Origin of the sequence: Photobacterium gaetbulicola (assembly GCF_003025515.1) — a bacterium.
GTDB classification, from domain to species: domain Bacteria; phylum Pseudomonadota; class Gammaproteobacteria; order Enterobacterales; family Vibrionaceae; genus Photobacterium; species Photobacterium gaetbulicola.
Genome location: NZ_PYME01000021.1, coordinates 57,672 through 101,614, shown reverse-complemented (window position 1 = coordinate 101,614; position 43,943 = coordinate 57,672). Strand labels below are relative to the sequence as shown.

Below are 43,943 nucleotides of genomic sequence, written 5' to 3'. Positions count from 1 at the left end.
GACTTGCATGTGTTAGGCCTGCCGCCAGCGTTCAATCTGAGCCATGATCAAACTCTTCAATTAAAGTTTTGGCTCAATGAATACTGTTAATCCATTACCGAAGTAATGAATGAATTGACTGTGCCGATATAGCCGAAGCTATTTCGTATTGGTCACTCAGTTTCATTGATAATTCTTTTGTTGACTATCATTTCACGAGTGCCCACACAGATTGCATGGTCAAATTGTTAAAGAACAATCCGCTACGTTGCCGGCTTAACTCGCCGTGCTCCGTGTCGGTGAGGCGGCATTATAGAGACTTGAATCACTCTGACAAGTGTTTTTTCCGAAAAAATTTCCACCTGACGATTATTTCTACTAATGTGAGATAAACGCCTCTAATTTCAACATTAGAGGGCCGTCACATTCACTATCTAGCAATTCCAAGTCAATGAAAGTAATATCAATGTGACTTTGTTGTTAAAATAACCAATAACGCCTTCTTATTTTTCTTATGACGATGTAGTTAACTTATGAAATTATCCAAACAATCTCTTATGCCGGTTCTCGCAATCGCCGTTGTTGGGGGCTTAGTATTTAGTTTCCTTCCCATCCTGCCCGGTATTGCCTTTGCTCTTGGCGCTATTTGTACTGCTCTTATCCTGCCCCTTATTCCAGCTAAAAATTCCTTTATAGAGCACACTTCATCCCAGGCCAGTAAAACCCTTTATGTTGGCAACCTGCCATATCGAGCCAATGAAAGTGAAGTGAAGAAGCTATTTTCGGAACATGGAGAAGTCTTTGCTGTTCGCCTAATGAAAGATAAGCGAACAGGTAAAAGGCGAGGATTTGGCTTTGTGGTGATGAGCAGCAGCGATGCTGAAAATGCCATATCTCAGTTGAATGACAAGGAATATGGCCAACGAACGTTGAAAGTCCGCGAAGCCAATGAACCTAAAAGCGGGGATAATGCAGAGATCTAACCGGTCCTAGGTGCATTGTCGCCAAGCTACTATCGAGTGCCGCTGTGTTGTTACCAGCGGCACTTTTGTATGTCAGGTTAGGCTCGTTACAGGCGATTGTTATTTCCCCCAGCAAATCCTTCACCCGATTGGCGATAGCCCGTCCCGAATCAATAATAATCACTCCCCCCTCCAGGGCTTGTGAAATTTCCTCTTTAATTAATGGGAAATGAGTACACCCTAAGACAATGCAGTCAACCTTATCGTGCCAAGGCGCTAAGATCGCCTTAAGCTCCGAAATGGAAACCGCTTGGCCACGAAGTTTTTGCTCAGCGATTTCGACCAAGCGCGTTGACCCAATCCTCAACACTTCACAATGGCTAGCAAATTTGCTGATCAGTAAATCGGTATATTCACGCTGAACTGTGGCTGGTGTCGCCAATAGCCCAATCACCTTGCGCTTGCTGAGTGTTGCTGCTGGTTTAATTGCTGGAACGACGCCAACAACCGGAACCGCCAAACATTCACGGAGTGTCGGTAACACAATCGTGCTGGCTGTATTACAGGCCACTACCACTAAATCGACAGTGTGTCGCTCAACTAATAACGAGACAATATACCTGGTACGCTCTATGAGCTCTTCTTCGGGTAGTTCACCATAGGGAAAAGCCGCATCATCGAATGCATAGATATAGTGAACGTTAGGTAACTGCGCATATATTTCCTGATATACGGAAAGCCCACCTACACCGGAATCAAAAATCAGTACCCGCTTCACACTTATTCTCTGCCGTATCACTCACAAGGGGCAACATCATACTGCGAATTTAAGCCTTCACCAAAATAACCCAGGTTATTTTTACACTAGACAATAACGCTGATAATGAAAACGGCTCTGTCTTTCTATCCACGTCAATTCAATCGCCAAGTCCCGTTGAAAACATGGCGCTTCAACCACCAAGGTATGAAATTCACCATCCTCTCCACACGGATCGACACCGGCTGGTAATGAATCGATAAGCGCTCGGCTGTACCACTGACCACAATAGCTTCCATCCAATTGGCTGGTATCAATTGTAGTCAGTAAGGTTTTAATCCCGCGCTGAAGTATTTCATCAGCCAATAAACGACTGTCTTGCCCCATCAACGGGAATAGGCATTGCCAACCGGCAGGCTCGATATAACTACGGCGGTAGTCGGCAATACCATTGCAGAACATATCCCCGAAAGCGACAGCCTCAACACCCAGACCGCAGGCTCGTACCCCATCAATGACCAATGACTGGTAAACATCATTCGATGGGAACACTTCAGGTAAGGGAATTTCGACTAATGGCAGGCCTGTCAAAGCAGCCTGGGCTCGGACAACGTTCAAAGGTGTTGCTTGGAACGGGATTTCGTTTTCAACATAGGTGGTATAGAGACCCACCACGTCATAGCGGGGATCTTCAAGTAAACGGATAAGCGTGAGGGTCGAGTCTTTACCGGAAGACCAGCTGACAATCGTTTTTAATGGACTCATTTGAGTACGGCTCCATAAAAAAGCCACCAGTAGGTGGCTTTTTGTATAGTTAGAACTGGTAGGTTACCGTGGCATAGTAGCTACGCTCTTGGACGTTATAAGTTTCTTTCGCCACATAATCCTCGTCGAACAAATTAGCGACTCGCCCTCGTAGGATTAGGTTGTCGTTCCAGTAATAGCTTGCAGCCAAGTCAACCAAGGTATAGGCATCCAAACTTTTGGTATTGGCTGCGTCATCGTAGCTCTTGCCTTTGTATAGCGCACTGACATCAAACTGCCATTGGTCAAGCAAATAAGAGACATTCCATTTCGCGTTATGCTTAGAGCGACGGATCAGTTGTTTCTTCGTGCTGCTATCTTCAGCATCCAAATAGTCATAACTGATATCGTGATAGAGTGGCCCGGTATTGAATCCAGCTGTTAATTCAAGTCCCTTGATCTGCGCTTCATCCACATTCATCGGGATCCAGTCGCTAAATGGGTTGTCGGGATCAATCGGTGCCCATGCAATGAGCTGGTCAATGTCAGATTGATAGGCCGTCACCCGCCAGTCTACCAATTGGTGTGTACCCGATAATGACACTTCATAGTTGGTTGAGTCTTCTGGCTTTAGGTTTGGGTTACCGGAGTCTGGCCAGTAAAGGTCATTAAATGTCGGTGCTTTGAAAGCGGTGCCCACATTAGCAGAGATCTGATAGTTCGTTAGGAAGGAATAAGCCGCAGCGAGCTGCCAAGTATTATTGCGGCCATAGCTATCATTATCATCGGTTCTAACGCTACCCTCTAGCTGTAACCCTGCATCATTACGGTAAATCGAGGTAAGGTACAGCGCTGTATTGTCACGCTCATCTTCTGAAAGGATAGTCGTGCTATTGGATACCGAATCGCGATACCACTCAACGCCCCCGCCGAATTCCAGATCAGTATTCAACTGGTAGTAATTTTGCCAATTCACTACATCACGCTTGGTTTTGATCTTGCTGCCTGCACTGATATCACTGAAGTTGCGTGCTTCATCTTGGTTCTGCGCAACAGTCAACTCGCTAATGAAGTTGTCATTGGTATAACCCACCTTGGCAGCCACGTTATACAATGATGATTCCGTTTGGGCGTTCGGCGTTGAGATGAAGTCCCCCGTAACAAAATCAAAATAGCCATCATCATAGTCACTTTCACCGTCATGGTAGTAACCTTGGAGACTAACTTTCCAGTTGTCATTTAGCTGAGTGCCAATTTCCGCAACCACATTACGGTTTTTGAAACCATCATCATCCTGTTCATAGGGCTCTTTGCGGGCAGAGAAGCCATCGGCCTGCTCACCTTTCAGGGCTATTTTACCCCAGCTATTTTGACCAATTGCCCCGGCAACTGAACCGCCTAGCTGGTAATAGCCATCACTGCCCGCTCCAGCATTGACCTCTGCCAACGTTTCACCCGGCTGATAAGCCGTGATGATATTCAATACGCCACCTACCGCATCGGAGCCATAGAGTGCTGCTCTTGATCCCCGGATAAACTCGATACGTTCAATGCCTGTCAAAGGGATTTGGCTAAAGTCAGCACTGCCCAGCGTTGCGCTGCCAATTCGGACCCCATTGATCATGACTAATAGATGACGTGAAGTCGTACCGCGCACATATACTTCTGTATTTTGGCCATAACCTCCAGAGACCACCTGCACACCCGGCAAGCGGCGAAGCACCTCAGCCAGTGACTTGGCTTGAATGGCATCAATCTCTTCTTTGGTAACAACAGAGACAGGGGCAATCACATTCTTAACTGATTGCTCAAATCGGTTAGCGGTCACTACCATGACTTCGTCGGTAGACGTGTCGGCAACAACCATAGACGGCAGGCACAAGGGTGCCAACGCCACTGCTAAAAGCGTTTTTTTCATTATGTAGATACCTTAAGTCGCGTTGATTACTGAGCCATTGCTCGGCTCGGTACACTGGTCGGTCTTCGGACTTAAGAGCTTGGCCGAACGGCCACCTAGGCAACAACTTCCCACTTCAGACACCTGCATTGCACAGGTTATAGAAGCAGTGTTTGGAACTGAACGTCCATGTGCTTTCGTTCTCTATCACCGCTGCGCGTCAGTCACGGAATTTCACCGTGTTCCCCAGCCTGCAAGCAAGCTAACCAGCGCAATTGCATGCTAATTATCCTACATCCCAATGTCTAGTTGTTATTGCTTTACAGCTAAAATAACGGTTGATTCACGATTTTATCCGGTCCAGCACTGGACATCAGTCAGCAATACAATAAAATCTGGCGCTCTTATTTTGAGCAGTTTGAGGCAACCTTTATGGCATCCACCACGATCAATCCAGCTGAGTACCAGTCACAGCTAGATGAAAAAGCAGCGCGTATTCAAAATATCTTTGCCGATTTTGAAACACCAGAGCTTGAGGTGTTTGCCTCTCCTGCCGAGCACTACCGTATGCGTGCTGAATTTCGCGTATGGCACGAAGGCGAAGATCTCTACTACATCATGTTCAACCAAGAGACTCGCGAAAAATACCGCGTGGATCAGTTCCCTGCGGCTAGCCGCCTCATCAATGATCTGATGCCTCTTTTAGTTGATGCACTGAAACCAGTAAAAGCACTTCGCCATAAGCTATTCCAGGTGGACTTCCTATCTACCCTGAGCGGCGAAATCTTAGTTTCCCTGCTATACCACCGCCAGCTAGATGCCGAGTGGGAAAAAGAAGCCAAGGCATTAAAACAGCGCCTCAATGACGAAGGCTTCAAGCTGAACTTCATTGGTCGTGCCCGTAAGCAGAAGATTGTGCTGGACCAAGAATTCGTGATCGAGAAGCTGCAGGTCAATGAGCGTGTACTGACTTACAAGCAGGTGGAAAACAGCTTCACCCAGCCAAACGGGGAGGTTGCCCAAAAAATGCTGGAATGGGCAGTTGACTGTACTCAGGACAGCCAAGGCGACCTACTTGAGCTGTACTGTGGCAACGGTAACTTCTCGCTAGCCCTTGCCCAGAATTTCGAGCGTGTGCTGGCCACAGAGCTGGCCAAGCCATCGGTTGATTCAGCCCAATACAACATTGCCGTAAACAATATCGACAATGTACAAATCATCCGCATGTCCGCAGAAGACTTTACTGATGCAATGGAAGGCCGCCGTGAGTTCCGTCGCCTGAAAGATCAGAATATCGACCTGCAGAGCTACAACTGCAACACAATTTTCGTGGATCCACCACGTTCCGGGATGGATGAGGGCACGTGCCGTATGGTGCAAGGCTATGACCGTATCATGTACATCTCATGTAACCCGGATACGCTAAAAGACAACCTGGACATTTTGTCTGAAACGCACCGTATTACCCGCTTTGCCCTGTTTGATCAGTTCCCGTATACCCACCACATGGAAGCTGGCGTACTGCTCGAGCGCAAATAAAGAAAACAAAAAAGGCGCCAACCGGCGCCTTTTTTTACCCTCGCTATCGAGGAAGACATTAAGCTTCAGGCTGGGATTTCGGCGACATGATACCTAGCTTATACGCCACCCAAACAAGTAAACCCAATGCCAAGATCAGTGGCAGGAAGTTAGACCCCATATCCGGTACCTGGGCACGAATAAATGCCGAATAACCAAATGCACCTACGAGGAAACAGGCAAATGCAATCGCCGGCGTGCCTTCCGCCATCGGCTTGCTCAAGTACTCCTGATACAGGCAGTACAGAGCCAATGCAAACGCAATCACTGGGAAGATAGAAAACGCCACCGCGCTTGAAGTAAACACTGCCAGTGTCGCATTACCACACAGGCCTGCTAGCAATGACAATACCAGCGTTTTGCGTTCAGCTTTAGTTTGTTCCTTGTTCATATCCTTTCACCAAGATAAAAAAGTTAGAGTTTTTGCCTGAGCTCTCGTCGCTCACGCTCTTTACGGTACCAATAAGCACCCTTTGCAATCATTCGCAATTGCATAATCAATCTTTCTGCATGCTCTGCACGGGCATGGTTGTCCAAATCCAGCGCCTCGGCCCCCGAACTAAAGACCAGGGTGACCGATGCCTCTGCCTGAGTAAACGCCTCATCATGGGTCACACCGGTTTTGGCCTCGAGATATTCGGTAAGTTCCGCAACAAAATGCTGAATTTCACGGGCGACAGCAGCACGAAACGCCGGGGAGGTGCCGGAACGCTCACGTAGCAACAAACGAAACACGTTCGGGCTGCTCTCGATGAACTCCATGAACGTCTCCACCGACGTACGGATCACGCTGCCCTCTTTGGCAATGCGCTGACGAGCCTGGCGCATCAGCTGGCGTAATATCAAGCCACCCTCATCGACCATTGTCAGCCCAAGCTCATCCATATCTTTAAAGTGACGGTAGAACGAGGTCGGTGCAATACCGGCCTCTCTGGCCACTTCCCGCAAGCTTAAATTAGAAAAGCTACGTTCTGCACTTAATTGATTGAAGGCAGCATCAATCAGCGAACGGCGGGTTTTTTCTTTCTGCTGAGCCCTGATTCCCATGGGGTTTTTGTTTCTCTTTGAGTTATCTTGCGTCAAATTAATAGTCACTATACGCGCTTTTTCACTGCCATCAAAACATAGTAAATCCTGACCGACGCTTAATCAAAGTCGTTCTTGCCAGTTTTTCTAGTCGCTCACAAAGTCCACAACCAGTCAGGTGGCAGCGAAAATCTCCACCAACCTCCAACTTTTGCTGCAAAAATAAATCGGCAACGTGATCATCCGCTCCCTATCGCAGCACACCAATTCTACCTTGCTTTAGAAGAAGTTAAAATAACACGCTAGCAATGTTGCCAGGATGATAAATAAGGCCAAGCATGACGAAAAGCAAACACTCCTCCACCCAACACTTTGATGCCATTATTATTGGCAGTGGTCCAGGTGGTGAAGGGGCTGCCATGGGGCTAACCAAAGCCGGATACAATGTGGCAATAATAGAACGTGAAGACAGTGTTGGTGGCGGCTGTACCCATTGGGGAACCATTCCTTCCAAAGCGTTACGCCATGCTGTCAGCCGAATCATCGAATACAACCAAAATCCACTCTACTGCAAAAATAACTCCACCCTACACAGTACCTTCAGCCAAATCCTTGGCCATGCCCAAGATGTGGTCAACAAGCAAACCCGTATGCGCCAAGGCTTTTATGATCGCAACCAATGCACCATTATCTTTGGCGAGGCCAGTTTCACCGGCAGCCACAATGTGGTGGTGAAAAAAACCGACGGCAGCCGGGAGCACTACAGCGCCGACAAGTTCGTCATTGCCACAGGGTCTCGCCCCTACCAGCCCGGTGATGTCGATTTTACCCATGGCCGGGTCTACGACAGTGATTCGATCCTGCAGCTCAAGCACGATCCCCGACATATCATCATCTATGGTGCCGGTGTCATCGGCAGTGAGTACGCGTCGATTTTCCGCGGTCTCGGGGTCAAGGTCGATCTGATCAATACGCGGGATCGCCTGCTGGAGTTCCTTGACAACGAGATCTCCGACTCGCTGTCCTATCATTTCTGGAACAGCGGGGTGATGATCCGCAACGGTGAAGTCTACGACCAAATAGAGGGAACGGAAGATGGGGTGATCCTGCACCTGAAATCCGGCAAGAAAATGCGCGCCGATTGTCTGCTCTATGCCAACGGCCGCACCGGGAATACCGACAAGCTGAATTTGGACAAAGTCGGCCTAATGCCCGACTCCCGCGGCCAGCTCAAGGTCAACCATAACTATTGTACCGATATCGAACATATCTATGCCGTGGGCGATGTCATTGGTTACCCGAGCCTTGCCAGCGCTGCCTATGACCAAGGCCGCTTCGTTGCCCAGGCCATTGCCAACGGCGCAGCCGAGGGCCAACTCATCGACCATATTCCGACCGGAATCTATACTATTCCGGAAATCAGCTCAGTGGGCAAAACCGAACAAGAACTGACTGCCGAAAAGGTACCCTACGAGGTTGGCCGTTCGCAATTTAAACATTTGGCCCGGGCCCAGATTGCCGGGACCGAGGTGGGTAGCCTGAAGATCCTGTTCCACCGCGAAACCCGTGAGATCCTCGGGATCCACTGCTTCGGTGAGCGTGCTGCCGAGATCATCCATATCGGCCAGGCGATCATGGAGCAAAAAGGGGAAGGTAATAACATTGACTACTTCGTCAATACCACCTTCAATTACCCGACCATGGCCGAGGCCTACCGGGTCGCCGCCCTCAATGGCCTCAACCGGTTGTTCTGAGAAGCACAGTACTAAACAAAACGGAGCCAATTGGCTCCGTTTTTATTCTCTAATCGCTAACTCCCATCAACCGATTATCCGGCGTCAGAATCGATGACCAGGGCAGGCTCTCATCACCCAAGGTAATAAAGTTAGGGTTTTCCAGCGTATCCCGCTCATTGTAGGACAGTGGGGTCAAATGGGTGTTGAGGATCCGGCCACCGGCCTCCTCGACAATACACTGGGTCGCAGCCGTATCCCACTCACCTGTTGGACCAAGACGTAGATAACAGTCCACCGCCCCTTCCGCAACCAGGCAGGACTTGAGCGCGGCAGAGCCTAGCGGAACCAAGTCGTAATTGAGTGCTGGATCTAATCGGCCAGTAATCGCAGCAATGTCCTGGCGGCGACTGATCGCGACAGCAATCGACTGGGTCGGTAGTTCGTGCTTGTGGGTAGAGATACGGACAGTTTCGCCTACCGGTGTCGTTTTCCACGCTCCCTGGCCGTGATAGGCGTAATACACCACACCCGATACCGGGGCATAGACCACGCCCATTATAGGGTTATTGTTATCCACCAAGGCAATGATAGTGGCAAAGTCACCGCTACCGGCTATAAATTCCTGTGTCCCATCAAGTGGATCCACCAGCCAGTATCGCTGCCACTGGGCCCGCTCAGCCAATGGGATATCCGAGTCTTCTTCCGACAATACCGGAATATCGGGGGTTAATTCCGACAAACGCTGTACCACCAGTTTGTGCGCCGCCAAATCGGCACTGGTCACCGGGGTATTATCATTCTTAACTTGTTGTTCGAACTGGCCGCGCTGATAGATATCCAGGATCACTTGGCCCGAAGCTCGAGCAATATCGATAACTTGTGGCAACAGGTTAGATAAATCCATATTCGCTCCTATTTTCCAAGCAGTTTCAGGGCCAGGAACAAGGCCGTAATGCTTCTCGCCTCGGCAAAGTCCATATGGTGCAGCAGCTCTTCGGCTTGACTGAGCGGCCAGCGGACAATTTGCAATGGCTCAGGCTCATCACCGTCGAGTTTTTCAGGGTAGAGGCCCTGAGCAAGGAACAAGGTCATTTTGCTCGAGAAATACGACGGTGCCAGCACCACTTCCTTTAGTGGCTGCAGCACATTGGCGCCAAAACCAATTTCTTCCTTCAGCTCGCGATTAGCGGCTTCGGCTGCAGATTCGCCATGGTCAATCAGCCCCTTAGGGAAGCCTAGCTCATAGCGCTCGGTGCCGGCGGAGTATTCTCGGATAAGCAGCAAATCGCCCTGCTCGGTCACCGGCACAACCAACACTGCATGACGTCCCGAAGGCTTCATCCGCTCATAGGTGCGCTCAACACCGTTTGAGAACCGCAAGTCAAGCGACTCAATCTTAAACAGTCGGGATTGGGCAACGACTTCCGTTGCCAAAATTTCAGGTTTGTTGTGTTCCACAGCCATGTAATGTCCTATTCCTGGGAAAACGGGTCACCGCAAATAATGAAGCGGTGACCAAGACAATAACTGCTATTTAATGGCATGCCGCGAAGGAAATAAAGTAATTTGTAGGGAAAACGTTAACCCGACTATCAAAGTCGGGTATTACGTTTAAAGGCGCCCGTTGTACGAAATTTTGTACTGCCCCCTAGGATCGGGGTTACCCAGCCACTTGAGTTGCTGGCCAAGTTGCGGGGGAAACTGAGCTCCCGGCTTAAACCAGCCAGACAACGAATATGCATTGCCCGGCGCAAGAGTGGCCTGCCACTCACTGGCCACATCCGCCGAAGACTGGGATAAATCGGCCACCAACTTGCCTTGGTCGCAGGTTAGATCGGCAATAACCGGGCCGGGATCTAACGCTCCCAACGGAGAGGAAACTTGTGCCGCCGTCCAGGCCAGTGCCCCGTCGAGCTGGGCACAGTATGGCGCTTCAAACTGGTAGTCCCGTAGCGTAAGCTCCAGGTTGCCGTTAACCACAACAGGGAGAGCGGCTGGGGAATACTTGATGACCTCGCTGGCAGGCATCGAGACCAGCAGGTTCTCGGCAAACGGCCCATTACCACCATAGCCAACAAGGCCACGGCCTTGCAAGTTCATCTCACTGCCCTGACCAAACCGGACGTCCAACTTTAGCTTGCCGGTCAGCAGCGAAAGTACTTGCATATCCCATTGTACCCGGCCAAAACTCTTCCCTTGCCAACGGATCTGGCTCGCCGCCCCCTGCCAAGGCGTACCGCGTATCCCTGAGACTTCTAAGCCTCTGATCTGCGGTGCCTGCTGCCAGACCCAACTCGCAGGGATATGTGCAACCAGGCTTCCGACCAACACCGCCCCGAACGAGGCCCCCAATAATAACTTATACTTCACGTTTACCCCCGCCCTAACTGCAAGCGGTTAACTTCTACCACACCCGTACGATCGGCTTTCGACACATCCAGGAACTGGGCTTCAATGCCATGCTCATCACGCAGAAATGCCAGCCAATTAATCAAGGTGTTAAACGGCAATGGCTGTACCCATACCTGAACAGCTTCGCTGCGAGGCTGCATCCGGATCAACTCGATACTGAACTGGCGAGTCGTTTCGTTGACAACCTGGTTCAGCCCCTTGTCACTGACCGAACCTGTCGCACCGGTTGAACCGCGCAGCGACAGAATTTCATCGGCCTTGGTCGATACCCAACTCAATAACTGGCGCTCACTTTGCAGGTGGCGTTCGGCATTTTCTGCATTTGTCGCCAAGGGTTGCCATATTCCCCAATACAGTACGGCGATAAACAGGGCTATCCCCCCGCCCAACACCAGGCGCTGCTCTCGCTGGCTCAACCCTTTCCACCACGCATTCATGACTTTCTCCTTAGCACGATGGCACCGGTTACCTGATTACCCTCACGATTCAGCTGGCCGAGCTCAACCTCGAAGTCTTCATCGAGCAAAGTCCTCAACTGCTCGAAATGTTGGAACTCAGAAGCCACGGCCTGGAAGCGCATTTCATTGCGATTTTGATCATAACGGAAGTTCTGCACCGATAACTGCGAGACCTTGGCCAGAGATGGCTGCAACTCGGCCAGCCAGTGCAAAATACCTTCCATACTGCCACCGCCACCGAGGCGCGACAGCTCACTGTTCATCTGGCGCTTGAGGTAGCTCTGCGACGGCACACGCTGGAATTGAGGCAGCACCTGGCGGAAAATACGCTCGCTCTCCGCTTTGTAAGCCAACGCCTGCTGCTCCATCGCCCGTACCGAAATAACATGCTCAGCCACCATTACGGCAATCAATACCCCGGCGGCGATGGCCACCTTACGCCATGGCTTGAGAAACTTACGCCATGCCGGCTGTTGCTTGTATTGACCGGACAGCAAGTTACCCTTGCTATCAGCCACGCCCTGCGCCAGAAGCTGCATCACCAGCTCCGGGGTCTCGGCCTGCCACCGGCCCGGCATGCCTTCTGGAGCCGGGGTATAGTAATGCACCACGAGCTCTTCGCTCGCTGTAGCTTCATCCTGCTCAAGATCAGTGGCTTTGGGCGTCTCTTCAACCTCATCCGATTCCGCATCCTGGCGGACACAGAGCTGTTGCGACTGTAACCAGGGTGCCAGCCAAGCGCTGTCCGCCCCAACCCCCAACGATTCCGACTGGCGGATCAACCACATTCCATCGATCTCAGCCGCCGTGAAACCATTGTCGAACAGCGGCAAGCACAGACAGTCAGGGATCAACGCTTTGATTTCAATGCCAGCGTCTTCCAGGGCCGCCAGCCACAGTGCAACCTTCTGGTGTTCAACCACCGCCACCTGTGCCCTGTCTCCGCTTTTCTGGAGCAGGTGGACATGCAAGTTGTCGACATCCTGAGCCAGCTCTTCCTCCAGCAAGAACGGCAGCACCGCAGACAACTGCCGGCTGCTTCCCGCAGGGATGGCAACCTCGGTCATCAACACATCGCCAGCAGGCACCAGCGCATAGACCACACGCTGGTTGGCATAATCGGTAATCTCGCTCAACTGGCTAAGCGTATCAAGCTGGCCCGAAGCGATGACTTCTTTCTGTTGTGGCGACCAGACAAGCCATTGCACCGGCTGATCAGCACGGCTACCTAGCCTGATTGTCAGAAATTCGCTCACTAATTCCTCCATAACGGCGACGTACTACCGTCACCGAATCTTCACTGTCTCGTTTGAGCAAGGCCACCAGCCTCACCCTAGATCGATCGACCAATACCTCGGTATCCATCTGAAAATAATCACTGCTGACCGCCAGGAATTCCTTGGCCTGATCCTTTATCGTGGCATCGATACTGGCGATCCGAGACTCCCCGAGGAAGTCCTCGACATTGTCCCAGCCGTCATAGGGCCGGTCGGCAATCAATTTCTGGGCATCCGACAACGACAGCCGTGATGAAAACAGGGCCACCAAAATTGGCGCTTGATGCTCATAAAGCGTATTGACATTAATGGCCAATGTGGTGGTCGGAATCGCACATACCTGATGGCGGACCTTGTCAAAAATCGCAGCCGTTACGCCGTTGACCGCCCGTAGTTCACTGGCATCCGCCATCCAATCTCTTGGCGGCAAATAAGGTGGGCGAAAGCCCTCGTAAGTACTATCGCCGGCACCAAAAGCTGCATTGACCTTTTCGTCCGGATCGACATACTCCCATACCGAATCCGCCACCACCTCGGCGTCGTAACTTTCGACGCCGGTCTCTTCAATCAAAGTCTGCAATACCGACACGATATAAGGCTTGGTGTTGCTTCCTGTTGTCGGTTGTACACCCGACAGGGCATTGAGGTTAAAACACGCCTGGCGATCAATGATATCGCCCACAGCCTCCCCCCCATCGAGCGGATAGCGCTGGCCGCGAGTCGCCCAGGCCTGGCTCAGGTTGACGGTATCACTGTCTTCTATCCCCTGCTTGATGGCCACTTTAGCCAGCTCTTCCATCCCCTGCGCATACCAATAGGCCTGCTGGTTCTGGATTTGATTTTCAACCCGGTAAAAATTCAGATGCAGTCTTTCGGTCATCTGGACCGCCAGCAGAGTCATCAGCGCCAGCAGCAGCAACACCACAATCAGGGCAACCCCCCGCTGCTGCCTGAACGGGGCGTAGTTATTCTTCATTGCCCGCCTCCAGTGCCGAGGCCGGCAGCATATACACACGTTCGATATCACCGTAATCTTGCAACGTTAGCTTGATCATCACCCCTTCCGGCAAGGCGGCAGGTTTATCCCAGGTTTCCAGCCACTTCTTGTCGCTATAAAACCGAAATGACATTTCCTCGACCCCGGGCAAGATCGCCCGAACCAGCGCTTCACTGCCCACCACACTATCGGGGTAACGGAACCAGACCCGCTCTAGCTGCTCATCGACGATGCGGTAACCAACCTTGACGTTCTCGCCGCGCGGGAACATCTGTTGCGGGTTCTGCCAGCCTGTGCGGGTGAACAAAATACCGAAGCTCGACGAGTCCAGCAGGTACTCACTGCTCTGGAAGATTCTATCGCTGGCCGTCTCGCCCTGGTTACGCACCTTGCGTGCAACGACTTGACGAAAGTCATTATCCATCATCAACATCGCTCGCTGGATTTCTTTGAGCCGCTCACTGTGTTCGCGTGACTGCTCGTCACTGCGCTGCACTCCGTTCATCACCTGGTAGGCCGACAAACTCAACATGGCAAACACCGCTATCGCGACCAACACTTCCAGCAAGGTAAAACCACACTGACGAGACAGGCGCTGACGGGAAAAAGGATTAATTCTCAACATACGTTCTCAACGTCACCACCGACTTCTTGCGCGCTTCATCTGTTGCTACAGTAACATCCAATGCGCGCAGGTAACCGTCAGCTGTTTGGGTACTTTTTATGGACCAGTACCACTCACGCCCAGCCAATTCTGATTTTCCTCGCCTGACCGATGTCGGGATCTGCCCCGACAGTCTGATCTTGGCCATTTCATTGTCGGCGACCATGGCGGCAAAAGTTTTCTCCTCAAGGTACCCCAGGGTATTGAGATGCTGGCTCACCGCTTTCATCACACTGAGCGCTGCGGTAGCAAACACCGCCAAAGCCACCAGCACTTCCAGCAAAGTCAGCCCCCGGACGCGCCGGGCTGTCGATAACGGTTTCACGGCTGGGTGTTCTCCTGCACACTAGCGATAGTCTCGCCCGGTGGTAACAGAAAGAGTTGCCCCAACTCATCAGCCTGTACCCGCCAAAACTGATTTTCACCCGTCACTTCAAACTCCAATGTAAAAGGGGTGTACTCGCCACTGGCCATCACCACCACCTGAGGTGGTTTAATCTTGTCTTTGTCAGTTTGCTCAGCAAACAAGTCTTCGTTAAACAGCGAGCCCGGCTTGAACAGGCGATCCTGGTCCTGCCAGGAGTAACTGCCGATCTCGACCACCAAGCGGATCTCGTCGGGCATTTCCACCTCAGTGAAAAATTTTGACGACTCCACCGGCTGCCAATCCTGACTGGTTAGCTGAAGAAACTGATAACGATTACGCTCAACCCGGACACCGTAGTCATAGCCGTTGAGCAAAGCATCCTCGCCCAGTAACTGGACGAGATGGTGGAAGCGCGCAGCTTCTTCCCTGACTTTATCTTCCTTGCTTTCAGGCAAGGCCACAATCACTGCTACGGCACTGGTTGCCAACAGCACCAGAACCAGCAGTATTTCGATCAGGGTAAAACCCGCTGCACGCTTACTCTTCATCACAACTTAGAAATCCAGCATATTCCAGTTGCCGATATCCGTATTAATACCTTCCCCGCCTTCCTGGCCATCGGCCCCCAGGCTGAAGATATCAACCGCACCGTGCTCACCCGGCATCACATACTGGTATGGGTTACCCCATGGGTCATTAGGCAGACGGCGGATATAGCCACCATCGCGGTAATTACGCGGCTCAGGGCTAGAAGACGGCTTGCTGACCAGTGCCTCAAGGCCCTGATCGGTCGTTGGATACGCGCTGTTGTCCAGCCTGTACATATCCAGTGCCTGCTCCAACGCACTGATATCGGTCACGACTTTCTGCTGGTCGGCTTTTTCCTTGTTACCTAACAGGTTAGGTACGACCAAGCTGGCCAATACCCCAAGGATTACGATCACGACCATGACTTCCAGCAGCGTAAAGCCGCGTTGTTTGCGTTGCATTAAAATAACCTCCAAAAAATTACATCCCGACCATATTGTTCAAAGCAATGATCGGCATAAGGGTAGCAATAACAATAAACATCACGATGCCAGCCATCGCGACGATCAATAAGGGTTCAAAAATCCCCAGCGCCATATTGACCAGCGACTCGAAGTCCCTGTCCTGGTTATCGGCAGCACGGGTAAGCATCTGCTCGAGCTCGCCACTGCGCTCGCCACTGGCAATCATATGCAGCATCATCGGGGGAAAGAGCTTGGTTTGTTCAAGCGAGACCCGCAAGCTGGAGCCTTCACGGACTTTATCTGCCGCTTCCCGGATCTGTTGATTAACCCAAGTATTGGTCATCACGTCCGAGGCCACTTTCATGCCTTCCAGCAGAGGGATGGCACTCGAGGTACAAATAGAAAGAGTTCGGGCAAAACGCGAGGTACTCAGACCCCGAGCGACCTTACCAATCACCGGCAGGCGCATAACCCAGCGATCCCACTTCAACCGAAAGTCAGGGCGCTTGAGAGCCAGCTTAATAAGCATGAATAAGACAGCAATGACAAGCAGGACCACCAAGCCCCAATTCTGGACAAAGTCACTGGCTGCGAGCAGGACCTCAGTGATAGTCGGCAGTTGCTGACCCATCTGGACGAACTGATCGACAATCTTCGGCACTACCGTCGCCAACAAGAAAGCCACCACCGCAATCGCAATAATGGTCAGCATGGTTGGGTAGATCATCGCCTGCATCAGCTTACTGCGCATTTTCTGGCGATTCTCAGTGTAGTCCGCCAAGCGGTTCAGCACTGTATCGAGATGACCGGATTTCTCCCCCGCCGCCACCATGGCACGAAACAGCTGATCGAAAATATGCGGATATTCTGCCATCGAGTCTGACAGGGTATAGCCTTCCACTACCCGCGAGCGCACGGCCAGCAGCATGTTCTTCAGCCTCGGCTTTTCGCTCTGCTCTGCCACTGCCTTCAAACATTCCTCAAGTGGCATCGAGGCCTGTACCAAGGTCGCCAGCTGTCGGGTGATCAACGACAGCTCCGTAGTACTGATCCCCCGGCGCAGCTGAAAGCCACCACTGGCTTTTTTCTTCTCGCGCTCATGGGTTTGTACTACTTCCACCGGGATCATCCCCTGCTCACGAAGCTGCTGGCGTACTTGCCGTGCGGTATCGCCCTCAAGAACCCCTTTCTTCTGACGCCCTTTGGCATCCAGAGCTTTGTATTCAAACGCCGCCATCGGTTAGCCCTCCTTGGTGACCCGCATCACTTCCTCTAGGGTAGTAATACCGGCTTTGACCTTCGCCAGACCATCATCCCGGATACTTGGAGTATGGGCACGAATGGCTTTTTCAATCGCCATCTCACCGGCCTCACCGTGGATCAGCTCCTGTACCTGCTCATCAATCAGCAGCAGCTCATGAATACCCGTACGGCCGCGGTAACCTTTGTTGTTACACGCTTCACAGCCTTTGGCATGGTAGAGCGTCAAGTCTTCATCAGCCGGTATACCGAACAACTTCTTCTGTTCATTATCGGCTTCATACGGTTCGCGACAGGTCGGGCACAGGGTACGGACCAGACGCTGGGCCAGTACGCCGAGCAATGAAGAAGATACGAGGAATGGCTCGATTCCCATATCACGCAAACGCGTAATGGCACCAACGGCAGTATTGGTGTGCAACGTCGACATTACCATGTGACCTGTCAACGAGGCCTGCACCGCAATCGAGGCAGTCTCAAGGTCACGGATCTCACCGACCATCACCACATCCGGGTCCTGACGCAAGATAGCACGCAGGCCACGGGCAAATGTCATGTCAACTTTCGGGTTGACCTGGGTCTGGCCGATACCGTCGATATCAAATTCGATCGGATCTTCAACGGTCAGGATATTGCGCTCCTTACCGTTGAGCTCCTGCAAGCCGGCATACAGGGTGGTCGACTTACCCGAACCGGTCGGGCCGGTGACCAGGATAATGCCGTGCGGACGCTCGATGATATGGCGGAAGTTGGCATGGTTGGCCTCGGTCATTCCCAAGCTGTAGAGATCCAACCGGGTGGCATTCTTGTCGAGCAGACGCAATACCACCCGCTCACCATGGGAAGATGGCATGGTCGATACACGCACATCTACCGCCCGGCCACCGATCCGCAACGAGATACGACCATCCTGCGGCACCCGCTTCTCGGCAATATCCAGCCTCGCCATGACCTTGATACGCGAGACCAGCAGCGGGGCCAGTTTGCGGCTCGGCTGCAAGACCTCCCGCAATACGCCATCGACCCGGAAGCGAATAGAGAGCACTTTTTCGAACGTCTCGATATGGATATCCGACGCCGCCTCCTTGATCGCTTCGGCCAGCATGGCATTGATCAATTTGATGATCGGCGCGTCGTCTTCCGATTCCAGCAAGTCTTCGGTTTCCGGCAGCTCTTCGGCCAAGGAAAAGAAGTCGTCACTGTCCGAGCCCAAATCTTCCATCAACTGGCGGGCCTCTGACGAGTCACGCTGGTAGGCTTCGGTCAATTTGAGCTCGAACGCCTTGTCCTCCAGTGCATGGGGGACAAAACTGCTGCCGGCCACCCGGCGGACTTCCGCCAGTACCGCACCCGACAACTGACCGCTGTAATACAGAGCGATACCCTGATCCAATGCCTCAAGCACCACCCGGTGGCGCTTGGCAAACGAGAAAGGCAGCCGGAACAGCGGCTGCTTATCCTGTCCCTGGCTTACATCATGCATTACTGATCGCCCTCCAGTTGGGCAACAAAGGCACGCACCTCAGGGGGCAACGAGATATCCTCACCATATTTCGGCAATACCGGAATCGCGGTTTCCGGCATCAAACGCAGGCCCTTGTCCGCTTTGTATAATTGCTCGGCACGGATGTAGTTGTACTTGCGCTGGGTGATCCCATCAGCCGTCACCCCGTCGCGAATAATCGTCGGCTTGATGAACACCATCAGGTTGGTCTTCGCCGTCGTGGTGTTCGTAGACTTGAACAAATGACCGAGTACCGGAATATCCCCCAGAATAGGGATCTTCTGCTCGCTCTCGTTGGTCTGCTCCTGGATCAACCCGCCAAGTGCCAGCATCTGGCCGTCCTGGACCAAGACATTGGTGGTCAGTTGACGCTTGGAGAAGCGAACATCGACCGCCCCATCAGCCCCCAGTACGTTAGAGACTTCCTGCTCGATTTTGAGCTGAACCGAATCCCCCTCGTTGATCTGCGGAGTCACGTTCAGCTTGATACCCACTTCCTTACGCTCAACGGTCTGGAACGGGTTATCGTTGTTCGAGCTCGAGGTCGAGCCGGTCACCACCGGCACTTCTTCACCGACAATGAACGAGGCTTCGCCATTATCCATCACGGTGATGCTCGGCGATGACAGAATGTTGGAGTTACGGTCAGACGCAACGGCATTGACCAGCATGGTCCAGTCGCCCATCACAATCCCCAGCGCGGCACCATTCACCCCGCCAAGCACCGAAGCCAAGGTACTGAAATCACCGTCTTCGGTAATGGTACGAGTCTCTTCCTGCCCGGTTTGCGGGTTGGTAAAGGTTTCTGTTCGAGTCTGATCTTTGGCTTGCTCGAGGCCAATCGCATACTGGGAGATAGGCACGCCCGAGTTGCCGAACTGGATCACCCCGCCGTCGGTGGTTCCCCACTGGACTCCGAAGTTCACGCCATCACCTTCGGCCAACTCGACGATCATCGCCTCTATCAGCACCTGGGCACGGCGGATATCCAGCTGGGCAATGATGTTTTCCAGCGCACGCATGATATCCGGCGGCGCGGTCAAGATCAGCGAGTTGGTATCAACGTGGGCCGATATCATCACCTGGGAGTTACTGCCTGCAGTGGCTTTGGCATTGCCCTGCTTTTCAGCCTGCAGGTTATCGGATACACCTTTAAGTACATCGACCATCTGTTCGGCATTGGCATATTTCAGGTACACCACCCGGTTATTACCCGAAGAAGCCATCTCGACATCCAGCTGGCGGATCAGGCGACGCAACCGGTCGCGCACCTGCGGATCACCGGATAACAGAACCGAGTTGGTACGGTCATCCGCGACCAATTTAGGCTGCAGGAATTCAGGTGTCGATTTGGCATCGGCCGTCTTGTTCAGTGCATCAACGATACGCACCATTTCAGCCGCCGAGGCGTGATACAACTCGACCACGTCAATCTCTTTATCACCGGCCCGGTCGACCCGCTCGATGATTTCTGCCAACCGGTTAACAGTAGCAGCACGGCCGGTGATCATAATGATATTGGCCGGATCATAGTGCACCACGTTACCGGCACCGGCATTGTCATTGAGCTGGCGCAGCAATGGCGACAATTCACGGACCGAGACATTGCGAACCGCGATCACGCGAGTGACCACCTCATCACCCCTGATGTTGGTATCATCACCCACTACTGGGATAGCCGAAATCTTGGCGTCCTTGTCACGGACCACCTTGAGCACACCGTTGTCCATTTCAACCACGGCAAAGCCATAGACTTCGAGCACATTCAGGAAAAACTGGTAGTACTGCTCGTCGTTGAGCAGATCATAACTGCGGACATTGACCTGACCACGCACCGCCGGATCCACGATGATGGTTTTCTGCAGGTTACGCCCGACGATGTTAATAAATTCCTGAATGTCTGTTCCTTTGAAGCTGGCACTAAACTCACTCGCCAGTGCAGAACTGCACATCAAGCTGCCTAATAACCAGAGGGCGCTTTTACCCATCCATTTTTTCACAAAAAACTCCTGCGCTATCGCATGTTCGCTTTGGGCTACTACTGCAGCTCAATATAAATATCGTGTAGCTGACCTTCTCGCTCGACGGTCAAGGTAAAATCGGACGCATCCGACAGTTCGGTCCACAATTTCGCCATCACCGCGGCATCAGTCAGATCATTGCCGTTGAGGCTAACGGCCAAGTCATCGGCCTGCAGGCCCACGGCATCAAACAACGCCCGGTCCTTGCCAGGGTTGACCCGGTATCCCACCAACTCGCCATCCCGTTTCACTTGGGACAGACGAATGTAGCTAAATAAGGTTTGCGGCTTTTCCAGAATTTCCTGCTTGATGCGGCTCAAATCCGATGATGGCTCCTCTGGCTCGGCACGGGATGGTGCCGGACGAGCGGATTGTACCGAACGCTGCGAGGCTTTATTGAAGTCGACCCCGTCCAGCATCAAGGTTTCGTCACGGCCACTATTACGGATGATCACCCGATCCGGGTAGACCGCCTGCAACGTTGCGCGGGTGCCTTCAATGGCCTCATTCAGGCCATAAGTATTTTGTTTACCTCGGTGGGTGATCACGGCCAACGCCGTTTGCGGGTTACTGCTGGCCACTAGGCCAACCAGAGTCAGACTAAGACGGGTCTGGGGGGCATCCTGTTTCACCGGCTGCTTGCGTTCGACCACCGGGGCACTTTCCTGATAACGGCCAAACAGGTTCATGTTCAGCACCTTGGCAACTTCAGCACGATCGTTGCCCGCGTCAGACGATACAGCCACAGTGGAGGCCTGCCAACGAGCTGGCGTTTGGGTTGGCTGCAGGGCAAGCCAACCCATCCTGCCTACCACCCAGGCGAGCATCACAACCAGCACCCAAGTAAGGAAGCGAGTCAATGACGAGATTGAGATCTTGCTTTTCGATTGCAAGGTCCCTAACCAATTTGCTGTAACCATGAAAAATCCATCATCCTGCGGAAATAAAAACTAGCGCGTTATACCAAAAGGTAATATCAAAACGTATTACTGCTTCTCGAGCCGTATGATTGGCTGCCTTAGTTTATCAAAGTGAGCCCAGAAAGTTCCCACTACTATCAATAGACTATCTTTTTTATGTGACTTATTCCCATTTTACGGTTGAAATCCCGATCCCATATCACCATTTAAAAACTCTCAATGCCTGCTGACGCTCTGTCAGCAATGTGGTACTTTTAGCGCCCTTTAGGGTTAAGGAGCATACTGTGGGCCAACAAACATCTCATCAAGACAACACTCAAGTCCGTCTCGATAAGTGGTTATGGGCGGCACGCTTTTACAAAACCCGTTCTATTGCCCGCACCATGATCGACGGCGGTAAAGTGCAATATAACGGCCAGCGCTCCAAACCCAGTAAACTGGTTGAAGTCGGTGCTGAGATCCGTTTACGCCAAGGCAATGATGAAAAAACCATTATTATAGAAAAACTCTCAGACACCCGCCGTGGTGCACCTGAAGCTCAAACTCTATATCGGGAAACCGAGGAGAGCGCCAAGCGCCGTGAAGAGCATGCCAACATGCGCCGCCTTCATGCCTACGGCAGCCCGAGTCCCGAGAAGCGCCCTGATAAAAAGCAGCGTCGCGATATAATTAAGTTTAAAAGTCATTCCGACTAAGGGTATTAGTTCAGTGTAGCGCAGAATAGTTTCGTTATGTTGACGTGGAATACCCAATTTTGGTCAATCAGATACCTGCTGGAGAAATCAAGCTAATGACAAAAGATAGTCTATACCGTTACCTGTTTGACGGTGTATCCGTACGTGGTGAACTGGTTCAGTTGGGCGACACCTACCAACAGATCATTTCCAGCAAGGACTACCCAGCCCCAGTGCAGAGCCTGTTGGGCGAGCTGCTGGTCGCAACGAGCCTGCTAACCGCGACGCTTAAATTCGAAGGGTCAATCACCGTCCAGCTGCAAGGTGACGGTCCAGTTAAGCTGGCGGTTATCAATGGCGACAACGACCAAAAACTCCGTGGCGTTGCCCGCTGGGACGGTGAAGTACCCGCTGACGGCACCATTCATGACCTGATGGGCAAGGGCCATATGGTGATCACCATCACCCCGACCAAAGGCGAGCGCTACCAAGGTGTCGTTGGCCTCGAAGGCGACAGCCTTGCAGCCTGCCTAGAAGGTTACTTTGAAAACTCCGAACAGTTGAAAACTCGTATTTGGCTGCGTACTGGCGAGCATGAAGGCAATGCCAAAGCGGCCGGTATGCTACTGCAGATCCTGCCGGACGGCCAGGGCCACGAAGATGACTTCGAGCACCTAGAGCAACTGACAGAAACAGTGAAGAACGAAGAGCTGTTCGGGCTAGAAGCACAGGATGTCCTTTACCGCCTTTACCACCAAGAGACCGTGAAGCTGTTCGACCCGCAGGAAGTGATCTTCCAGTGCGGTTGTTCGCGCGAGCGCAGCGCCTCGGCAATCAGCTCTATCGAGCGTACCGAAGTCGAGCGTATTGTGGCGGAAGAAGGCAAAGTCTCACTGCACTGTGACTACTGTGGTACAAGCTATGACTTTGATAGTATTGATGTTGCCGCCCTATTCGAGAAGGCAGCTACAGATAACAGCAACCAGGTGCATTAATTATTCAGCATAATTAAGCCTGAAACTGACTTACAAAAGCCGGACTTTGTCCGGCTTTTTTTTTACCTGAAGCACACTTTCCCCGCACAAGATGTAAGCAAATAACATGCTAACCCTCGCTTTTTTCAGGAAAAATATTAAATTTTAGAGCTAGCGCAAATACTTTACATCGCGATAAAATTACCGCCTACAATAAATTCAAGACTTTTACTCGGACGTAACTTTTTAGTGGTTAATTTTTGATAAACCTCCCTGAATTACCCCTTTAGGGTTGCTAGCATGGTCAACAGTTAAACAACATCTTACCCAAGGAGCACCTATGACTGTCATGAACGTCGAAAAAAAGGTTGCAAAAAAATTAGATCTATCTCAATACGGTATCAACAATGTTACAGAAATTGTTCGCAACCCAAGTTACGAAGTTCTGTTCGAGGAAGAGACCAAGCCGGGCCTGGAGGGATACGAAAAAGGTATCGTTACCGAACTGGGTGCCGTCGCGGTCGATACGGGTATCTTTACCGGCCGTTCTCCGAAAGATAAGTTCATCGTAAAAGATGACACCACCCGCGATACCATGTGGTGGGCAGACCAAGGCAAAAACGATAACAAGAGCATTGGTGTTGAAGCGTGGAACGATCTGAAAGCACTAGTGACAGGCCAGCTATCCGGCAAGCGCCTGTTTGTGATTGACGGTTTCTGTGGAACCAACCCAGATACCCGCCTATGCATCCGCATTATCACCGAAGTTGCCTGGCAGGCCCACTTCGTGAAAAACATGTTCATCCGTCCAACGGAAGAAGAGCTGGAAACGTTCGAGCCTGATTTCGTGGTCATGAATGGCGCCAAGTGCACAAACCCGAAATGGGAAGAGCACGGCATGAACTCCGAAAACTTTACGGTGTTCAATCTGACGGAGAAAATGCAACTTATCGGCGGTACTTGGTACGGCGGCGAAATGAAGAAAGGCATGTTCGCAATGATGAACTACTTCCTGCCGCTTCGTGACATCGCATCGATGCACTGTTCTGCCAATATGGGTGAAGGTGGTGATGTGGCCGTGTTCTTCGGTCTATCCGGAACCGGTAAAACTACCCTGTCTACCGATCCTAAGCGTGCCCTGATTGGCGATGACGAGCACGGCTGGGATGACAACGGCGTGTTCAACTTCGAAGGGGGCTGCTACGCCAAGACCATCAACCTGTCCAAAGAAGCCGAGCCGGATATCTACAATGCGATCCGCCGTGACGCGCTGCTAGAAAACGTCACGGTACGCAGCGATGGTGCCATCGACTTCGATGACGGTTCGAAGACAGAAAACACCCGTGTTTCTTACCCGATTTACCATATCGAGAATATCGTTAAGCCGGTTTCCAAAGGCGGCCATGCCAACAAGGTGATCTTCCTGTCGGCTGATGCCTTCGGCGTATTGCCTCCGGTCTCCAAGCTAACGCCAGAGCAGACCAAGTACCACTTCCTGTCTGGCTTTACTGCCAAACTGGCTGGTACTGAGCGCGGTATCACCGAGCCAACACCGACCTTCTCGGCGTGTTTCGGTAATGCGTTCCTGACCCTGCACCCAACCAAATACGCAGAGGTATTGGTTAAACGTATGGAAGCCGCAGGTGCTGAAGCCTACCTGGTCAACACCGGCTGGAACGGCTCTGGCAAGCGTATCTCTATCCAGGATACCCGTGCCATCATCGACGCTATCCTAGATGGCTCTATCGAGAACACAGAAACGAAGAATATCCCAATCTTCAACCTGGAAGTCCCAACATCGCTGCCGCATGTCGACCCAGAGATCCTTGACCCGCGCGATACCTACACAGATCCACTACAGTGGGAAAGCAAGGCAAAAGATCTGGCCGAGCGCTTCATCAACAACTTCGAGAAGTACACCGACAATACCGAAGGTGCCTCTCTGGTTGCTGCAGGCCCACAGCTAGACTAACCGCTGGCGGTTAACAAAAATCACTAAGCCCCTCTTCTGAGGGGCTTTTTCGTTAAATCAACGCCAAAAATCCCGCCCAGCGCTTGCAACCGGGAGGAAATTGCCACCTAATAATCATTGCCACAGATACCATTGTACTGAGGGCGATTGACTGGGAACTGTCGGATGCTGGGAGCCTCTATGCGTTTTATTGGGAAGATTATCGCCACGATTGTTGTGCTCGCGGCATTGGGAGTCACCATCATCCTGACCTTGCTGCATACCCAATATGCCGCACCAATGCTTAGCCAGGCAGTTAGTTGGCTAACTCCCTATACCTTGAACCTCAGTGAAGTGCGTTATCATATTCGAGATCCCTGGCACCTTACCCTGCTCGAGCCGTCATTGACCATCACTGACAGTCAACCACCGATAACCGCTAGCCAAGTCTCGCTTTGGCTCAGTACTGATTCACTGACCCAACGGCAGTGGCAGTTTGACAGCTTGCTGATTGATAACCCTGTGCTCCCTACCCAAACGCTCGCCAACACCAAGCTGCCCGAGCTTCACAGTCAACGCCTGGCGATCAGCCAAATAAGCTTTGCTACCAACTCTATTTATCTCGAAAAGGGAGAGCTCCAGCTGGACAACTGGCATTTCCAACCCAATAATCCGGCCCCTTGGTGGCAGCAGTTCAAGGGGAGTTTTCAGTTAGCGGCCGACAGCGCTCAGTGGCAGCATTGGGAAGCAAAGCAATTACTGCTGGACGGAATCCACAATAACAATCAATGGAAACTCAATGGTTTTTCATTTGATTGGCAGTATGCCAGCATCAATGGCCAGCTCATCTTGGCACCTGACAAGAAAACGTTGAATATCCAACAGCTCACCCTGTCCGGCCTACAGCTGCAAGACAGCGGGCTAACCCAAACACTGCAACATCAGCTCGATCGCTGGGCCTCACGACAATGGCAGGCAACACTGCATCGAGTCGATATTCTCGACAGCAGTATCGATCTCCCCACAATCAGCCTCAATCACGCCAACCTTTCCCTGACCGACTGGCATTGGCCCGGCTCCGCCTACTCACAGCATAACGCCTGGTTATCATTCAATGCCGAAAGTGGCAGTTGGCGGCAGCAGTCATTTACCGATCCCCTGCTGGATCTGAGCTTCACCCCAAACGCCGTTATTCTCAATGGCGCCTCCGTCAACGCACTGGAAGGGTATTGGCGTGTAGAAGGCAAGGTTTCCCCAGAGACACTGCAATTGAACAACCTGACCAGCAAGGGGATCAAATGGTTCTTGCCCGCTGATTGGGCTAGCCATCTCTCGCAGGCACTCTCTCCATTCAAGCAGATCGATATCCGGTCACTGGATATTGGCTATGCTCAGCTAACGGCTGCTGATAGTGATATCCCCTGGTATATCAACGGGCTCAACCTCAGCGGTAGTGACTTAATACTCCACCCTCAGCCCTTATTCAGGCTCTGGCATGGCAATATTACCGCCACAGCCAGACAAATGAGCCTTAATACTGTCGACTTATACGAACCACTTATTGAAATGGCAAGTGAGCAAGGCCTGTGGCAACTAAAGCAGGCCTTCTTGCCATTCAAGGACGGGTTACTAGAAGCGACCGGGCAGCTGAATCTGAGCCAAGAAGGGCAGCCATGGCAGGCAGCACTCCAGGGTGACAGCCTGCCAGCCAATATATTGCCGCAATGGCTATCTGTTCCTTGGCCGGCCAGCGGCCGCATCGATATGACGGCGGCGATTCAGGGTCTCGGCCAGAACTATACCAGCCTGGCCCATAGCCTGAACGGCGAACTGCGAGCAACATTCCGGGACAGTGCCGTTGAGCAAGGGGGCCGTTCACTATTCAATGCCTGGCGACAGGCTTCTGCATCTGAGGCATCTTCATCTAGCACCTCACCGGTAGCCAAGGCAACAGAGACGGATAAGTCCACACCACTGGCAATCACACCACTAAAGATCACCAGTGACCGGGGAAGAATGACCATTGCACCATTCAGGATTAAGGGCAAAGAGATAAATGCGGTATTAAAAGGCCAGTGGGATTTGGCCAACCCCGCCGGGCAGCAACTAGAGCTGGAGGCGATGTTGGGTTGCCAGCACCTGATCCGGCGCTGGCAGCAGGGTCAGCAAACGGTATCCGGTTCGCAGTGTGACGGCAAAAGCATATAGGTTCCGGTAAAGGTCGAAGCCAATTCATCGCCGCTGTAGACATTGACCTTGACGATGGCCCGGCCCTTTCGGTTCGTCGCTAGGCGCTCGACATCGCCTTCGAGATCCTCAACGGTCACCACCGCCCGCGGGCGCTCCTTGACCGGAGATCGGTAGCGAATATGGCTGTCGACCAAAACAATGTCCGCTTTATATTTACGCTCTTTCAGTAGCATCCAGACAAAACCCCAACCAGCGAGGGTTGCCATGGTAAAGATACTGCCGGCGAACATATTGGCTTTGGTATTGAGATTGGCGTTGATCAGAGCACTGACCTCAAAGCGGTAACCGGTGTATTGGCTGATTTTTACCCCCATGCGCTCGCTGATCGGGATCTGGGACTGCCACAATGCCTGTAGCTCCTGGCACCAATCCGGATGACGCACCACTTCGGTGAGCGGGTCGAGATGCTTGAGCATTTGCTGGTGCCGGACCGGCCCCTTTTCTTCACTCAGCTCGCCTTGGTTGGTAAAGCCGCTGCGCAAGTAGAAAGGGATCGCATCCTCGCGGGCATTACACACCAACCGCTTCGCCCCTTCCTCACGGGCCAATGATTCCAGCGCCATCAACACAATCGCCCCCATCCCCTGATGGCGGTGGTCGGGGTGCACGGCCATGTAGCGGATCTGGCCGTCGTTGTCCGGGGTCATGTACAAGCGACCAATGGCGATGGTCTGGCCGTTATCACTGACAATCATCCGGTGGCTACTCATATCATCATAAGCATCACGCTCTGAGCCCACCGGCATATGCCAAGGCTCACGCAGCATCCGCCAGCGAAAATCATAATAGCTAGCCAGCTCTTCTTCAGTTTGTGGGGTGACAAGTCGAAACATGAAATCCTTCTCCAGCGTTCCTGAGGCAAAGGTGCCTACTAGATAATTATACCTGCAACCAGAAAGTTACCGGACCATCGTTGAGCAGGGCCACTTTCATATCGGCAGCAAAGATCCCGGTTTCCGTCTTGATCCCCGTTTCCTTGCAGCAGTCAACAAAGTACTCGTACATCTTCTCGGCATCCTGCGGCGCGGCGCCGTTGGAAAAACCTGGGCGCATCCCCTTCTTGGTATCCGCCGCCAGCGTAAATTGCGAAACGACCAACACACTGCCCCCCGCCTGCTGAACATTGAGGTTCATCTTGCCTTCTTCGTCTTCGAACACCCGGTAGCCCAGCACTTTTTCGCGCAGTCGCTTGGCCTTGGCTTCATCATCGCCTTTCTCTACGCCAAGCAGCACCAGCAAGCCTTTACCGATAGCGCCAGTCACCAGGCCATCTACCGTCACGCTCGCTTCGCTCACCCGTTGGATCAGTGCAATCATTCGTTGTTACCTTTTTCTGTTGTCTGTTGAATTTCAGTCTGTTGCTCTGGTGGGGGCTGAAGTTCGGATAACTCAGCCCGGGTCGGCACCGTGGCCTGCCATCCCTTGGCTTCTGGATGCCAGTGGCTTCTCTCGCCAAGGCTGGCTGTAATTTCGGCCCCGAACAACACAATACACCAACAAAGGTACACCCAGACAAATAAAATTGGCACCACCGCCAAAGCCCCATAAATCACCTGATACGATGGAAAATTAGTAATGTAGAGGGCAAACCCTTTCTTGCTCAGCTCAAACAGGATACTGGCTATTACCGCACCCACCAAGGCATGGCGAAAACGAACCTTGGTATTGGGCACCAACAGATAGAGGCCCAGAAATGCACTGCTTGACATGATCACCGGCAGCCAGCGCAAGGAGCGCTGGAGCAGGCCGTTAACCGCATCACTGCCGAGCAGATTGAGCGAACCGAGGTAGGAGCTGACGGCGATACTACTGCCGACCAAGATCGGCCCGAGAGTGAGTACCATCCAGTAAATCGAGAACGAGATCACCGGGCGGCGCTTTTCATGCACCCGCCAGATATAGTTGAGCGACTTGTCGATCGACGAGATCAGCATCATTGCCACCACGAACAGGGCTGCCACCCCCACCGCGGTCATCTTGCCGGCATTGGCAACGAACTCGTTGAGGTATTGCTTGACCACCTCCCCCGCGGCCGGTACAAAATTCTCAATCACAAAATTTTGCAGCAGCTCGCCCAGCCCAGCAAAGACCGGGAAGGTCGACAGGGCCGACAGCACTACGGTGATCAGCGGCACCAAAGACAGCAGGGTGACATAGGCCATCGAGCCTGCAGTCACCGTCAGCCGGTCATGGCCGATCCGGTGTTGCAGATACCCGGAAAACGCCATCACGCTGCGTGCTCGCCGCCGCCATCTATGCTTGCTAGTTGTTGGTTTGTCAGCCATAGTCATGTCATTATTTGCTTGTATTTACTGTCACTTTACTCATATTAGGACACATGGAGTCAACTATGCCCTACCTGCTTGCGATCCTTCTTAGCCTCACCGCCCTGACGGGTTGCCAAAGTGCCTATTATTCAGCCATGGAGCAAGTCGGCATTCACAAACGCGATATTATGGTCGACCGGGTCGAGGATGCCAACGACGCCCAGCAAGATGCCCAGCAGCAATTCACCAGTGCCCTCGATGCCCTCAAAGCGCTCAACCAATTTGACGGTGGCGATCTAGAAAGCGCCTACAATCAAGTCAATGATCAATACGAGGCCAGCAACGACGCAGCCGAGAAAGTCCGCGAGCGCATCGCCGCCATTGAAGATGTTGCCGACGCCCTGTTCGAGGAGTGGCAGGATGAGCTAGCGCTCTACAGCAGCAGTAAACTGCGCCGCGACAGCGAGTCCAAACTCAACACGACCAAGGCTTCCTACCAGCGGATGCTGAGCGCGATGCACCGGGCCGAGCAGAAAATGGATCCGGTTCTCGATACCCTACGGGATAATACCTTGTATTTAAAGCATAACCTCAACGCCGCCGCCATCGGCTCCCTGCAGGGCGAGTTCCAATCGCTGCAACGGGATATCCAGCGGGCGATCACCGATATGGAGGCCGCCATCACCGAGTCGGAACGCTTTATTTCTCAGTTGCAACGCAGCTAGCGGAATTATTCCTGTTTGAGCCGGGCCAGTAACCATGTGGCCCGCTGCTCGATACTCCCCCAAGGCACATCAACGACTTCGTAGCCAAGCTCGCGGTAGGTCGCGATAAGTTGCCGATGGATCTGTTCGGCCTCGGCAAAACTGTGCGGCCGCTCGTCATCCTGGACATAGATATCGCCATGCGGCGCACAGACAAAGACCGTCGGGAAGTAGCCCTTGGCCATTGCCTGGTAATGTTCTTCCACTTCGATGCCACCGATAGTCAAGTAGGCACAGATATCGCCAATTGCCCGGTCAACAAAAGCCGGCATGGTTCCACGCTTGGCCTGCTCGCGCTGGTTGCTCATCCTATCGAGGCAAAGCGCGGCAAAGCGCGGCAGATCCGTCCAGGGCAGCACACCGCCAGGCAGGGCCGCCTGCTCGCGGATCAAGGCTCGGGAGACTTCCGGGAAAGTCATGTACCCGCGCCGAGCCAAGGCGTCGAGCAGCGAGGTTTTCCCTGCTCCCGGTCCCCCGGTAATAATGATGGGTTGCATAGTCGTTCTTCTTTTTTTTGTAGGGTTCAGATACAACAATCCCCCCATGGTAGCACCGATGGGGGGATGGTTTAACGGCTAACAGCTAGCAATTATTTTGCTGAGCGGCTTGCACGCTTACGATCGGTTTCCGTAAGTAGTTTCTTACGAATACGGATGCTTTCAGGTGTTACTTCCACTAGCTCGTCATCATCGATGAACTCCAGTGCTTGCTCAAGCGTGTACTTGATCGGCGGAGTCAGCACCTGCGCGTCATCGGTACCCGATGCACGAACGTTAGTTAGCTGCTTACCTTTCAGGGCGTTAACCGTCAGGTCGTTGTCACGGCTATGAATACCGATGATCATACCTTCGTACACTTCTACACCGTGACCGATGAACAGGCGACCACGCTCCTGCAGGTTAAACAGGGCGTTAGTCAAGGCTTTACCTGCTGCATTAGCAATCAACACACCATTGTTACGCTGACCGATGGTACCGCCTTTGTGTGGGCCGTAGTGGTCAAACGTGTGGTACATCAAGCCAGAACCAGAAGTCAAGGTCATGAACTCAGTCTGGAAACCGATCAAGCCACGAGAAGGCATCATAAAGTCCATACGCACACGGCCTTTGCCATCTGGTGCCATATCAGTCAGCTCACCTTTACGCAGACCGATGTTCTCCATGATACCGCCCTGGTGCTCTTCCACAACGTCGATAGTTACGGTTTCGAACGGTTCCATCAGCTGGCCATCTTCTTCTTTGATGATAACCTCAGGACGAGATACCGCTAGCTCGAAACCTTCACGACGCATGTTTTCAATCAGGATAGACAGGTGAAGTTCACCACGGCCAGAGACGCGGAACTTGTCCGGATCTTCAGTTTCTTCAACACGCAGGGCAACGTTGTGTACCAATTCTTTCTGCAGGCGCTCAAGGATGTTGCGTGAAGTGACGTACTTACCTTCTTTACCAGCGAACGGAGAAGTGTTTACCTGGAACGTCATGGTTACTGTTGGCTCGTCAACAGACAAAGCAGGTAGCGCTTCAACCGCGTTCACGTCACAGATAGTATCAGAGATCTTTAGCTCGCCCAGACCGGTGATTGCGATAATGTCGCCGGCAGTCGCCAGCTCAACTTCGTGACGCTCAAGGCCAAGGTAGCCAAGGATAGTACCCACTTTACCGTTGCGGGTTTTGCCGTCTGCACCGACAACAGTCACTTGCTGGTTCGGCTTCACGCTACCACGGGTAACACGGCCTACACCGATAACACCCACGTATGAGCTGTAGTCAAGCTGAGAAATCTGCATCTGCAGAGAACCGTTAACGTCAACATCTGGCGCAGCAACGTTATCAACGATAGCCTGGAACAAAGGTTCCATATCGTCGCCAGTTTCGCCTTCTTCCAGCGTTGCCCAGCCGTTAAGTGCTGATGCGTAAACTACCTGGAAGTCTAGCTGCTCGTCGGTCGCACCTAGGTTATCGAACAGGTCAAAGACCTGATCCATTACCCAGTCAGGACGCGCGCCTGGGCGGTCGATCTTGTTGATAACCACGATAGGCTTCAGGCCGTGGGCAAACGCTTTCTGGGTCACGAAGCGTGTCTGAGGCATTGGGCCGTCAACGGCATCAACGATCAGCAGTACAGAGTCAACCATCGACATGATACGCTCTACTTCACCACCGAAGTCGGCGTGTCCCGGGGTATCTACGATGTTGATGCGGTAATCATTCCAGTTAATCGCTGTGTTCTTGGCAAGAATGGTAATACCACGCTCTTTTTCGATGTCGTTGGAATCCATTACGCGTTCTTCAACTTCACCGCGAGACTCTAACGTGCCAGACTGCTGAAGCAGTTTGTCAACCAGGGTGGTTTTACCGTGGTCAACGTGCGCAATAATTGCGATATTTCTTAATTTATCGATCTGTGGATTAGACATGGATTCACATTCACTCAGAACATGCAGCGACCGGATGGCGCTACTTGGTTAAAAAAACGGCTCATAATCTAACAGATTTTACGCCAAAACCCACGTAATATGTGATTTATATCACCGCCTTTTTTATCTCCTCTGTTCTCACCGTGCATTTTTTTGCGTGCTCAGCGAGAAAACGCCCTTTGCAACCGGCTTACAGCCTCGCTTTACCCCTCCCAGACGATTGACAATATGCCGCAGTGGGCTAATGTAGATACGCGCACCAGGAAGGGGAACACGTCCCGTAACGCACCATAATAGTGCAGACAATCCCCAAAAAGGTGCAATTAATGGAAAAGTTCAGCCCGGAATACCGACAAAGTGCGCTATTTTGGGGCTTTTAAAAGTTGGCACGGTTCTCGCAATGTACTTGGGCAATAGAGCAGAACACGCTCATTCCTAATTTGTTGCGGCTAGTTGCCCAACCTAACACCGGAGGTTACTCAAGATGTCAGTAGAAAACGTACTTGCGCTGATCCAGGAAAACGAAGTTAAGTTTGTTGACCTACGCTTTACCGATACCAAAGGTAAAGAGCAGCACATCTCTATCCCTGCCCACCAGATCGATGCTGACTTCTTCGAAGAAGGTAAGATGTTCGACGGCTCTTCTGTTGCTGGTTGGAAAGGTATCAACGAATCAGATATGGTGATGATGCCAGACGCAGCGAGCGCGGTATTAGACCCGTTCACCGAAGATGCAACCCTGAACATCCGCTGTGACATCCTAGAGCCTGCTACCATGCAAGGCTACGACCGTGACCCACGCTCTATTGCCAAGCGTGCTGAAGATTTCATGCGCTCAACCGGCATTGCCGACACCGTGCTAGTCGGCCCTGAGCCAGAGTTCTTCCTATTCGACGACGTGAAGTTCGCAACCGACATGTCAGGTTCTTTCTTCAAGATCGACGACGTAGAAGCCGCTTGGAACACAGGTTCTGATTTCGAAGGCGGTAACAAAGGCCACCGTCCAGGTGTTAAAGGCGGTTACTTCCCAGTCGCGCCAGTTGATTCATCACAAGATATCCGTTCTGCCATGTGTCTCATCATGGAAGAGATGGGCCTAGTTGTTGAAGCGCACCACCACGAAGTAGCGACTGCGGGCCAGAACGAAATCGCAACCCGCTTCAACACGCTGACCACCAAAGCCGACGAAATCCAAGTATACAAGTACGTAGTGCACAACGTTGCTCACGCATTTGGCAAGACAGCCACCTTCATGCCTAAACCACTAGTCGGCGACAACGGCTCAGGTATGCACGTTCACCAGTCTCTGGCGAAAGACGGTGTTAACCTATTCGCTGGCGACAAGTACGGCGGCCTGTCTGAAATGGCACTTTACTACATCGGTGGTATCATCAAGCACGCACGTGCAATCAATGCTTTTGCTAACCCAGCAACAAACTCGTACAAACGTCTTGTTCCAGGTTTCGAAGCACCCGTTATGCTGGCTTACTCAGCTCGTAACCGCTCTGCTTCTATCCGTATCCCAGTGGTACCAAGCCCGAAAGCACGCCGTATCGAAGTTCGCTTCGGTGATCCAGCAGCGAACCCATACCTGGCTTTCGCAGCCATGCTAATGGCAGGTCTTGACGGTATCCAGAACAAGATCCACCCAGGCGAAGCAATGGACAAAGACCTGTACGACCTACCAGCAGAAGAAGCAGCAGAAATCCCAACGGTTGCTGAATCTCTACAAGGTGCACTGCAGGCACTTGACGAGGACCGTGAGTTCCTAACAGCGGGTGGCGTATTCTCTGACGACTTTATCGATTCATACATCGGCCTGAAATCTCAGGATGTCGAGAAAATCAACATGACCACGCACCCACTAGAGTTCGAACTGTACTACTCAGTTTAAGTAACTGATAAACAAGTCGTCATAATAGATTTAGGCCAGCTTCACAAGCTGGCCTTTTTGATCTTGTCCGCCTCTCTGATGCTGCTAACAATAACCGCAACACCCACAACCCAATAGCACACCATGTACGGGAACCCACATGTATTCGCGGCTTTTTTAGCGGCTATGGCCACGCTCCCCTCCACCACGTCGGCCTCCCAAATCTATACCTGGCAGGACGAAGCCGGTACCCTCCACTTTTCCGATCAGCCCCACCCCGGCGCCTCGGCGATCTACATCCAGCCGCCAGAAGTATCCTCCCCGCCCCAGCCTGACATAATCGATACCGAGATAAACGCCGAGCAACAGCCAAGCGACGCTATCCAACCCGCGCCAACCATAACACTCGCCAACCCGACCCATCAGCAAACCCTGCGTGACAACCAAGGTAACATTACGGTAACCGCGGTCGCCAGCCGTAAGCTCAACCAAGGCCACAGCGCCCAGTTGCGCCTTGATGGTGAGGTATATGGGCGGCCTCAGGCCCTGCTGACCTGGCCCCTCACCAATATAGATCGCGGCAGCCATACCCTGCAGGTCGATTTACTCAAACACGGCAAGGTTATTGCATCATCTGAAGAAATTACTGTCTTCTTGCACCGTGCCCGTATCAACCAACGCCCGGCACCACACCCAGTGCCCAAATAACAGGCGTTCACCATTTTTTCGTTCACGATCCCAGACAGACAGGCTACACTTGATTGCACCAATATGGTGCATTTGCAGTTCAATGCACCATGATGAACTGCACCAACAAGGATGGTAATTGTGACGGCTGACTTTTCTTCCCTGATCCTCGACAACCAAGTCACGGCAATCGTGTTGCTCGATGAGTCGCTGACCATACGCTACGTCAACCCGGCTGCTGAGCAGCTGTTGTCGTTCAGCAAGCGCCGGCTCAACAACACTCGCTTCCCGGATCTGCTCCAGCACACCTCGCTGGACTTAACCCTGCTCCCCGAAACGCTGCAAAGTGGGCAAGGACTGGCCGACAGCGACGTGACGTTTGTCATCGACGGCCGCCACCACACCCTGGAGCTCAATGCCAGCCCGCTGTCGTGGCAGCGCGAGCTATTGATCCTGCTAGAGCTAAAACCGATTGACCAGCAGCGCCGGATCAGCCAGGAGCTCAGCCAGCACGCCCAGCAGCAAGCCGCCAAGGAATTGGTACGCGGGCTGGCCCATGAAATAAAGAACCCACTCGGCGGCCTGCGCGGTGCCGCCCAGCTACTGGAGAAAACCCTGCCCGACCCGAGCTATACCGAATACACCCAGATGATCATCGAGCAGGCCGACCGGCTGCGCAACCTGGTCGATCGCCTGCTCGGGCCGCAGCGTCCCGGCAACCGCCAGAAAGACAACATCCACGTGGTGCTAGAAAAAGTCCGCCAGCTGATCAGTATCGACTGCGGCGAGAATATCCAGCTGCACCGCGACTACGATCCCAGCCTGCCCGACTTCACTATGGATGCCGAGCAGCTGGAGCAGGCGATCCTCAATATTGTCAGTAATGCGTCACTGGCTCTCAAGCAGCACGGCGGCGGTAATATCACCCTCAAAACCCGCACCGCCCACCAGGCGCTGATCCACGGCAAACGCTATCGGGTGGCCGCCAAGATCGACATTATCGACGATGGCCCCGGGATCCCGAGCGATATTCAGGACACCTTGTTCTACCCCATGGTCACCGGGCGCGAAGGCGGCACCGGACTCGGGCTGTCCATTGCACAGAACCTGGTCGACCAGCACCAAGGCAAGATAGAAGTCGTAAGCTGGCTGGGCCATACCAAATTCACCTTGTATTTACCGATTATGTAGAGGATTCACCATGAGCAAAGGACTAATTTGGGTCGTTGATGACGACAGCTCAATCCGCTGGGTGCTGGAGCGGACCCTCAATGCAGCCGGACTAAAATGTGAAACCTTCGCCAATGCCGATAGCGTGGTCGAAGCCCTGGAGCGCAGCGTACCCGACGTGCTGGTCTCCGATATCCGCATGCCGGGGATGGATGGCTTTTCGTTGCTCAAGGTGCTGCAGGCCGATTACCCGACCCTACCGGTCATCATCATGACCGCCCATTCCGATCTCGATGCCGCGGTGAACGCCTACCAGGAGGGAGCCTTCGAATACCTACCCAAACCATTCGATATCGATGAGGCCGTGAGCCTGGTCGAACGTGCCGTCACCCACAGTCAGGAGCAAAAACGCCAGCAGCAGCCGGAGACAATAGAAAAGAATGCCCCGGAGATCATCGGCGAGGCCCCCGCTATGCAGGAGGTATTCCGGGCCATCGGCCGTCTGTCCCGCTCTTCAATATCGGTCCTGATCAACGGTGAGTCCGGTACCGGTAAAGAGCTGGTTGCCCATGCGCTGCACCGCCACAGCCCGCGCAGCCACAAGGAGTTCATTGCCCTCAATATGGCGGCAATCCCCAAAGACCTGATCGAATCGGAACTGTTCGGCCATGAGAAAGGCGCCTTTACCGGTGCCAATAATGTCCGCCAGGGCCGTTTCGAGCAGGCCAACGGCGGCACCCTGTTCCTTGATGAAATCGGTGATATGCCGCTGGATATCCAGACCCGCTTGTTGAGGGTGCTGGCTGACGGCCAGTTCTACCGGGTCGGCGGCCACTCGCCGGTCAATGTCGATGTCCGGATCATTGCCGCCACCCACCAGAACCTCGAACGCCTGGTGGCCGACGGGGACTTCCGCGAAGATCTGTTCCACCGTCTCAACGTGATCCGGGTCCACCTACCAGCGCTCAAAGACCGCCGCCAAGACATCCCGCAGCTGACCCGACACTTTCTCAAGCGCGCTTCCGACGAGCTGGGAGTCGAGGTAAAAACCCTCCACCCGGATACCGAGGAGGCCCTGACGGTGCTGGACTGGCCGGGCAATGTTCGCCAGCTGGAAAACACCTGTCGTTGGCTTACCGTCATGGCCAGCGGCAAAGAGATTCTGCCGGCCGACTTACCGCCGGAACTACTTGCCCCAAGCCAACCGCAAGCCAGCGAAGGCGGCCATCAGCATTGGCACCATGCATTGGAAAAATGGGCCTTCGACAACCTCCGCCAGGGCCACCAGAACCTGCTGGGTGAGGCATTACCGGAGTTTGAGAAAATCCTGCTGGAAGCCGCACTGGAACACACCCACGGCCACAAGCAGGAAGCGGCCCGCCTACTGGGCTGGGGGCGCAATACCCTAACCCGCAAACTTAAAGAGCTCAATGTCGTGACCGACTAGTTCGCTTTTTGTGCGGAAGGACATTCACCCACACATTGAATTTCTTTCCGCACAATACAAAACGCTAAAGCCGAGGCACTAGACAGTCGCAGCGGAAATTAAATCGCAGTCACTGGCCATTTTTTGACCTACCCCCATTCCATCTTCGTTCGTTTTGCGTACAATACCCCCCGACTTCAGCCTCCCCTGAAGCCACACCACACAATGCAACATAACACCAAGAACACAGTGGGAACCCCACCATGCTGGATAGTATCTTTTCATTCAGCGTGGCAATGCCTGCTGTCAGCGAAATCGCAGCCAATGGCCCGGGCCATTTTGCTGCCGGGATCCTGGCACTGATTGCCGCGGTGAACATGTTTAACGGCTGATCACTTAGCTTAGTCGATACCAAAAAGCCCCCGAGCCATTACAGCTCGAGGGCTTTTTGTTTATTTGTGCGATGCAACCAGTACGGCGCGGGGTTAAATCACCCGAGAGAACTGCTGCTGGCGGGCACGGTGGCGCAGGTACTTATCAAAGCTCATACAGATATTGCGGATCAGCAATCGACCTTTTGGCACGACATCAATCGCGGTATCGCTCACCTCAACCAGCCCATCGGTAATGAAGGTCTGTAGCAACTCGATATCTTCGGCAAAGTAGCTATCGAACTCGATACCAAACTGCTGCTCAATCGCTGTTTTATCCAAATGGAAGTTACAGATCAGAGATTTGATCACCTCACGGCGCAGCAGGTCATCATCGTCCAGCGAGACCCCTTTCCACAGCGCTTCGCGCTTTTCGCCGACACTGGCGTAGTATTGCTTCAGCTCCTTCTGATTCTGGGCGTAGCAATTACCAATCATCGAAATTGCCGATACCCCCAACCCAAGCAGATCACAGTCCCCCTGGGTGGTATAGCCCTGGAAGTTACGGTGCAGGATCCCTTCGCGCTGGGCAACCGCCAGTTCATCTTCCGGCAGGGCAAAATGATCCATCCCGATAAACTGGTAGCCGTCACCGGTCAGAGTGGCGATGGTCTGCTGCAAGATGGTCAGCTTCTCGTTGGCCTGCGGCAGATCCGCCTCCTTGATTTTACGCTGGGCAGCGAACAGCTTTGGCATATGGGCGTAGTTGAAAATAGACAAACGGCCCGGGCGCATAGTCAGCACCTGCTCCAGTGTCTGGGCAAACAACTCTGGGTTCTGCTTTGGCAATCCGTAGATCAAATCCAGGTTAGTCGAACGGAAACCCAAGTCGCGGGCACGCTCTACCATGGCAAAGATAAACGCCTCATCCTGCTCGCGGTTAACCAACTTCTGGACTTCCTTATTGAAGTCTTGCACCCCGATACTCAGGCGGTTGAATCCCTCGCTACGCAGGTGATCTAGCATATCGAGCTCAATTTCACGCGGGTCAACCTCGATGCTGATCTCGGCATCAGGCGCAAAGGTAAACTGGTCACGCAGCAATCCCATCAAGCGGCTCACCTGCGGCTTGGTCAGGAACGTCGGCGTACCACCACCCCAGTGCAACTGGCTGACCGTTCGCTCGCCCAGCAGCGCCGCGCGTTGACGGATCTCCTGCTCCAGCGCATCAAGGTACTGATCGGCCTTATGCTGGTGGCGGGTGATAATTTTATTACAGCCACAGTAATAGCACAGCTTGTGGCAGAACGGGATATGAACATACAACGACAGGTTGCGCTCAGGATACTGGGCGCACGCCATGTCAAATTCCGCGGACGTGAATGCTTCGTGAAACTCCAACGCTGTCGGGTAAGAGGTATAGCGCGGCCCCGAATAGTTATATTTTTCGATTAGGGCCTGATCCCAAATAATCTGCTCATTTGACATGACTTACTTCCACTAAATTTAGAGGGGAGAAAAATATTGGCCGCCCAGTGTGACACAACTTGGTTAAGATGTAGATAGAAGATAACTAAACTGCCAAGCCGATCAATTTTCCCCTGCCTCTGAGTATAGACAGGGGAAAACAGCTACTGGTATCAAGCGGCAGGCTTGGCCGCCAAGATCAAGTCCAGCTCAGACTTGATAGTATCTAGCAGGCGGGCTTCGGCCTTCATCCTGACCAAATCCAGTTGCATCCGCTCTTGCTTGGCCAGGGTCTTGCGCTGCTCACCGCGAGGCATGTCCTTCACCACCTGATATAACTCGTGCATCGCCGGGTACTGGCTGGCAAAGTCAACCTGATGATCGCCCTGCAGGACTTCCATCAGTTTGTACAGGCGGATGGCAATTTCTGACATATCGCACTCATCCTGCTTACCGGCTTGGGCGATGATCAAGACGCTTTCCATGATGTTGGCATTGCGCTGCTTGATCCCTTCCTCCTGCTGACGCTGGGCGCGAGCAAGAAACGCCTTGTGGCGCTGGGTCTGCTGGTAGAGTTTATACAACAAATAGCCGGCATAGCTTGCCAGTACCGCAACAATCAGGCCGGCCAGTCCTAGCCACAATGTCATATCCTGCAAGGCTTACTCCTTGTCGAAATCGTCGTAGTCCATGTTTTCGAACTGATCGAGCAAATCGTCATCGGAACGAGGACCGCGAGTCGCTACCTCTTCCATCTCCGGCTCGTCGTCGTCCAGCAAACCTAGCTGGTTCATCAGCTGCTCGATACGGTCCAGCTTCTGGTCAACTTGCTTCTGCAGGCCTGCGCCCAGTTTCTCACCGGCCTCAATGCGATCTAGCAGTACCATTAGCTGGGCATCATTTTCCAGCATCTGCAGCTCCTGCTCGGCGCTCATGCGACGCTGCTGCTTGGTCATCGGCTTCTTCGGCTCGACAATCAATGGGATCGCTTTCTTGCTGCCATGGCGTGGATCTTTACGCTGGGCGGCTTTGCGGGCATCTTCTGGCGTTACCATAGAGTGGCGGCTACCAGATTTAAGGCCTTTGCGCTTGCGATCTTTCTTACGCTGCAGACCATCAAGATCGTGCTGGGTGCGGGTCTTTACGGTGACTACCTGATCGGACATCCCGGTAGTACGGCTTCTTTTCTTACGGGTCATTACTGGGTTTTCCTCAGCAAAATTACATCATTCCCGACAAATTCCACCGCCAGGCTATCTCGTTGGGCCAGGTAGTGGAATGTTTCGCGGCTAAAAAAGCTCACGTGGGTCGGATCGTTCTTGTAATGCCATTGCGCAAAGGCATCTGCATCTCGTGCCAGTTTGGTCATCAGGCCCAGCCAACCACCGGGCTTTACCATACCAACCAGCTGCCCCCACTCCTTCGCAGGCGTATAAAAGTGTTCGATCGCTTCCGTACAGGTCACAAAGTCGTATTGTGTCTCCAGCACGGCCGGCTTATCGGCAAAGTACGGATCATAGACCGCCATCTTGTGACCGGCTTCGGCCAGCATCAGCGACAGAGTCGGGCCGGGGCCGCAGCCAAAATCCAAACCGCGGCGCGGCGAGCTGCCGAGACGTTCCATCAGCGGATCGGCCAGCCGGGCGAGAAAACGCCGGTAGCCTAAGTCTTCCGGGTTATTCTCATGCAAATCATAGTGCGCTTTCTCTTCTTGCGGCGACAATCTCGACTCGGGATCGGCAAAAATCAAGGCGCACTCCCCACAGCGGAAATAGTGCCGGCGCCGATCTTCAAAAAACGGCGTAATGCTTTGGCTCTGGCACAACGGACATGGGGCCATCTTCGCTCTCCTGTTAACTTTATCGCACAGGGCATTGCCGCGGCGCTCAATGAAGCCGGGTATAATAGCAGATTTGATGGAGAAATGTGCACTACTAAGGTTGGCACGGCAAGTGGCGGAAAAGAAAAAAGCGACAGGTCGGGTGACCTGTCGCTCTGTGGGGTCGCCATTGCTGGCTATATCCTGTCTAGTCTGTCCTTAACCAGTTAGTAACATCCCGGTCTGACAATATCCTTTTGTTATTATTGCTTCCGTGCCAACTTGTTGTTCTTCATCATCCTGATGTGTTTTTTCCGTCCTTGAACGGTGATCCCTGTCTGTACGGCTATCCTTAACCGGCTTTTCCATTAGCATGTTGCCATCTGGCAACCAGTTCACCATCCGTGTGTGCACCCCGTCCCTAGAATGCTGATTCCTTTGTTGTGTTTTCTTTTCCGTAAGGGTCTTTCCTGACAGTCCTTACCACATCTTGCGGTCTACCCGGCTCCTTGCCGGACATCCTGTATTCCTTCAGGCACCTTGCCCATGCCATCAATGGCGCTTTCCTTCCTGTGTCCACTCCCTGTCGACACCGCATACTCTACGCCAATCTGCATCTGAAACAATCCCGCCCAGACGGATGCATCACCTGTAAGTTAATTTCAATAACAGCAAGATTCTGTTTTATATATACTTTAAGGCTATAGCTATTGACAATTTCATCAACATCGACCGGTACGAATGGTCGATCTCTCACAACAGAACAAGCATTTGGCGTGTCTTGGCCAAAAACTGTTATTTTCTTGCAATCGGCTCGCTGTGTGGCCCGCAATAAAAAAGGCAGCCGAAGCTGCCCTTTCTCTCCACCGACTGGAAGCCAGGCTGAAGGAAAATTTAGTGCAATCCGCCCACGTACTGTGACAAAGCGGCAATTTCGTCGTCAGTAAGCTTGGCTGCCACTGCACGCATCATGGCGTTCATATCATTGCCACGCTGGCCATCGCGGAATTTCTCCAGCTGAAGCTTAACGTATTCGGCATTCTGGCCAGAGATTTTAGGGAAACCTGACAGGCTGGTGCCGTTCCCCCGCGGACCGTGACACGCCGTACATGCCGTAACGCCGCGCTCGGCATCACCGAAGCGGTATAGGGTTTGGCCGATTTCAATCGATGCCTCGGGCGTGGTGCTATCGGAGATCGGTAGTGAAGCGTAGTAAGCGGCCAGATCAGCCATATCCTGCTCGGTCAGCGGCATCGCCATCCCGCCCATCACAGGGTCGTTACGCCCCTGGGCACCACCGGTGCTCATCGCAAGTTTGAAATCCTTGAGCTGTTTTTCAAGATAGCCTGCATGCTGACCGGCAATCTTCGGGTATTGCGCCATTATACTATTGCCATCTGCCCCATGGCAGGCGGCACATGTCGCGGCTTTCACCTTTCCGGCTTCTGCGTCTCCCTGGGCCCAGGCTGAGCAACTGGCCAGCAGAGTCAATATCAGTGCTAATTTCTTCATGACATTCCGTTTATAATTATTGAGCTTCCAGTACCACAAGTAATGCTCAGTGACATGGTATACAATGCGACCACTAACCGAGCTCGGTTTTCGTATATTTTACACAATTTCACATAAAAGTAATCAGTCGACTACATCAAGACTTGACGGAGTTAACAGTGAATCAACCTCTCAACTATAGAAACACAGGATTTATCACAAGTGCACCTACAATCCGACACTTGCCAAACGACACAGGCGTTGAGATCGCATTTGCTGGCCGCTCCAATGCAGGTAAGTCGAGTGCCCTAAACCGCATCACCGACCAAAAGAGTCTGGCCCGAACGTCAAAAACACCGGGACGTACCCAGCTGATCAACATGTTCGAGGTCATCCCCGGCTGTAACTTGATTGACCTGCCGGGCTATGGTTATGCCCAGGTGCCGCTGGAAATGAAACTGAAGTGGCAGGAGTCGTTGGGCGAGTACCTGCAAAAGCGTGAATGCCTGCAGGGACTGGTTGTACTGATGGATATCCGCCACCCGCTCAAAGATCTGGATCAGCAAATGATCATGTGGGCAATCGAGAGCCGCCTGCCGGTACTGGTCCTGCTGACCAAGGCCGACAAGCTCAAGAGCGGTGCCCGCAAGCAGCAGCTAATGAAGGTACGCGACAGCGTCAAGGCATTCGGGGGCGACGTGCAAGTTGAGGCCTTCTCGTCACTCAAAGGGATCGGGGTGGATCAGGTTCGCCGCAAACTCGATGACTGGTTTGCCCCCGAGCTCGAGC

At 52.8% G+C, this 43,943-nt stretch carries 43 protein-coding genes, 1 rRNA gene and 1 riboswitch (1 of these 45 only partly in view); of the genes, 14 read left to right on the top strand and 30 right to left on the bottom strand.

What is annotated here, in order from left to right:
* A 16S ribosomal RNA gene (locus C9J03_RS18120) occupies nucleotides 1-63 on the bottom strand; the annotation flags it as partial.
* 449 nt (nucleotides 64-512) lie between these two features.
* On the opposite strand from C9J03_RS18120, the gene C9J03_RS18115 reads away from it, so the two are divergent.
* Entirely contained in the window at nucleotides 513-962 is a 450-nt protein-coding gene (locus C9J03_RS18115) for an RNA recognition motif domain-containing protein (RefSeq protein WP_044622110.1), read from the top strand.
* Here the strand turns inward: C9J03_RS18115 and murI are convergent.
* The 3 genes from murI to C9J03_RS18100 all read right to left on the bottom strand — a co-directional run bounded on the left by murI (nucleotide 934) and on the right by C9J03_RS18100 (nucleotide 4,360).
* Nucleotides 934-1,719 carry a glutamate racemase gene (murI, locus tag C9J03_RS18110; protein WP_044622111.1) on the bottom strand — a complete coding sequence of 262 codons (786 nt, stop codon included), beginning with the start codon at nucleotides 1,717-1,719 and terminating at the stop codon, nucleotides 934-936. The genes C9J03_RS18115 and murI overlap by 29 nt on opposite strands.
* An 81-nt stretch (nucleotides 1,720-1,800) precedes the next feature.
* Nucleotides 1,801-2,463 (bottom strand): Dph6-related ATP pyrophosphatase, encoded by a 663-nt coding sequence (locus C9J03_RS18105; protein WP_044622112.1) that lies wholly within the window; start codon nucleotides 2,461-2,463, stop codon nucleotides 1,801-1,803.
* Nucleotides 2,464-2,512: 49 nt separating this feature from the next.
* Entirely contained in the window at nucleotides 2,513-4,360 is a 1,848-nt protein-coding gene (locus tag C9J03_RS18100; protein ID WP_044622113.1) for a TonB-dependent receptor domain-containing protein, read from the bottom strand.
* Nucleotides 4,361-4,399: 39 nt separating this feature from the next.
* Nucleotides 4,400-4,625, bottom strand: a riboswitch (cobalamin riboswitch).
* 146 nt (nucleotides 4,626-4,771) lie between these two features.
* Between C9J03_RS18100 and trmA the strand changes: the two genes are divergently transcribed.
* Nucleotides 4,772-5,878, top strand: coding sequence for a tRNA (uridine(54)-C5)-methyltransferase TrmA (trmA, locus tag C9J03_RS18095; protein ID WP_044622114.1), 1,107 nt, complete (start codon nucleotides 4,772-4,774; stop codon nucleotides 5,876-5,878).
* A 58-nt stretch (nucleotides 5,879-5,936) separates the two neighbouring features.
* Here trmA and C9J03_RS18090 read toward each other — a convergent pair whose 3' ends face one another.
* Nucleotides 5,937-6,308 (bottom strand): YijD family membrane protein, encoded by a 372-nt coding sequence (locus tag C9J03_RS18090; protein WP_039466869.1) that lies wholly within the window; start codon nucleotides 6,306-6,308, stop codon nucleotides 5,937-5,939.
* 23 nt (nucleotides 6,309-6,331) lie between these two features.
* Entirely contained in the window at nucleotides 6,332-6,964 is a 633-nt protein-coding gene (fabR, locus tag C9J03_RS18085) for an HTH-type transcriptional repressor FabR (protein WP_044622115.1), read from the bottom strand.
* A gap of 317 nt (nucleotides 6,965-7,281) precedes the next feature.
* Between fabR and sthA the strand changes: the two genes are divergently transcribed.
* Nucleotides 7,282-8,697 carry a Si-specific NAD(P)(+) transhydrogenase gene (sthA, locus tag C9J03_RS18080; protein WP_044622116.1) on the top strand — a complete coding sequence of 472 codons (1,416 nt, stop codon included), beginning with the start codon at nucleotides 7,282-7,284 and terminating at the stop codon, nucleotides 8,695-8,697.
* 49 nt (nucleotides 8,698-8,746) lie between these two features.
* Here the strand turns inward: sthA and cysQ are convergent, their stop codons facing one another.
* The 14 genes from cysQ to gspC form a co-directional block, all read right to left on the bottom strand.
* Nucleotides 8,747-9,583: a 3'(2'),5'-bisphosphate nucleotidase CysQ gene (gene cysQ, locus C9J03_RS18075; protein ID WP_039466874.1), complete on the bottom strand. Its 837-nt coding sequence runs from the start codon at nucleotides 9,581-9,583 to the stop codon at nucleotides 8,747-8,749.
* Between the two features lie 8 nt (nucleotides 9,584-9,591).
* Nucleotides 9,592-10,143 (bottom strand): ADP compounds hydrolase NudE, encoded by a 552-nt coding sequence (nudE, locus tag C9J03_RS18070; protein ID WP_044622117.1) that lies wholly within the window; start codon nucleotides 10,141-10,143, stop codon nucleotides 9,592-9,594.
* A 147-nt stretch (nucleotides 10,144-10,290) separates the two neighbouring features.
* Nucleotides 10,291-11,049, bottom strand: coding sequence for a type II secretion system protein N (locus tag C9J03_RS18065; protein WP_044622118.1), 759 nt, complete (start codon nucleotides 11,047-11,049; stop codon nucleotides 10,291-10,293).
* Nucleotides 11,050-11,051: 2 nt separating this feature from the next.
* Nucleotides 11,052-11,528, bottom strand: coding sequence for a type II secretion system protein M (locus C9J03_RS18060; protein ID WP_044622119.1), 477 nt, complete (start codon nucleotides 11,526-11,528; stop codon nucleotides 11,052-11,054).
* Complete coding sequence (gspL, locus tag C9J03_RS18055; protein ID WP_231580696.1) at nucleotides 11,525-12,805, bottom strand: type II secretion system protein GspL; 1,281 nt, start codon at nucleotides 12,803-12,805, stop codon at nucleotides 11,525-11,527. Before gspL ends, C9J03_RS18060 begins: the two co-directional genes overlap by 4 nt.
* Nucleotides 12,774-13,802, bottom strand: a complete 1,029-nt coding sequence (gene gspK / locus C9J03_RS18050; protein ID WP_044622121.1) for a type II secretion system minor pseudopilin GspK — start codon at nucleotides 13,800-13,802, stop codon at nucleotides 12,774-12,776. The genes gspL and gspK overlap by 32 nt, the downstream gene beginning before the upstream one ends.
* The gene (gene gspJ / locus C9J03_RS18045) at nucleotides 13,792-14,448 is read right to left on the bottom strand and encodes a type II secretion system minor pseudopilin GspJ (protein ID WP_044622122.1); all 657 of its coding nucleotides are present in this window, start codon (nucleotides 14,446-14,448) and stop codon (nucleotides 13,792-13,794) included. Before gspJ ends, gspK begins: the two co-directional genes overlap by 11 nt.
* Complete coding sequence (gspI, locus tag C9J03_RS18040; RefSeq protein WP_039466886.1) at nucleotides 14,435-14,812, bottom strand: type II secretion system minor pseudopilin GspI; 378 nt, start codon at nucleotides 14,810-14,812, stop codon at nucleotides 14,435-14,437. The genes gspJ and gspI overlap by 14 nt, the downstream gene beginning before the upstream one ends.
* Entirely contained in the window at nucleotides 14,809-15,402 is a 594-nt protein-coding gene (gene gspH / locus C9J03_RS18035; protein WP_039466888.1) for a type II secretion system minor pseudopilin GspH, read from the bottom strand. Before gspH ends, gspI begins: the two co-directional genes overlap by 4 nt.
* Before the next feature lie 6 nt (nucleotides 15,403-15,408).
* Nucleotides 15,409-15,843, bottom strand: a complete 435-nt coding sequence (gene gspG, locus C9J03_RS18030; protein ID WP_044622123.1) for a type II secretion system major pseudopilin GspG — start codon at nucleotides 15,841-15,843, stop codon at nucleotides 15,409-15,411.
* 19 nt (nucleotides 15,844-15,862) lie between these two features.
* Entirely contained in the window at nucleotides 15,863-17,083 is a 1,221-nt protein-coding gene (gene gspF, locus C9J03_RS18025; protein ID WP_044622124.1) for a type II secretion system inner membrane protein GspF, read from the bottom strand.
* 3 nt (nucleotides 17,084-17,086) lie between these two features.
* Nucleotides 17,087-18,589, bottom strand: a complete 1,503-nt coding sequence (gspE, locus tag C9J03_RS18020; RefSeq protein ID WP_044622125.1) for a type II secretion system ATPase GspE — start codon at nucleotides 18,587-18,589, stop codon at nucleotides 17,087-17,089.
* Nucleotides 18,589-20,610 (bottom strand): type II secretion system secretin GspD, encoded by a 2,022-nt coding sequence (gene gspD, locus C9J03_RS18015; RefSeq protein WP_044622126.1) that lies wholly within the window; start codon nucleotides 20,608-20,610, stop codon nucleotides 18,589-18,591. The genes gspE and gspD overlap by 1 nt, the downstream gene beginning before the upstream one ends.
* A 38-nt stretch (nucleotides 20,611-20,648) precedes the next feature.
* A complete protein-coding gene (gspC, locus tag C9J03_RS18010; RefSeq protein ID WP_044622127.1) occupies nucleotides 20,649-21,551 on the bottom strand; it encodes a type II secretion system protein GspC in 903 nt (300 codons plus the stop codon).
* Nucleotides 21,552-21,835: 284 nt separating this feature from the next.
* Between gspC and hslR the strand changes: the two genes are divergently transcribed.
* The 4 genes from hslR to C9J03_RS17990 all read left to right on the top strand — a co-directional run bounded on the left by hslR (nucleotide 21,836) and on the right by C9J03_RS17990 (nucleotide 27,358).
* Nucleotides 21,836-22,246, top strand: coding sequence for a ribosome-associated heat shock protein Hsp15 (hslR, locus tag C9J03_RS18005; RefSeq protein WP_039466906.1), 411 nt, complete (start codon nucleotides 21,836-21,838; stop codon nucleotides 22,244-22,246).
* Between the two features lie 95 nt (nucleotides 22,247-22,341).
* A complete protein-coding gene (gene hslO, locus C9J03_RS18000; protein ID WP_044622128.1) occupies nucleotides 22,342-23,220 on the top strand; it encodes an Hsp33 family molecular chaperone HslO in 879 nt (292 codons plus the stop codon).
* Between the two features lie 319 nt (nucleotides 23,221-23,539).
* Nucleotides 23,540-25,171: a phosphoenolpyruvate carboxykinase (ATP) gene (gene pckA, locus C9J03_RS17995; RefSeq protein WP_044622129.1), complete on the top strand. Its 1,632-nt coding sequence runs from the start codon at nucleotides 23,540-23,542 to the stop codon at nucleotides 25,169-25,171.
* A gap of 180 nt (nucleotides 25,172-25,351) precedes the next feature.
* Nucleotides 25,352-27,358 carry an AsmA family protein gene (locus C9J03_RS17990; protein WP_044624339.1) on the top strand — a complete coding sequence of 669 codons (2,007 nt, stop codon included), beginning with the start codon at nucleotides 25,352-25,354 and terminating at the stop codon, nucleotides 27,356-27,358.
* Here C9J03_RS17990 and C9J03_RS17985 read toward each other — a convergent pair.
* Genes C9J03_RS17985 through C9J03_RS17975 form a run of 3 tightly spaced genes read right to left on the bottom strand, consistent with a single transcriptional unit; the run spans nucleotide 27,313 to nucleotide 29,685 of the window.
* Nucleotides 27,313-28,233 carry a bifunctional GNAT family N-acetyltransferase/hotdog fold thioesterase gene (locus tag C9J03_RS17985; RefSeq protein WP_044622130.1) on the bottom strand — a complete coding sequence of 307 codons (921 nt, stop codon included), beginning with the start codon at nucleotides 28,231-28,233 and terminating at the stop codon, nucleotides 27,313-27,315. The genes C9J03_RS17990 and C9J03_RS17985 overlap by 46 nt on opposite strands.
* Nucleotides 28,234-28,279: 46 nt before the next feature.
* Entirely contained in the window at nucleotides 28,280-28,717 is a 438-nt protein-coding gene (gene dtd / locus C9J03_RS17980) for a D-aminoacyl-tRNA deacylase (RefSeq protein WP_044622131.1), read from the bottom strand.
* Nucleotides 28,714-29,685, bottom strand: coding sequence for a virulence factor BrkB family protein (locus C9J03_RS17975; protein WP_039467065.1), 972 nt, complete (start codon nucleotides 29,683-29,685; stop codon nucleotides 28,714-28,716). Before C9J03_RS17975 ends, dtd begins: the two co-directional genes overlap by 4 nt.
* Nucleotides 29,686-29,750: 65 nt before the next feature.
* On the opposite strand from C9J03_RS17975, the gene C9J03_RS17970 reads away from it, so the two are divergent.
* Nucleotides 29,751-30,392, top strand: coding sequence for a DUF2959 domain-containing protein (locus C9J03_RS17970; protein ID WP_039466916.1), 642 nt, complete (start codon nucleotides 29,751-29,753; stop codon nucleotides 30,390-30,392).
* A gap of 5 nt (nucleotides 30,393-30,397) precedes the next feature.
* Here C9J03_RS17970 and C9J03_RS17965 read toward each other — a convergent pair whose 3' ends face one another.
* On the bottom strand, nucleotides 30,398-30,928 hold the full coding sequence (locus C9J03_RS17965; RefSeq protein ID WP_044622132.1) for an AAA family ATPase: 531 nt from the start codon (nucleotides 30,926-30,928) through the stop codon (nucleotides 30,398-30,400).
* Nucleotides 30,929-31,020: 92 nt separating this feature from the next.
* Nucleotides 31,021-32,850 (bottom strand): translational GTPase TypA, encoded by a 1,830-nt coding sequence (typA, locus tag C9J03_RS17960; RefSeq protein ID WP_044622133.1) that lies wholly within the window; start codon nucleotides 32,848-32,850, stop codon nucleotides 31,021-31,023.
* A 484-nt stretch (nucleotides 32,851-33,334) separates the two neighbouring features.
* Here typA and glnA point away from each other — a divergent pair, with 484 nt between their 5' ends.
* The 5 genes from glnA (at nucleotide 33,335) to C9J03_RS27110 (ending at nucleotide 38,398) form a co-directional block, all read left to right on the top strand.
* On the top strand, nucleotides 33,335-34,744 hold the full coding sequence (gene glnA, locus C9J03_RS17955) for a glutamate--ammonia ligase (RefSeq protein WP_044622134.1): 1,410 nt from the start codon (nucleotides 33,335-33,337) through the stop codon (nucleotides 34,742-34,744).
* A gap of 123 nt (nucleotides 34,745-34,867) precedes the next feature.
* Nucleotides 34,868-35,431 (top strand): DUF4124 domain-containing protein, encoded by a 564-nt coding sequence (locus tag C9J03_RS17950; RefSeq protein WP_044622135.1) that lies wholly within the window; start codon nucleotides 34,868-34,870, stop codon nucleotides 35,429-35,431.
* Between the two features lie 120 nt (nucleotides 35,432-35,551).
* The gene (glnL, locus tag C9J03_RS17945) at nucleotides 35,552-36,601 is read left to right on the top strand and encodes a nitrogen regulation protein NR(II) (RefSeq protein ID WP_044622136.1); all 1,050 of its coding nucleotides are present in this window, start codon (nucleotides 35,552-35,554) and stop codon (nucleotides 36,599-36,601) included.
* Nucleotides 36,602-36,611: 10 nt separating this feature from the next.
* The gene (glnG, locus tag C9J03_RS17940) at nucleotides 36,612-38,027 is read left to right on the top strand and encodes a nitrogen regulation protein NR(I) (protein WP_039466933.1); all 1,416 of its coding nucleotides are present in this window, start codon (nucleotides 36,612-36,614) and stop codon (nucleotides 38,025-38,027) included.
* Nucleotides 38,028-38,269: 242 nt separating this feature from the next.
* Nucleotides 38,270-38,398 carry a hypothetical protein gene (locus C9J03_RS27110; RefSeq protein ID WP_269431121.1) on the top strand — a complete coding sequence of 43 codons (129 nt, stop codon included), beginning with the start codon at nucleotides 38,270-38,272 and terminating at the stop codon, nucleotides 38,396-38,398.
* A gap of 93 nt (nucleotides 38,399-38,491) precedes the next feature.
* On the opposite strand, the gene hemN is transcribed toward C9J03_RS27110, so the two are convergent.
* From hemN to C9J03_RS17910, 5 genes are all read right to left on the bottom strand, one after another.
* Nucleotides 38,492-39,865 (bottom strand): oxygen-independent coproporphyrinogen III oxidase, encoded by a 1,374-nt coding sequence (hemN, locus tag C9J03_RS17935; RefSeq protein WP_044622137.1) that lies wholly within the window; start codon nucleotides 39,863-39,865, stop codon nucleotides 38,492-38,494.
* A 152-nt stretch (nucleotides 39,866-40,017) separates the two neighbouring features.
* Nucleotides 40,018-40,494 (bottom strand): DUF2489 domain-containing protein, encoded by a 477-nt coding sequence (locus C9J03_RS17930; RefSeq protein ID WP_044624340.1) that lies wholly within the window; start codon nucleotides 40,492-40,494, stop codon nucleotides 40,018-40,020.
* A 12-nt stretch (nucleotides 40,495-40,506) separates the two neighbouring features.
* Nucleotides 40,507-41,043 carry a Der GTPase-activating protein YihI gene (yihI, locus tag C9J03_RS17925; protein WP_039466939.1) on the bottom strand — a complete coding sequence of 179 codons (537 nt, stop codon included), beginning with the start codon at nucleotides 41,041-41,043 and terminating at the stop codon, nucleotides 40,507-40,509.
* A complete protein-coding gene (locus C9J03_RS17920) occupies nucleotides 41,043-41,684 on the bottom strand; it encodes a class I SAM-dependent methyltransferase (protein ID WP_044622138.1) in 642 nt (213 codons plus the stop codon). Before C9J03_RS17920 ends, yihI begins: the two co-directional genes overlap by 1 nt.
* A gap of 873 nt (nucleotides 41,685-42,557) precedes the next feature.
* Nucleotides 42,558-43,175 (bottom strand): c-type cytochrome, encoded by a 618-nt coding sequence (locus tag C9J03_RS17910; RefSeq protein ID WP_039466947.1) that lies wholly within the window; start codon nucleotides 43,173-43,175, stop codon nucleotides 42,558-42,560.
* A gap of 158 nt (nucleotides 43,176-43,333) precedes the next feature.
* Between C9J03_RS17910 and yihA the strand changes: the two genes are divergently transcribed.
* Nucleotides 43,334-43,943: the 5' portion of a ribosome biogenesis GTP-binding protein YihA/YsxC gene (gene yihA / locus C9J03_RS17905; RefSeq protein WP_039466950.1), read on the top strand. The gene runs 47 nt beyond the window's last position; only the first 610 of its 657 coding nucleotides appear in the window; the start codon lies at nucleotides 43,334-43,336; its stop codon lies beyond the right edge, outside the window.

Coding starts and splice junctions, on each gene's coding strand:
- C9J03_RS17975 (WP_039467065.1), bottom strand. CDS start 29,685: ATGGCTGACAAACCAACAACTAGCAAGCATAGATGGCGGCGGCGAGCA.
- C9J03_RS18105 (WP_044622112.1), bottom strand. CDS start 2,463: ATGAGTCCATTAAAAACGATTGTCAGCTGGTCTTCCGGTAAAGACTCG.
- trmA (WP_044622114.1), top strand. CDS start 4,772: ATGGCATCCACCACGATCAATCCAGCTGAGTACCAGTCACAGCTAGAT.
- gspK (WP_044622121.1), bottom strand. CDS start 13,802: ATGAAGAATAACTACGCCCCGTTCAGGCAGCAGCGGGGGGTTGCCCTG.
- C9J03_RS17970 (WP_039466916.1), top strand. CDS start 29,751: ATGCCCTACCTGCTTGCGATCCTTCTTAGCCTCACCGCCCTGACGGGT.
- gspF (WP_044622124.1), bottom strand. CDS start 17,083: ATGGCGGCGTTTGAATACAAAGCTCTGGATGCCAAAGGGCGTCAGAAG.
- C9J03_RS17990 (WP_044624339.1), top strand. CDS start 25,352: ATGCGTTTTATTGGGAAGATTATCGCCACGATTGTTGTGCTCGCGGCA.
- fabR (WP_044622115.1), bottom strand. CDS start 6,964: ATGGGAATCAGGGCTCAGCAGAAAGAAAAAACCCGCCGTTCGCTGATT.
- pckA (WP_044622129.1), top strand. CDS start 23,540: ATGACTGTCATGAACGTCGAAAAAAAGGTTGCAAAAAAATTAGATCTA.
- gspJ (WP_044622122.1), bottom strand. CDS start 14,448: ATGTTGAGAATTAATCCTTTTTCCCGTCAGCGCCTGTCTCGTCAGTGT.
- glnG (WP_039466933.1), top strand. CDS start 36,612: ATGAGCAAAGGACTAATTTGGGTCGTTGATGACGACAGCTCAATCCGC.
- C9J03_RS17950 (WP_044622135.1), top strand. CDS start 34,868: ATGTACGGGAACCCACATGTATTCGCGGCTTTTTTAGCGGCTATGGCC.
- C9J03_RS17910 (WP_039466947.1), bottom strand. CDS start 43,175: ATGAAGAAATTAGCACTGATATTGACTCTGCTGGCCAGTTGCTCAGCC.
- sthA (WP_044622116.1), top strand. CDS start 7,282: ATGACGAAAAGCAAACACTCCTCCACCCAACACTTTGATGCCATTATT.
- hslO (WP_044622128.1), top strand. CDS start 22,342: ATGACAAAAGATAGTCTATACCGTTACCTGTTTGACGGTGTATCCGTA.
- gspE (WP_044622125.1), bottom strand. CDS start 18,589: ATGCATGATGTAAGCCAGGGACAGGATAAGCAGCCGCTGTTCCGGCTG.
- C9J03_RS18090 (WP_039466869.1), bottom strand. CDS start 6,308: ATGAACAAGGAACAAACTAAAGCTGAACGCAAAACGCTGGTATTGTCA.
- C9J03_RS17985 (WP_044622130.1), bottom strand. CDS start 28,233: ATGTTTCGACTTGTCACCCCACAAACTGAAGAAGAGCTGGCTAGCTAT.
- gspH (WP_039466888.1), bottom strand. CDS start 15,402: ATGAAGAGTAAGCGTGCAGCGGGTTTTACCCTGATCGAAATACTGCTG.
- hemN (WP_044622137.1), bottom strand. CDS start 39,865: ATGTCAAATGAGCAGATTATTTGGGATCAGGCCCTAATCGAAAAATAT.
- glnA (WP_044622134.1), top strand. CDS start 33,335: ATGTCAGTAGAAAACGTACTTGCGCTGATCCAGGAAAACGAAGTTAAG.
- cysQ (WP_039466874.1), bottom strand. CDS start 9,583: ATGGATTTATCTAACCTGTTGCCACAAGTTATCGATATTGCTCGAGCT.
- C9J03_RS27110 (WP_269431121.1), top strand. CDS start 38,270: ATGCTGGATAGTATCTTTTCATTCAGCGTGGCAATGCCTGCTGTCAGC.
- C9J03_RS18060 (WP_044622119.1), bottom strand. CDS start 11,528: ATGAATGCGTGGTGGAAAGGGTTGAGCCAGCGAGAGCAGCGCCTGGTG.
- C9J03_RS17930 (WP_044624340.1), bottom strand. CDS start 40,494: ATGACATTGTGGCTAGGACTGGCCGGCCTGATTGTTGCGGTACTGGCA.
- nudE (WP_044622117.1), bottom strand. CDS start 10,143: ATGGCTGTGGAACACAACAAACCTGAAATTTTGGCAACGGAAGTCGTT.
- C9J03_RS18100 (WP_044622113.1), bottom strand. CDS start 4,360: ATGAAAAAAACGCTTTTAGCAGTGGCGTTGGCACCCTTGTGCCTGCCG.
- yihI (WP_039466939.1), bottom strand. CDS start 41,043: ATGACCCGTAAGAAAAGAAGCCGTACTACCGGGATGTCCGATCAGGTA.
- C9J03_RS18115 (WP_044622110.1), top strand. CDS start 513: ATGAAATTATCCAAACAATCTCTTATGCCGGTTCTCGCAATCGCCGTT.
- dtd (WP_044622131.1), bottom strand. CDS start 28,717: ATGATTGCACTGATCCAACGGGTGAGCGAAGCGAGCGTGACGGTAGAT.
- typA (WP_044622133.1), bottom strand. CDS start 32,850: ATGTCTAATCCACAGATCGATAAATTAAGAAATATCGCAATTATTGCG.
- gspC (WP_044622127.1), bottom strand. CDS start 21,551: ATGGTTACAGCAAATTGGTTAGGGACCTTGCAATCGAAAAGCAAGATC.
- C9J03_RS17965 (WP_044622132.1), bottom strand. CDS start 30,928: ATGCAACCCATCATTATTACCGGGGGACCGGGAGCAGGGAAAACCTCG.
- gspG (WP_044622123.1), bottom strand. CDS start 15,843: ATGCAACGCAAACAACGCGGCTTTACGCTGCTGGAAGTCATGGTCGTG.
- C9J03_RS17920 (WP_044622138.1), bottom strand. CDS start 41,684: ATGGCCCCATGTCCGTTGTGCCAGAGCCAAAGCATTACGCCGTTTTTT.